At 71.8% G+C, this 55,512-nt stretch carries 53 protein-coding genes and 2 pseudogenes (1 of these 55 only partly in view); 31 read left to right on the forward strand and 24 right to left on the reverse strand.

The genetic code is table 11. From position 1 onward, the window contains the following. Positions 1-143: 143 nt before the first annotated feature. On the reverse strand, positions 144-1,265 hold the full coding sequence (locus tag AB0G16_RS27975) for an alpha/beta hydrolase (RefSeq protein ID WP_362811159.1): 1,122 nt from the start codon (positions 1,263-1,265) through the stop codon (positions 144-146). Positions 1,266-1,335: 70 nt separating this feature from the next. Between AB0G16_RS27975 and AB0G16_RS27980 the strand changes: the two genes are divergently transcribed. The 4 genes from AB0G16_RS27980 to AB0G16_RS27995 all read left to right on the forward strand — a co-directional run bounded on the left by AB0G16_RS27980 (position 1,336) and on the right by AB0G16_RS27995 (position 3,974). Next, positions 1,336-1,935, forward strand: coding sequence for a GNAT family N-acetyltransferase (locus AB0G16_RS27980; protein ID WP_362811162.1), 600 nt, complete (start codon positions 1,336-1,338; stop codon positions 1,933-1,935). Next, positions 1,932-2,906 (forward strand): PaaX family transcriptional regulator C-terminal domain-containing protein, encoded by a 975-nt coding sequence (locus AB0G16_RS27985; protein ID WP_362811165.1) that lies wholly within the window; start codon positions 1,932-1,934, stop codon positions 2,904-2,906. Before AB0G16_RS27980 ends, AB0G16_RS27985 begins: the two co-directional genes overlap by 4 nt. 250 nt (positions 2,907-3,156) lie before the next feature. Further along, complete coding sequence (locus tag AB0G16_RS27990; protein ID WP_362811168.1) at positions 3,157-3,459, forward strand: metalloregulator ArsR/SmtB family transcription factor; 303 nt, start codon at positions 3,157-3,159, stop codon at positions 3,457-3,459. Then, on the forward strand, positions 3,456-3,974 hold the full coding sequence (locus tag AB0G16_RS27995; protein ID WP_362811171.1) for an SRPBCC domain-containing protein: 519 nt from the start codon (positions 3,456-3,458) through the stop codon (positions 3,972-3,974). The genes AB0G16_RS27990 and AB0G16_RS27995 overlap by 4 nt, the downstream gene beginning before the upstream one ends. A 218-nt stretch (positions 3,975-4,192) precedes the next feature. Here AB0G16_RS27995 and AB0G16_RS28000 read toward each other — a convergent pair whose 3' ends face one another. The 3 genes from AB0G16_RS28000 to AB0G16_RS28010 form a co-directional block, all read right to left on the reverse strand. Next, on the reverse strand, positions 4,193-4,456 hold the full coding sequence (locus tag AB0G16_RS28000) for a hypothetical protein (protein ID WP_362811174.1): 264 nt from the start codon (positions 4,454-4,456) through the stop codon (positions 4,193-4,195). Between the two features lie 91 nt (positions 4,457-4,547). Beyond that, positions 4,548-5,489 (reverse strand): SDR family oxidoreductase, encoded by a 942-nt coding sequence (locus AB0G16_RS28005; protein ID WP_362811177.1) that lies wholly within the window; start codon positions 5,487-5,489, stop codon positions 4,548-4,550. Between the two features lie 52 nt (positions 5,490-5,541). Further along, a complete protein-coding gene (locus AB0G16_RS28010) occupies positions 5,542-6,165 on the reverse strand; it encodes an NAD(P)-binding domain-containing protein (RefSeq protein WP_362811180.1) in 624 nt (207 codons plus the stop codon). 210 nt (positions 6,166-6,375) lie between these two features. Between AB0G16_RS28010 and AB0G16_RS28015 the strand changes: the two are divergent. Both AB0G16_RS28015 and AB0G16_RS28020 read left to right on the forward strand, forming a co-directional pair. After that, a pseudogene (locus AB0G16_RS28015) lies at positions 6,376-6,594 on the forward strand (helix-turn-helix domain-containing protein); the annotation flags it as partial. A 224-nt stretch (positions 6,595-6,818) separates the two neighbouring features. After that, entirely contained in the window at positions 6,819-6,884 is a 66-nt protein-coding gene (locus AB0G16_RS28020; RefSeq protein WP_362811307.1) for a hypothetical protein, read from the forward strand. Positions 6,885-6,930: 46 nt separating this feature from the next. Here AB0G16_RS28020 and AB0G16_RS28025 read toward each other — a convergent pair whose 3' ends face one another. Then, positions 6,931-7,584 carry a hypothetical protein gene (locus tag AB0G16_RS28025; RefSeq protein ID WP_362811183.1) on the reverse strand — a complete coding sequence of 218 codons (654 nt, stop codon included), beginning with the start codon at positions 7,582-7,584 and terminating at the stop codon, positions 6,931-6,933. Then, positions 7,577-8,545, reverse strand: a complete 969-nt coding sequence (locus AB0G16_RS28030; protein ID WP_362811186.1) for a sugar-binding domain-containing protein — start codon at positions 8,543-8,545, stop codon at positions 7,577-7,579. Before AB0G16_RS28030 ends, AB0G16_RS28025 begins: the two co-directional genes overlap by 8 nt. 146 nt (positions 8,546-8,691) lie before the next feature. Between AB0G16_RS28030 and AB0G16_RS28035 the strand changes: the two genes are divergently transcribed. The 8 genes and pseudogenes from AB0G16_RS28035 (at position 8,692) to AB0G16_RS28070 (ending at position 16,427) form a co-directional block, all read left to right on the forward strand. Continuing rightward, positions 8,692-9,726 (forward strand): ABC transporter permease, encoded by a 1,035-nt coding sequence (locus tag AB0G16_RS28035; protein ID WP_362811189.1) that lies wholly within the window; start codon positions 8,692-8,694, stop codon positions 9,724-9,726. A gap of 6 nt (positions 9,727-9,732) precedes the next feature. Continuing rightward, positions 9,733-10,734: a substrate-binding domain-containing protein gene (locus AB0G16_RS28040; RefSeq protein ID WP_362811191.1), complete on the forward strand. Its 1,002-nt coding sequence runs from the start codon at positions 9,733-9,735 to the stop codon at positions 10,732-10,734. Continuing rightward, positions 10,735-12,351, forward strand: a complete 1,617-nt coding sequence (locus tag AB0G16_RS28045; RefSeq protein WP_362811194.1) for a sugar ABC transporter ATP-binding protein — start codon at positions 10,735-10,737, stop codon at positions 12,349-12,351. A gap of 47 nt (positions 12,352-12,398) precedes the next feature. Continuing rightward, positions 12,399-13,070, forward strand: a complete 672-nt coding sequence (locus AB0G16_RS28050; RefSeq protein WP_362811196.1) for an SIS domain-containing protein — start codon at positions 12,399-12,401, stop codon at positions 13,068-13,070. Between the two features lie 2 nt (positions 13,071-13,072). Next, on the forward strand, positions 13,073-14,539 hold the full coding sequence (gene xylB / locus AB0G16_RS28055) for a xylulokinase (protein WP_362811197.1): 1,467 nt from the start codon (positions 13,073-13,075) through the stop codon (positions 14,537-14,539). Between the two features lie 63 nt (positions 14,540-14,602). After that, positions 14,603-15,247 carry a transaldolase family protein gene (locus AB0G16_RS28060; protein ID WP_362811200.1) on the forward strand — a complete coding sequence of 215 codons (645 nt, stop codon included), beginning with the start codon at positions 14,603-14,605 and terminating at the stop codon, positions 15,245-15,247. A gap of 84 nt (positions 15,248-15,331) precedes the next feature. Continuing rightward, positions 15,332-15,565 (forward strand): annotated as a pseudogene (locus AB0G16_RS28065) (transposase family protein); the annotation flags it as partial. Positions 15,566-15,812: 247 nt separating this feature from the next. Further along, entirely contained in the window at positions 15,813-16,427 is a 615-nt protein-coding gene (locus AB0G16_RS28070; protein WP_362811203.1) for a hypothetical protein, read from the forward strand. 360 nt (positions 16,428-16,787) lie between these two features. On the opposite strand, the gene AB0G16_RS28075 is transcribed toward AB0G16_RS28070, so the two are convergent. The 4 genes from AB0G16_RS28075 to AB0G16_RS28090 form a co-directional block, all read right to left on the reverse strand. Beyond that, positions 16,788-17,216, reverse strand: a complete 429-nt coding sequence (locus tag AB0G16_RS28075) for a hypothetical protein (protein ID WP_362811206.1) — start codon at positions 17,214-17,216, stop codon at positions 16,788-16,790. Between the two features lie 462 nt (positions 17,217-17,678). Beyond that, positions 17,679-17,765 carry a hypothetical protein gene (locus tag AB0G16_RS28080; protein ID WP_362811310.1) on the reverse strand — a complete coding sequence of 29 codons (87 nt, stop codon included), beginning with the start codon at positions 17,763-17,765 and terminating at the stop codon, positions 17,679-17,681. 320 nt (positions 17,766-18,085) lie between these two features. Then, complete coding sequence (locus tag AB0G16_RS28085) at positions 18,086-18,805, reverse strand: VOC family protein (RefSeq protein WP_362811209.1); 720 nt, start codon at positions 18,803-18,805, stop codon at positions 18,086-18,088. Between the two features lie 11 nt (positions 18,806-18,816). Further along, a complete protein-coding gene (locus AB0G16_RS28090; RefSeq protein ID WP_362811212.1) occupies positions 18,817-19,377 on the reverse strand; it encodes a PadR family transcriptional regulator in 561 nt (186 codons plus the stop codon). Between the two features lie 322 nt (positions 19,378-19,699). Between AB0G16_RS28090 and AB0G16_RS28095 the strand changes: the two genes are divergently transcribed. The 8 genes from AB0G16_RS28095 (at position 19,700) to AB0G16_RS28130 (ending at position 27,298) form a co-directional block, all read left to right on the forward strand. Continuing rightward, positions 19,700-20,317 carry a dihydrofolate reductase family protein gene (locus AB0G16_RS28095; protein ID WP_362811215.1) on the forward strand — a complete coding sequence of 206 codons (618 nt, stop codon included), beginning with the start codon at positions 19,700-19,702 and terminating at the stop codon, positions 20,315-20,317. Positions 20,318-20,369: 52 nt separating this feature from the next. Beyond that, complete coding sequence (locus AB0G16_RS28100; protein ID WP_362811217.1) at positions 20,370-20,693, forward strand: YciI family protein; 324 nt, start codon at positions 20,370-20,372, stop codon at positions 20,691-20,693. After that, positions 20,690-21,925, forward strand: coding sequence for a DUF6596 domain-containing protein (locus tag AB0G16_RS28105; protein WP_362811220.1), 1,236 nt, complete (start codon positions 20,690-20,692; stop codon positions 21,923-21,925). Before AB0G16_RS28100 ends, AB0G16_RS28105 begins: the two co-directional genes overlap by 4 nt. 605 nt (positions 21,926-22,530) lie before the next feature. Further along, on the forward strand, positions 22,531-23,673 hold the full coding sequence (locus AB0G16_RS28110) for a histidine kinase (protein ID WP_362811224.1): 1,143 nt from the start codon (positions 22,531-22,533) through the stop codon (positions 23,671-23,673). Continuing rightward, the gene (locus AB0G16_RS28115) at positions 23,670-24,323 is read left to right on the forward strand and encodes a response regulator transcription factor (protein ID WP_362811226.1); all 654 of its coding nucleotides are present in this window, start codon (positions 23,670-23,672) and stop codon (positions 24,321-24,323) included. Before AB0G16_RS28110 ends, AB0G16_RS28115 begins: the two co-directional genes overlap by 4 nt. Before the next feature lie 80 nt (positions 24,324-24,403). Beyond that, complete coding sequence (locus tag AB0G16_RS28120; RefSeq protein ID WP_362811229.1) at positions 24,404-25,294, forward strand: ATP-binding cassette domain-containing protein; 891 nt, start codon at positions 24,404-24,406, stop codon at positions 25,292-25,294. Next, the gene (locus AB0G16_RS28125; RefSeq protein WP_362811232.1) at positions 25,291-26,031 is read left to right on the forward strand and encodes an ABC transporter permease subunit; all 741 of its coding nucleotides are present in this window, start codon (positions 25,291-25,293) and stop codon (positions 26,029-26,031) included. Before AB0G16_RS28120 ends, AB0G16_RS28125 begins: the two co-directional genes overlap by 4 nt. A gap of 502 nt (positions 26,032-26,533) precedes the next feature. Next, positions 26,534-27,298 (forward strand): GNAT family N-acetyltransferase, encoded by a 765-nt coding sequence (locus AB0G16_RS28130; protein ID WP_362811235.1) that lies wholly within the window; start codon positions 26,534-26,536, stop codon positions 27,296-27,298. A 19-nt stretch (positions 27,299-27,317) separates the two neighbouring features. Here AB0G16_RS28130 and AB0G16_RS28135 read toward each other — a convergent pair whose 3' ends face one another. Beyond that, positions 27,318-28,220, reverse strand: a complete 903-nt coding sequence (locus tag AB0G16_RS28135) for an aminoglycoside phosphotransferase family protein (protein WP_362811238.1) — start codon at positions 28,218-28,220, stop codon at positions 27,318-27,320. 202 nt (positions 28,221-28,422) lie between these two features. On the opposite strand from AB0G16_RS28135, the gene AB0G16_RS28140 reads away from it, so the two are divergent. Continuing rightward, positions 28,423-28,647, forward strand: coding sequence for a hypothetical protein (locus AB0G16_RS28140; protein ID WP_362811241.1), 225 nt, complete (start codon positions 28,423-28,425; stop codon positions 28,645-28,647). A gap of 56 nt (positions 28,648-28,703) precedes the next feature. On the opposite strand, the gene AB0G16_RS28145 is transcribed toward AB0G16_RS28140, so the two are convergent. From AB0G16_RS28145 to AB0G16_RS28155, 3 genes are all read right to left on the reverse strand, one after another. Then, positions 28,704-29,114 (reverse strand): Rid family hydrolase, encoded by a 411-nt coding sequence (locus tag AB0G16_RS28145; RefSeq protein WP_362811244.1) that lies wholly within the window; start codon positions 29,112-29,114, stop codon positions 28,704-28,706. A gap of 321 nt (positions 29,115-29,435) precedes the next feature. After that, positions 29,436-31,127: an ABC transporter ATP-binding protein gene (locus tag AB0G16_RS28150; RefSeq protein WP_362811247.1), complete on the reverse strand. Its 1,692-nt coding sequence runs from the start codon at positions 31,125-31,127 to the stop codon at positions 29,436-29,438. After that, on the reverse strand, positions 31,124-32,824 hold the full coding sequence (locus tag AB0G16_RS28155; RefSeq protein WP_362811250.1) for an ABC transporter ATP-binding protein: 1,701 nt from the start codon (positions 32,822-32,824) through the stop codon (positions 31,124-31,126). Before AB0G16_RS28155 ends, AB0G16_RS28150 begins: the two co-directional genes overlap by 4 nt. Before the next feature lie 216 nt (positions 32,825-33,040). Here AB0G16_RS28155 and AB0G16_RS28160 point away from each other — a divergent pair, with 216 nt between their 5' ends. From AB0G16_RS28160 to AB0G16_RS28180, 5 genes are read left to right on the forward strand one after another with little or no spacing between them, the layout of a single operon-like run. Beyond that, a complete protein-coding gene (locus AB0G16_RS28160) occupies positions 33,041-33,178 on the forward strand; it encodes a hypothetical protein (RefSeq protein WP_362811253.1) in 138 nt (45 codons plus the stop codon). Further along, entirely contained in the window at positions 33,175-34,176 is a 1,002-nt protein-coding gene (locus tag AB0G16_RS28165) for an ABC transporter substrate-binding protein (RefSeq protein WP_362811256.1), read from the forward strand. Before AB0G16_RS28160 ends, AB0G16_RS28165 begins: the two co-directional genes overlap by 4 nt. Further along, entirely contained in the window at positions 34,173-35,180 is a 1,008-nt protein-coding gene (locus tag AB0G16_RS28170; protein WP_362811259.1) for an iron chelate uptake ABC transporter family permease subunit, read from the forward strand. The genes AB0G16_RS28165 and AB0G16_RS28170 overlap by 4 nt, the downstream gene beginning before the upstream one ends. Beyond that, positions 35,177-36,202: an iron chelate uptake ABC transporter family permease subunit gene (locus tag AB0G16_RS28175; RefSeq protein WP_362811262.1), complete on the forward strand. Its 1,026-nt coding sequence runs from the start codon at positions 35,177-35,179 to the stop codon at positions 36,200-36,202. The genes AB0G16_RS28170 and AB0G16_RS28175 overlap by 4 nt, the downstream gene beginning before the upstream one ends. Further along, on the forward strand, positions 36,199-37,029 hold the full coding sequence (locus AB0G16_RS28180) for an ABC transporter ATP-binding protein (RefSeq protein WP_362811265.1): 831 nt from the start codon (positions 36,199-36,201) through the stop codon (positions 37,027-37,029). Before AB0G16_RS28175 ends, AB0G16_RS28180 begins: the two co-directional genes overlap by 4 nt. Positions 37,030-37,093: 64 nt before the next feature. Here AB0G16_RS28180 and AB0G16_RS28185 read toward each other — a convergent pair whose 3' ends face one another. The 7 genes from AB0G16_RS28185 to AB0G16_RS28215 all read right to left on the reverse strand — a co-directional run bounded on the left by AB0G16_RS28185 (position 37,094) and on the right by AB0G16_RS28215 (position 45,277). Then, entirely contained in the window at positions 37,094-37,870 is a 777-nt protein-coding gene (locus tag AB0G16_RS28185; protein ID WP_362811268.1) for an ABC transporter ATP-binding protein, read from the reverse strand. After that, positions 37,867-38,979 carry an iron ABC transporter permease gene (locus AB0G16_RS28190; protein WP_362811272.1) on the reverse strand — a complete coding sequence of 371 codons (1,113 nt, stop codon included), beginning with the start codon at positions 38,977-38,979 and terminating at the stop codon, positions 37,867-37,869. Before AB0G16_RS28190 ends, AB0G16_RS28185 begins: the two co-directional genes overlap by 4 nt. Before the next feature lie 128 nt (positions 38,980-39,107). Continuing rightward, the gene (locus AB0G16_RS28195; RefSeq protein ID WP_362811275.1) at positions 39,108-40,094 is read right to left on the reverse strand and encodes an ABC transporter substrate-binding protein; all 987 of its coding nucleotides are present in this window, start codon (positions 40,092-40,094) and stop codon (positions 39,108-39,110) included. Positions 40,095-40,291: 197 nt separating this feature from the next. Continuing rightward, positions 40,292-41,503, reverse strand: coding sequence for a YcaO-like family protein (locus AB0G16_RS28200; RefSeq protein ID WP_362811278.1), 1,212 nt, complete (start codon positions 41,501-41,503; stop codon positions 40,292-40,294). A 35-nt stretch (positions 41,504-41,538) separates the two neighbouring features. Beyond that, positions 41,539-43,038 carry a YcaO-like family protein gene (locus tag AB0G16_RS28205; protein WP_362811281.1) on the reverse strand — a complete coding sequence of 500 codons (1,500 nt, stop codon included), beginning with the start codon at positions 43,036-43,038 and terminating at the stop codon, positions 41,539-41,541. After that, entirely contained in the window at positions 43,035-44,408 is a 1,374-nt protein-coding gene (locus tag AB0G16_RS28210) for a CocE/NonD family hydrolase (protein ID WP_362811284.1), read from the reverse strand. The genes AB0G16_RS28205 and AB0G16_RS28210 overlap by 4 nt, the downstream gene beginning before the upstream one ends. Beyond that, positions 44,405-45,277, reverse strand: a complete 873-nt coding sequence (locus AB0G16_RS28215) for a hypothetical protein (protein ID WP_362811287.1) — start codon at positions 45,275-45,277, stop codon at positions 44,405-44,407. The genes AB0G16_RS28210 and AB0G16_RS28215 overlap by 4 nt, the downstream gene beginning before the upstream one ends. Before the next feature lie 529 nt (positions 45,278-45,806). Here AB0G16_RS28215 and AB0G16_RS28220 point away from each other — a divergent pair. After that, complete coding sequence (locus tag AB0G16_RS28220) at positions 45,807-47,165, forward strand: MFS transporter (protein ID WP_362811290.1); 1,359 nt, start codon at positions 45,807-45,809, stop codon at positions 47,163-47,165. 491 nt (positions 47,166-47,656) lie between these two features. Then, positions 47,657-48,586 (forward strand): type II CAAX endopeptidase family protein, encoded by a 930-nt coding sequence (locus AB0G16_RS28225; RefSeq protein WP_362811292.1) that lies wholly within the window; start codon positions 47,657-47,659, stop codon positions 48,584-48,586. Between the two features lie 58 nt (positions 48,587-48,644). Here the strand turns inward: AB0G16_RS28225 and AB0G16_RS28230 are convergent, their stop codons facing one another. Both AB0G16_RS28230 and AB0G16_RS28235 read right to left on the reverse strand, forming a co-directional pair. Further along, on the reverse strand, positions 48,645-50,012 hold the full coding sequence (locus AB0G16_RS28230) for a hypothetical protein (protein ID WP_362811295.1): 1,368 nt from the start codon (positions 50,010-50,012) through the stop codon (positions 48,645-48,647). A 385-nt stretch (positions 50,013-50,397) separates the two neighbouring features. Further along, positions 50,398-51,027, reverse strand: coding sequence for a TetR/AcrR family transcriptional regulator (locus AB0G16_RS28235; RefSeq protein ID WP_362811298.1), 630 nt, complete (start codon positions 51,025-51,027; stop codon positions 50,398-50,400). A gap of 229 nt (positions 51,028-51,256) precedes the next feature. Between AB0G16_RS28235 and AB0G16_RS28240 the strand changes: the two genes are divergently transcribed. Further along, positions 51,257-53,545, forward strand: coding sequence for a beta-galactosidase (locus tag AB0G16_RS28240; RefSeq protein WP_362811301.1), 2,289 nt, complete (start codon positions 51,257-51,259; stop codon positions 53,543-53,545). A gap of 200 nt (positions 53,546-53,745) precedes the next feature. Here AB0G16_RS28240 and AB0G16_RS28245 read toward each other — a convergent pair whose 3' ends face one another. Next, positions 53,746-55,512: the 3' portion of a glycosyl hydrolase 53 family protein gene (locus tag AB0G16_RS28245; protein WP_362811304.1), read on the reverse strand. The gene runs 603 nt beyond the window's last position; 1,767 of the gene's 2,370 nt are visible here — the last part of the coding sequence; its start codon lies off the right edge, out of view; its stop codon occupies positions 53,746-53,748.

Raw genomic sequence — 55,512 nt, forward strand, 5'->3', positions numbered from 1 at the left:
GTAGCCGGCATCGGCGCACAGGTACCGGAACGGCGTGCCGGCCGCGAGCTCCTCCCTCAGCATGTCGATCACCAGCTGGGGCTTGGTGCGGAAGACCACATGCTCGGGCATCCCTGCCAGTGTGGCACCCCTTTCACGGCTCCCTAATGCCGCTGCTGTTCGAGGAAGCGCCGCTGGTCGTCGAGGAGGCCGGCCGGGAAGAGCGCGCGCGGGGCGAACACGGCCGTCAGGGCCAGCCGCCAGGAGGAGCGCTCGATCGGGGTGCGGACCAGGGCGTGGGTGGCGCCCGGGTAGCGGCGCACGGTCAGTGTGCCGGGCGCGAGCAGGCTCCGGTAGGCGGCCTCGGTCTCGGCGCCGTCCACGTTGAGGTCGTCGGCGCCCGAGATCAGCAGCACCGGGACGGACGGCATGGCCCGCAGGTCGGTGGTCGCGTCCGCCGTGTGGTTGCGGCTGATGAACGACCAGCGTTCCGCGGTGAGTTCCCGGTCGGCGCCCGGACTCGCCCGGTACTCCTCGTACGCGGCCCCGCGCCGCAGCAGCGCGAGGGTGGCCTCGCGGGTGCGCAGGGCGTTCGCCGTGCGCACGGCGGAGGCCCCCTCGGCGCGGAGACGGGCGCGCAGGTTGTACTCCCCCTGGCGGTGCCAGTTCACCGCGGTGCCGACCGCGATGACGAAGCGGACTCCGGGGGCCGGAGCCCGGGCCACCACCTTGGGCAGCACCCATCCGGCCTGGCTGGCCCCCCACAACCCGATCCGGGCGGGGTCGACGTCGGGGCGTGCGGCGGCCCAGGCGAGCGCGTCGGTGGTCTCGCGGGCCCGCTCGTCCATGGTCTGGCCCAGCCAGTCGGCGGGCTTGTCCAGGGAGAGCGAGGCGTACCCGGCACGGGCGAAAGCCTCCCAGTACGGCCGGTAGAAGCCGTCGTGGGTGGCGTCGACCGGGCCGTCGCCGTGCACGAAGACGACGAGCGGGAAGGGGCCCCGCCCCTCGGGGGTGGCGAGCACGCCGGGGAGCTCGCGGCCGGCGGCCGGGACGGTGACGTGCTGCTCGCGCAGGGCGTAGTCGTGCTGCCAGAGGACGACGCCCGTGAGGAGCAGGGCGGTGGCGAGGAGGACGGCGGCGGTACGGAGGAGCGCGGTGCGCAGCCGCCTGCGGGGTTTGCGGGGGGCGAGGGGCGTGCCGGGTGCGTCAGGCAGGGCGGGTGTGGTGGGTGTGGTGAGTGGGGCGGATGCGGCGGGCGTGGACGGTTTGCGGAGCAGCCGGGCCATGTGAGAACTCCTGTCATTCGCTTAAAGTAAGAACGATCGTAGCGACAACGAACGTAGTAAGCTTATGCGTATGACGACGGAGAGCGTGGACGTACGGCGCGGGGTGCCCGAGGGCGCCGCGGAGCGCGTCGCCGAGCTGTACTGGGAGGCCTTCGGGCGCAAGCTGGGCGTGGCCCTGGGTCCCGCCGAGGAGGGGCGGCGCTTCATCGCCGCCCACCTGCACGCGGACCGCGCGGTGAGCGCGGTGTCGGGCGACGGCCGACTGCTGGGCGTGGCGGGCTACCACCTCGCCGGCCATGGCCTGACCGGCGGCGACGCGGCCGCGGTCAGAGCGGCGTACGGGCAGGTCAGGGGCTTGTACCGAGTGTTCCTGCTGGCTCTGCTGGAGCGCACCCCGGCCCGCGACGAGCTGCTCATGGACGGCATCGCCGTGGATTCCGCCGAGCGGGGCCGGGGCATCGGCGGCCTGCTGCTGCGGGAGGTGGAGGCGGTCGCCGCGGAGCAGGGGTGCCGGCGCATCCGGCTCGACGTGATCGCCGAGAACCCGCGAGCGCGGGCCCTGTACGAACGGCACGGGTTCCACGCGGTGAAAGTGCAGCGGACGCCGTGGCTGCGGGACGTCCTCGGATTCGGGGCCGTGACGACGATGCACAAGGCGGTGGCGCGGTGAGCGCGGGCGAGGCGGCGGGCTCCGTCCCGACGCGCATGGTGGTGCATGCGCTGGTCCGGGAGGACGGGACCGTCGAGGGCGGCGAGCTGTACCGGGTCGCGGGACTGCTCGGGATGACCGACCAGCAGGTGCGGCTGTGCGTGAAGCGGCTGGTGACGGAGGGGCAGTTCACCGTGGAGGGCCGGGGGCGGCGGGCCGTACTACGGCTCGCGGCGGCCGCGGGGGCCGGGCCGGCGCACGTACCGGAGGTGGAGTTCGTACGGCACGCGTACCGGCAGGACGCCGGCCTGGAGCCCTGGGACGGCACCTGGCACGCCTTCGCCTTCGCCGTACCGGAATCCGCGCGGGCGGCCCGGGACGCCCTGCGGGACGCCCTGACCGGGCTGGGGGCGGCGCCGGTGCAGGGCGGCCTGTACGTCACGCCGAACGCGATCGGCCCGTACGTACGGGCCCGCGCGGCGGAGCTGGGCGTACCGGAGGCGCTGACCTGCCTGACCACCCGCGACCTGGAGGTCGGCGGGGCCACGGATCCGGCGGCCGTGGCGGCCCGCCTGTGGCCGCTTCCCGCGATCGCGGCCCGCTACGAGGCACTGCACACCCTGGCAGCCGCCGATGCACCCAGGGCGGCCGGGGACACCAGGGGCACCGGAGCGGCAGGCGCCGGCACGGGCGCCCGGGAGGCAGGCACGGGGCTCGCAGGTGCCGGAGGCGCGGGCGGCGGGGACCGTGACGGGGCGGTCGCGCTGGCGCGTGCCGTCGGGCTGGCCGCCGCGTTCTCCACCGCGATGCTCCCCGACCCGCTGCTGCCGCCCGAGCTGCTGCCGCAGCCCTGGCCGGGGACGGCGGGCCGGGCCGCCGCCGCGGCAGCCTGGGAACGGCTGTGCGAGGCCGCCCCGGCCGGAGGACCACGGTTGTTCCGGCTGTACGCGGAGGCCTCGGGCCGCCCCGGGGCCGCCACCGACGAGGAGTGACGCTACGAACCACCGAAACGCTCCTGGGCCGGGATTTCGTCGTCGCGGAACACCGCCGGGCCCTTGCGACGCGATCAGCCCGTACGGGTGATCCGGCCGGCCGGCCGCACCGCCGGGCCGTCGCCGTCCCCTCCCCCGCCGGACGAGGGACCGGCTCCACGACGATGCCGCCGTAGGTGGCGGGGACCGGACCCGTCGCCGGCCCGGCCCTGGATTGCGGGATCATATTTCCATATGGAAATATGAACGGATGAGCGCCTACGCAGCCCTGGCCGAGCCGCACCGCAGGAAGATTCTCGACCTGCTGCGTGAGGGCGAGCGGCCCGCCGGGGAGCTGGTGAAACGCCTTGATCTCAGCCAGCCCGGCGTGTCCAAGCACCTCAAGGTGTTACGCGAGGCCGGACTCGTCGCGGTGCGCGTGGAGGGCAAGCGGCGTGTGTACGCGCTACGCCCGGAGCCCCTCGCCGAGGTCGACCACTGGCTGGAGCCCTATCGCGCGTTCTGGTCGAGGCGCCTCGACGCCCTGGAACGACACCTGGAGGAGAACCCATGACGGACGGAACCCTGGAGACCATCGACGGCCGCCCGGCGCTGCGCTTCGAGCGCACGCTCGCCTATCCGATCGAGCGCGTGTGGCGAGCCGTCAGCGTGCCGGCGGAGCTCGGGAGCTGGTTTCCCGCGGCCGCCGACTGGACGCCGGCGACGGGTGAGATCTTCGAGGCCGGCGGCGCGACCGGCGAGGTGACCGAGGTCGATCCTCCCCATCGCCTGGCCTGGACCTACGCCGGCCAGTCGTACAGCTTCGATCTGGCCGCCCACGGAGACGGCTGCCGCCTGATCTTCACCCACGTCATCGACGACCGCGGCCTCTCGGCGCAGACCGCCACCGGCTGGGACGCCTACCTCTCGCGGCTTGAGCCTCATCTCGCGGGCAAGGACCTCTCCGAAGAGGACGCGCACGCGGGGTGGGCGGAGAAGCACGAGCGGTACGCCGAGCGCTTCGGGGTCGACCCGGCGCCGGGCCGGCGCTTCGCGGCGGTTCTGCGGGGAGACGACGGCGACGCCTGAGGCTGGTGACCGCGCTTGCGAGTCGGCCGCCGTGTCCGCCGGGTCACGGCACGGCGACCGGCGCCGAGGCGGACGCTCCCGCCCGACCGGGACGCCTTCCTCAGCGGGGACGTCCTCACGGACGTCCGGGACGTCCGGCCCGTCCGCCAAGACGTCCTGCGAGACGTCTGGGACGTCTTGGGGTGCCATCTTCCCCGCCGCGTCCCAGCCGGTGTGGTTCAAGCTGTGCCGTGGCTCCTGGCCGCGTTGTGCAGGTGGGTGCGCGGCGTGCCGCGCAGTTGCGCGAGCGGTGTGCGCGCACCGAGCCGGTGCAGGAACTCCTGGACGTCCCAGGTGATCAGGGCGCCTTGGCGGGACAAATACAGGCCGACGCGGTTGATGCGGTAGAGGTCGTCGTAGTCGAGCAGCAGGTAGCCGGCGAGTCGGCAGATCTCCTCGCGGCCCGGCCGCCGCGGGTTGCGGGTGGCTTTGCAGTCCAGCAAAAGGCCGTTGAGGATGTAGTCGGCGTCGGCTCCGCCGATGTCGCCGCTTCCGTGTCATGTGCCGGGGTCGTTGAGCTTCGGGTCCTTGCCGTCAGATGGCGGGGAAGTAGTGGCCGTTGTCCAGATCGGCGAGGAGGCGGGGCTGAGCGGGTTCCCAGCCGAGGGTCTGTCGGGTGAGGAGGTTGGACGCCGGGTAGCTCTGCGTGACGATGTTCGCGAGGAACCCGAAGTATCCCGGTAGCACCAGTTCGTCCACGGGAACGCTCACGGCGGGCAGGCCCAGACGGCTGCCGATGGCCTCGGCGATCTCGCGGAACGGGATGCCCCCGTCGTCGACCGCGTGCCAGTATTTGCCGGCCGGGCCCTTCTCCAGCGCCAGGCGGAACAAGGAGGCAACATCGCGGATGTGCACGGCGTTCCACAGGTTCGCGCCGTCTCCGGGGTAGCCGATGAAGCCCTTCTCCTTCGCGAGCGCGATCAGCGTCGGGAGGAAGCCGTCACGATCGGTCGTGCTGTGTGCGATGTTGGCGATCCGCACGACCGAAGACCGCACCCCCTGCTCGGCGAGGCCGACTACGGCGGTTTCCACGACGTTACGAGCCCGCATGGTGCCCTTGTGCTCGTCTCCACCGGGAAGGGCCGGGTCCTCCTCGGTGGCCGTCCGGCCCAGGAATCCCTGCCCGGGCGAGCCGATGCTCCCCGCCGCGACCAGCGGCTTTCCGGTTCCCGCCAGTACCTCGCCGTAGGCGAGCATGATCGGGAGCTCGGCGGAGGCCACGGCGTGGATCCCGCCGGAGAAAAGCAGGTCTTGCCGGTGCGCGACGTGGATGACGCCGTCGGAGTCCGCAGCCGCTTCCTTGAGCCCGTCGAGATCCCCGAGGTCGCCGCGACGCACCTTCGCACCGAGCGCGGACAGCGCCGCCGCGGCAGTGTCCGACCGGGCCAGGCCGGTGACCTCGTGCCCGGCGGCGATGAGCTCGGGGACGATGTACGAACCGGAATGGCCGGTCCCGCCAGTGACGAAAACGCGCATTCTGCTGTTCCTTATGAGTGAGGTGGCGCGAGAATCGGTGCTGCGGGTGCGCTCAGCTGGGATTGCTGACGCCGAGGGCGAAGTTGAAGTCCCCCGCTCCGTGGCGGGCCAGGTTGATCATCAGCAGGCCCGTCCCTTCCAGCCAGTGCGCCATCTCCAGGTCTCCGGCATCCAGGGGGCGCAACCCGAGGCTCTCGATGAACGCCGACACGCTTGCCTTGGCCCGCGCGTCGTCGCCGGCGAAGAACACGTCCAATGGGCGCCCCAGGGCCAGGACGTGGCCGAAGACGGTGTTGAACGCCTTCACGACGTGCGCGCTCGCCGGTGCGGCCTTGGCGATCTCCTGCGCGGCGGAAGTGCCGTCAGGGGTGGTCAGCCCGGTGGCGTCGGCTTTCATGGGATTGGTGATGTCGATGATGACCTTGCCGGCTAGCGCGTCCCCGTACTGGGCGACGACCGGCACGGCGCTGGCGTTCGGCACGGCGAGGATGACGATGTCGCCGGCTGGGGCGGTGGCGAATGTCCCGGCCGTGGCGCCGCCGCCGAGTGCGGCGGCCAGTTCCTTGGCCTTGGCCGCGTCGCGGCCGACGACCTCGACGGCGTGGCCGCCCTCGACCGCGCGGGCGCCAATGGCGCGGCCCATACCCCCCAGGCCGATGATGCTGATGCTGCTCATGGGGTGACTGCTTTCTGGAGCTGGACAGGACGACATGCCCACCCGTCGTTGTCAACGGCTGTGTCATCGACGTCCCCATTTGGTTAACGTGTGAACCAGAACGTACGCGGCATTTAGTTACCATGTCAACCAGACGGTAAAGTGACGTACGTGACCGAGCCGCGGTGGTTGGACGAGCGAGAACAGCAGGCCTGGCGCAGCTTGATGAAGATGCACGACGGGCTGTCGGAGTTCATCGAGCGGCAGCTGCGCAACCGGTGCGGGCTGTCCGGCGCCGACTACCAGGTCCTGGCCCATCTCTCCGAGGCGCCCGAAGGCCAGCTGAGGTCGTTCGAACTCGGCCGGTTGTTGCGCTGGGAGAAGAGCCGCCTGTCGCAGCACCTGGGCCGGATGCAGAATCGCGGCCTGGTGTCTCGCGAGCGGTGCCTCGCCGACCAACGGGGGGCGGTGGTCGCCATCACTCCCCGGGGCAGCGACCTGATCAAGGACGCGGCTCCGCAGCACGTGGCCGACGTCCGCGACGTGCTCATTGATCATCTCACTGCGACAGAGATGGCGATGCTCGTCACCATCGGCGACAAAGTCGGCGAACGGCTGGCGGCGCTGGAACACAAGCACGCCGCCGGACTACCGCCGAGACCAAAGCCGGCGAAATCGGCACCTGGTTCAAAACCCAGCACAGCCATGGTCACGGACACGCCATGACCATGGCCCGATGAACTGGGATGATCGGACTTGTCCAAGGTCCCGTCCACACCGGCTCAATCAGTCGTGAGACGGTGCCTGGGCGCCTCGTAGGTCGGAGAGCCATGCTCGGGGCGTGGGCGAGCCGAACAGGTCGGTGCCGCTGACCAGCCAATCGGCGCCGCCGGCCGTGGCGCGACGGCCGATCTCGCGGGTCACGCCGCCGTCGAGCCCCAGCAGGCGGGAGGCTCCGGAGGCGGCCTCCCGGAGCGCCCGCACGGTCGCGAGGGCCGACTCGTCGAACGTGGCGCCGGCCTCCCCCGGGACGACCGACATGGTGAGGACGGCCAGTTCGTCCGAGGGCACGAACGTCGCCGGGGTGCCCCGGGACAGGGCCAGCGCCGGCCGGGAACCGCGTCGTTCGATACGGTCGAGCGCCGCCCGCCACCCCTCGGCCTCGGCGTGGACGACGACGAGCTCGCAGAAGCCGGTCCATGCGTCGAGGCGGGCGAGCGGGTCGGTGACCATGAGGTGGGCCTCGGCGCGCATCCCGCTCTCCCCGGTCATCGCGGCGGCCGTCTCGGCCGAGAACCCGCCCTCACGGGCGAAGACGCCGTCGGTGGTGTCCCAGTGGAGCACGTCGAGCCCGGCGTCGCGAAGCCGGTGCGCCTCACGTGCCTGTGCGGCCGGGGGGACCGACCACAGGGAGCCCGCGATCCGCATGCGCTCAGCCACCGGCGGGGTGGTCGAAAGGCTCCTGGAGCACGACCTCGGCGAGGGCTCGGTCGGTGACCAGGGAGGACAGCAGCCCGGAGCGGGCCACGGCGAGCACGGCCTCAGCCTTGTCGGCGCCTGCGGCGACCGCGATGACGCGTGGCACGCGCCCGAGCTCCTGGGCGCTGATGGACAGGCACCGCTCGGCGAAGTCCTCTCCGACGAGGCGTCCGTGGCGGTCGATGAGGATCCCGGCGACCTCGGCCTGCACCCCCCTGGCCGCGAGTTCCGCGCGGTCGGCGTCGGACATGACCTCGCGGAACTGCGAGATCGGCGGATCCCATGAGCCGACGGCGACCACGGCGACGGTCACCTGGGTGAACAGCCGCATGGCCGCGGCGACGTCGGTCTGCCGTCGGAGGGCTGCCGCGGTCGCCGCGTCCTCCACGACCAGTGGCGCGAAGATGGCGTGCGCCTTGCCTCCCGCGCTCAGCGAGGCCTTGCGCACGACCTCGACGGGTGACTCGGCAAGGTCGGAGCCGACGGCACCGGTGAGCTGCACGACCGAGACGGGCGGTAGGGAGGTGAGGTGCTCGGTCATCGCGGTGAGGGTTCTGCCCCACGCCAGGCCGAGGACGTCGCCGGGGTGGAGCGTCTCGGTGAGCAAGGTTGCGGCGGCGGCCCCGACCTGGCTGCGCACCTGCGCGTCGGTTCCGAGCGTTTCGACGACAATCGCCTCGCGCAGCCGCATATGTGCGCTGAGCTGGGCGGACATGACGTCGTCGACATACCCGGCGTCCCTTAGAGTGATGGTCACGACACCGGTGCTCTTCGCCTGCTCAAGCAGTCGGGCGATCTTGAATCGCGAGAGCCCGAGCTCCTTGGCGATCTCCACCTTCGAGACGTCATCAATGTAGAAGCGTCTCGCGACGGTCGCCATGAGCCTTCGTTCGGCGGCCGTCACCTTCGCAGTATCGCTCATATGAGCGCCATTATTGCTCATTCGTTACCTCACTGCGACCCGTATGTCTTGTTAGCAGACTCTGATGGACCTTATAGTACACAAACGAGCACCCTGAATGCTCATATGAGCGGAGCTCGGGAGGGGTAGTTGTGAGAACACGCCGTATGCCGGACGAGATCGGGATCTTCGGAATTCTGATCCTGGTCGCCCTCGTCATGAGCCTGCTGTCCGAGAACTTCCGGACCGTCGACAACCTACAGATCTTGCTGCTCAACGGCGCGGTCATCGCCTTCCTCGCCCTGGGGCAGACCTTCGTGCTCCTGACAGGAGGCATCGACCTGTCCACGGGGTCGAACGTCGCCCTGACGGGGATGCTGGCGGCGGTCGTCATGAAGGCAGGGGTCGGGTGGCCGATCGCCGCGCTGGTGGCCATTGTCGCAGGGATCGCAGTCGGCCTGTTCAACGGCGCGATCATCCATTACCTGAAGCTTCCGCCGTTCATCGTGACCTTCTCCACCTTCGGCATCGCCGCGAGCATTCCCCAGATCATGACCGGCGCGAAGTCGGTGTCGGTCACCGACCCGATGTTCGCCGTCATCGGCCGCGGCGCCTTGCTGGGCGTCCCGATGCCGGTCGTCCTGGTCATCGTCGCCGCCTGCGTCCTGGCCTTCTTCCTGCGCAGGACCGCGACGGGCGTGCACATCTACGCCGTCGGCGGCAACACCGAGACCAGCCGCCTTGCCGGGATCGGGATCGGGCGCACCACCATGCTGGTCTACGCGGTGAGCGGCCTGTGCGCGGCGTTCGGCGGGCTCATCACCACCAGCCGGCTCATGGTCGGCTACCCCACCGCCGGTTCGGGCAACGAGCTGTTCTTCTCCATCGCAGCGGCCGTCGTCGGCGGCGTCAGCCTGTTCGGCGGAATCGGCTCCGTCCCCGGCGCCTTCCTCGGCGCGGTGCTGATCGCGACCGTGTCCAACGGCATGAACGTCATCGGCGTCGACAGCTTCTGGCAGCCGCTCGTCATCGGCGTCATCATCCTGCTCGGCGTCAGCCTCGACACCTACCGCCGCAGGCTCTCACTCTCCGACTTCTCCCGGCTGTTCAGCCGTTCCGGTCCCCCGGGCCCGACAGCTCGTGAACCGCTCGATTCCCTCGCGCCGGGCGAAGGCGCTGTTTCCATCGAAAACCAAAGGTAGCTCCCCATGAAACGACGTTTTTCCCTGGCCACCGGCGCGGCGCTCGCCGCGCTGACCCTCGCCGGATGCAGCACAGGGGTCGACACCGGCGCCCAGGCCGGCGCCGGCAAGCCCGAGGGCGGCATCCCCCGGCCCGAGGCGTGCGCCGCCGACTCCAAGTACGTGGCGGTCGCGCTCCCCAACCTGACCAACCCCTACTACGTGGCCATGAAGAAGGGCTTCGAGACGGCGGGCCAGGCGGCGGGCTTCAAGACCGAGGTCCAGATCGCCAACGACGACGACGCGGCACAGCTCGCCCAGGTCCAGGCGATGCTCCAGAAGAAGCCGTGCGCGCTCGCGCTCAACCCCGTGAAGTCCGAGCCCGCCGCAGCGATCGTGAAACTGGCCAACGACGCGGGCGTGCCCGTGTTCACCGTGAACGTCACCGTGGACGACGCCGCGCTCAAGGCCCAGGGCGCGAGCATCGTGCAGTACCTCGGCGCCGACAACGCCGCAGGCGGGAAGCAGGTGGCCGAGCAGGTGCTCAAGGACCTCGGCGCCGACGCCGACCTCAAGGTCGGTTTCATCACCGAGCCCGACGAGGGCCCGGTCGTCGCCCGGGACAAGGGCTTCGAGGACACCATCGCCGCCGACGCCAAGGCCAAGATCGTGGCCAAGGTGGACGGCAACGTCAAGCCCGACGACAGCCTTGCCGCGACCACCGAGCTGCTCCAGGGCAACCCGGACGTGAACGTCCTGTTCACCAGCACCGGCCCCGCCTCCTATGGAGCGCTCCAAGCCATCCAGAGCGGCGGCAAGAAGGTCAAGGTCTACGGCTTCTGCGCGGCCGACGAGCCACTGACCGACCGGTACCCGGCGTGCGTGGCGCAGGAGCCCGAGAACTACGGCAAACGCGTGATCGAGCAGATCTCCGCCTGGCTGGGCGGCGCCAAGCCCGAGGCCCAGATCCTGCGCCCGCTCAAGCTTTACACCAAGGGCCAGACGCCCGCACCGGGCGAGGTGGGCTGAATGACCGGGCCGACGGCGACGGCCACGTCAGGAGCGCACCCCGCACCGGCGGAGGGCCTCCGGGCCGAGGGGATCGTCAAGCGATACGCCGGCGTCCCCGTGCTCTGCGGCGTGACCGTCACCGTCCGGCCCGGCGAGGTCGTCGGACTGGTCGGGCACAACGGCGCGGGCAAGTCCACCCTGCTCAGGACGCTCTCCGGGGCGATCAGGCCGGACGAGGGGACGATCAGCGTGAACGGCGGCCGGATGCAGCTGACCGGCCCCGCGGTCGCCCTGAAGGCCGGCATCTCCACCGTCTACCAGGAGCTGTCGCTCCTGCCGAACCTCACGATCACCCAGAATGTGTTCCTGGGCCGCGAGCGGCGGCGCGGCACGCGGACGCTCGACGGCGAAGGCATGCGCCGGGCGGCCCGGGACCTGGTCGATCGCTTCGGCCTGCGGGTCGACGTGGACCGGCCGCTGGGCCACTATCCGGTGGCCACCCGGCAGCTCCTGGAGATCGCGATCGCCACCGAGCGCGAGACCCGTTTCCTGCTCCTGGACGAGCCGACGACGAGCCTGGAGGGTGAGCAGGTCGACAGGCTGCTCGAACTGATCAGGTCCTTGACCAGGGAGTCGGGACTCGGCGTACTGCTCGTCGACCACAAGCTCGACGAGCTGTACGCCGTGGCCGACTCGATCGTGGCCTTGGTCGACGGTGAGGTCCGAATCGCCGGGCCGGTCGAGGAGACCGACCGGGCGGACGTCATCCGCGCGATCGCGGGTGAGGAAGCCGCCGTGCACCTGGCCGAGACCGGGCAGTACGACCAGCTCCCGGTGGAGGAACTGGGCGACCTGGCCTCAGGGCGGCCCCGGGGACGGCGTCCCGTCCCGGCGCCGCCGGTCGGGGCCCGGCCGAGCCTGCGGGTGCGCGGCCTGCGGGCCCCCGGCCTCACCGACGTGTCCCTCGACGCCTACCCGGGACGGGTTCTCGGCGTCTACGGCCTTGTCGGGTCGGGGCGCACGGAGTTCCTGCGCGCGCTGGTCGGGCTGGACAGGATCGACGCCGGGCGGCTGGAGCTGTTCGAAGAGCCCTATCGGCCGCGCAACCCCTCCCACGCGCGGCGAGCCGGCGTCGTCTACCTCACCGAGGAACGCAAGGTCGACGGGATCGTGCCCGGGCTCGACTCGGCCACGAACGTCGTCCTGCCCGTGCTGCACGCGTTCTCCAGGTACGGAGTGCTGGACCGCCGTGCCATGGCGAGGAGCGCCGCCGGGTTCATGGACCAGCTCCATGTGCGCGGCGACAGGGACGCCCCGGTCGTCAGCCTGTCCGGCGGCAACCAGCAGAAGGTCCTTCTGGCGCGAGCGCTGGCGCAGGAGCCCCGGCTGCTGCTTCTGGACGAGCCCACCAAGGGCGTGGACATCGGCGTGAAGACCGAGATCCATCGCCTGCTCCGCCGCCTCGCCTCCGAGCAGGGCATGACCGTCGTGGTCGTGTCGAGCGAGGAGGAGGAGATCCTCGACGTGTCCGACGACGTCGCGACGTTCTCGCACGGGCGATGCGACGGCGACATCCGGCTCGCCTCCGAGCTCTCGCTGGTCAAACTCCGGCAGGTCGCGTGGGGGGCGGCATGATCCCCCGCCCCGGGCCCGCTCCCCAGGAAAGGCAACAGAGAACATTGATGGCCGCTGCTGCGAACGATGTCCTGTCCGAGGGCCGCGAAGCCGTACGCCGGGAAGCGGACGGCGTGCTGTCCGTCGCCGACCAGCTGGACGACAGCTTCGTGGAGGCGGCCCGCCTGCTCTACGACTGCGAGGGCAAGGTGTTCGTCACGGGGGCCGGGACCTCCGGGGCGGTGGCCCGGCGCATGGCCCATTTGCTGTCCGTCTGCGGCACGCCGGCGCTGTTCATCCAGGCGGCCGACGCCCTGCACGGCACGATGGGAGCCGTCACGGGGGGCGACATCCTGATCGCGATCTCGCGGGGCGGCGGGTCCCGGGAGATCAACGACTTGACCGAGCGCGTACGGGAACGCGGTGCCCGGGTGATCGCCCTGACGGCGGTCACCGAGTCCGAGCTGGGGAACCGCGCGGACCTGGTGGTCAAGCTGGAGAGCCCGCCCGGCGTGGATCCGGGCGAGGTGATCGCCATGGGTTCGACGCTCGTCACCGCGGTGTGGGGCGACGCGCTCGCGTACGTCCTGATGAGGCTGCGCGGCTACGGATGGGAGCAGGTGCTGCACAGTCACCCCTCGGGGGCCGTGGGGCAGATCCACGACGCCCCGGAGCCCCTGCCCGCGCTGACCTTCGACGCCGGCACCGGGGCGGCGGGCGTGCCGAGGGGCACGGTCTGACCATGCCCGTCGTCGCAGGCATCGACAGCTCGACGCAGTCCTGCACCGTGGAGCTCCGTGACGCCGATGACGGTGCGCTGCTCGGGACCGGCCGCGCCCCGCATCCGGCGACGCACCCGCCGCTCAGCGAACAGGATCCCGCGGCCTGGTGGCGCGCCCTGACCACCGCGCTCGCCCTGGCCTGCCGGGACGCGGGCGTACGGCCGGCCTCCATCGACGCCGTGAGCGTGACCGCCCAGTGTCACGGCCTGGTCGCCCTCGACGCCGCCGGCCAGGTCCTGCGGCCTGCCAAGCTGTGGAACGACACGACGTCCGCGTCGCAGGCGGCCGGCCTGGTGGCGCGCTACGGGGCCCGGAACTGGGTGCGCGCTACCGGCCTGACCCCGACCGCCGCGCTGACCGTCACCAAGCTGGCCTGGCTCGCCGAGCACGAGCCCGGCAACCTGCGGCGCCTCACCACCGTGCTGGTGCCGCACGACTGGCTGACGTACCGGCTGACCGGCGAGCGTGTCACGGACCGGTCCGACGCCTCCGGGACCGGCTACTACGCGGCGTTCGAGAACCGGTGGCGTACCGACCTGCTCACCGAGCTGGTGTCGGCGGACGTCGACTGGGACGCGGCGGTTCCCCGGGTGCTCGGCCCCGCCGAACCCGCGGGCCACGTGCTGCCCGAGGTCGCCGCCGAGCTCGGGCTGCGGCCCGGCGTGCTGGTCGGCCCGGGCGGCGGCGACCAGCATCTCGGCGCCGTCGGTCTCGGCCTGAGGACCGGCGACGTCGCCTACAGCCTCGGCACCTCCGGGGTGGTGCTGTCGGTGAGTGCCCACCCCGTCTTCGACTCCACCGGCTGGGTGGACGGCGTCGCGGACGCGACGGGAGGCTACCTGCCGCTGGTGTGCACGCTCAACTCCACCAAGGTCACCGACACCTTCGCCCGCCTGCTGGGAGTCGACGTCGAGACACTGGGCCACCTCGCGCTGGCCGCCGACCCCGCGCGGGCACGGCCTACGCTGGTCGCCTATCTGGACGGTGAACGCAGCCCGGACCTGCCGAACGCCCAGGGGGTGATGGCCGGCCTGACGACCGCCTCGACACGTGAAGGCTTGGCGCTCAGCGTGTTCGAGAGCGTGATCTTCGGGCTGGTGCGCGGGCACCAGGCGATCGACGCCGCGGGCGTGCCGACCCCGGGCGAGGTGGTGGCCGTGGGCGGAGGCGCACGATCCCTCGCCTACCGGCAGGTCCTCGCGGACGTGCTCGGCCGCCCGGTGATCACGCGGGACGCGCCCGAGGCGAGCGCCCGGGGTGCCTGCGTCCAGGGCGCCGCAGTGCTCTCCGGTTCCGGCATCAAGGACGTGCGCGACGCGTGGCGTCCACCTCTGGCGGCGATCGTCCCTCCCCGGCCCGGCGACCCGGCCGCGCTGATGGAGCGCTACCTGCTGCTCGCCGAACAGGTGAGGGCGGACAACGGCTGACAGATCGCCGTCTCACAGACTCGTGCACCCGCCGTTCACAGATCCGTGCAAAGGAATGGACCCATGACCCTCTACGTCGACTCCGCGGAACGCTCGGCCGTTGAACCCCTGCTGGCCACCGGCCTGTTCGCCGGCGTCACCACCAATCCGGCGCTGCTGGCCCGCGCCGGGCTGACCCAGGCCGACCTTCCCGCCGTGTTCACCTGGGCCACGGCCGCGGGCGCGAAGCAGGTGTTCATGCAGACGTTGGGCACGACCGCCGGGGAGATCCTCGCCGCAGGCAGGAGGATCCGCGACCTCGGACCGCAGGCGATCGTGAAGATCCCCGCCACGCGGGAGGGACTGGGCGCCGCCCGTGTCCTGGCGGACGAGGACGTGCCCGTTCTGGTCACCGCCGTCCACCACGCGACGCAGGCACTGTTCGCGGACGCCGTCGGCGCGCGCTTCATCGCGCCGTACGTCGGCCGGATGACGGACCAGGGCCGCGACGGCGTCGCCGAGACGATCCAGATGCGTCAGGTGTTGTCCGGATCGGGCACGCGGGTGCTCGCGGCGAGCCTGCGCGACCGGGAGGACGTCGCGGCGCTGGCCGCCGCGGGCGTGCCCGACTTCGCGCTGAGCGCTCCGCTGTGCGAGGCACTGCTGGCCGACGAGCCCACGCTCGCCGCCGCCGACCGGTTCGAGACCATCGCAGCGCGCCGGAATTGACGACGCCTCTCAGTCGACGGGGGTGCGGGACCCGCGTTCCGATGTCACACGTCGATCCTGTGAGCTGCGGGTTCGGCTGAATCCGCGCTCCGTGGCACCTTGTTCGAACGGCATCGCCATCGGCCTTGGTCGTCACGCGGACAGCGGGACGTCAACCGCGCCCATGCCCGTATCCGAGCCGTCGGCGAGCGTGCCGTGGCGACCTTGAAGTCCTGGAAGGTGCTGAGCAGGCTGCGCTGTCGCCCGCACCGCGCGACCGCACTCGTTCAAGCGATCCTCGTGCTGCAGCTCGTCGAGGAGGGCCGTGATTCAGGATGAAAAGGGCTCACCACAGCAGCAGGACACAATCGCGACATTCATACCAAAGTCAATCTTCAACTGGAATCGACACTGGACCTACGAAAAGGCGGCAGCTGACCACGTAGGCGACACGCCGCGGTGGCATCCCTGCCTGCTGACCCATGCCGCTTAAACTGCGGAAACAGGATCAGGTGGAAACTGGCCTCAGGTCACTCGGGCGAGCGTTCCCGTAAATCGAACGCCATGGACTTCTACGGGGGAAGAAATGACTGGGATCACTCGGTCCGTTGCCGTTGCGGTGGCGGCGTTGCTGGCGGCGGCACTGCTCGGTGGCTGTGGTGACGACACAACGACCGCCCTGAAGCCCGACGTCACCGCGTCCGGAAGTTCGTCGCCCTTGGCGGCCCCACCTCCCGAAGACGCCCCACCGGCGGGCGTCGGCGGACAAAACAAACACAAGGTGGATTGTCCGGCCCAGGCCAACGCCAAGCGGTTCGCGAAGACACGCTTCGCGCTGCACGCGGGCCTCGCCCTGGGAGCCTTCCACCGCTACATCTACAAACCACTACGAAGCGGCGGATTCCAGTCCGGAGCAGATGAGCGAAAGCGCACTTTCCTCAAAGCGGCGGTGGCCGGCGCCTTCGCCATTCACGAGCTGAGAGTCGCTCAAACCTTCGCCGAGGCCAACCCGACGCTGTGCAAAGCCGTCATGGCGGTCGACAACCGCTTCAGTGATCTGACCAACAAACTAGAAAAAGGAAACGCCGCCGCACCCGATCTCGAAGCCAGCAAGAACTCCTTCGACGGCCTGCGGCAAAGCGCCTCGCAAAACGGTTACAACTTCAACGAGCAGAACGTCGCCATACCCGGCGCAAGCTGAGATCACCACCGGCAAGGCCCTGGCAGAACCGCCCCGGTCCGTGTACGGGCCGGCGACTTCGGGGATCTCCGCGATGGCTGGCGCCGATCCCGCGGTGAGGTCGTCGATGACGCACACCTCCAAGCCAAGGAGGACCTCCAGGACCGGCACTGCCTTATCGGGTGGTTGGGCGAGCGCCGCCGCCAGGGCCGGGACCGGGATGATCAACGGGACGACGTCGGCCATGCGGGACCACACGATCGCCTCGACGCAGCGCGTCCTGCGGGGCGCGGAGTCGACGAGGACGATCGTTGTCTACAGCTTCGCGGCGTTCGAATCCCCGCCGGAGATGGTCCGGCGGGGTCGTCAGCGCGGGTTCGCTCAGTTGAAGGGGTTGTCGTAGGTCCAGGTCTCGGTGCGCTCGCGGAAGACGTTGGCGTTGAAGTCCGAGCCCACCAAGGTGAGCGTCACATTGTGAACCGTGCTTCCGTTGTCCACTTCAGCGGAATGCGCAGTCGCGATGTAGGAGGCCGGGCACAGGGCTGTTGGGGAGCCGCCGTTCCAATACAGGGAGGACTTGTAGACGTTGTTCACCAGAACTCTGACGTTCGGCCCGACGAAACTGGAGACGCGGCACAACGAGAGGTTGTACTGGTACTTCTGGTTCGCGTCGTCGAACTGAATCGTTCCGTCCACCCTGGCGAGGAGCTGGGTTCCGTTCCAACCGCCGTACACGGCCAGTGACACGGGGATCGGGGTGCCGTATGCCGCGTGTGCCGGCATGGGCGGCAAGAAGGCCGAAACGGCCATCAGCAGAACGATGACCAGGGACCTCGTCGGGCGAAGCCCCCGCGTACGTGCTTGCAATGCGCAACCTCCTTTGACCGGACGGCGGCGAAACGCCGCACGTCGCGTGCTGCGTGCTGCGGAATTCGGGAGCGGGCCGCACCGGGACAGTATGGGCGGGTGACGAGGCTGTCTAATGTGGCGTCCCGGCGCGGAAAACCACAGGTCACATACGCCCCACGAGCAGAACGGCGACCATTCGCGGTGCCCTTGATCAGGGCGGATTCACCGATCCGTATTTTCGGTGGGTAAGCGGATCCATGGAAGTTTCATACCGCCGCCGGGCGGCTTCGGACCGAAGGACAACGGTCGGCCCGCCACGGTCGGACCATCCCCGGAGGTAGGCGCAGGTCACCTTGGCGTGCCACCGATCCCGTGCGTCGTGGTCGTGGTCGGCCGGCTTGAGCAACATAGTCGATCACCTCGTCAGGCAACTCTGAACGCCCTCGAGGAAAGCGACCAGCGAGTACGGCCGCGCACGCCGCGGATGCGCGGGAACAACAGCCTGCCCACCAGGTCGAACAGAGCGAAATTGATCAACGTGACGCCGTGGGTGTCGGTCGCGTGCTCGGCTTACGGATGGCCGGGGTCGGGACGCCGGGATTCTTGGCGAGCGCGGGCACGAGCCGAAAGCGGGCGGTGTGGTACTGGACGGTGACCTTGCCCTTGCCGGTTCGGCGGGGCGAGCCGGCCGAGCTGAGCACAGACCCCGGCCCACGGCGCAGTCCTTAAAGAGGGCGTGCGCTACCTCGGCGGCATCAATGACCCGCGTGCGCGACCACATGCGCGCGCAGCCGCCCAGCTCGGCGGCCCCGCGCAAGCACCGTACCCGGTCAGAGACCCAGCACGGCCTCGAGGTCGTCGATGGCCGCCAGGGGCTGGGCGAGCTGCCGGCGTTCTGCCCCGGTCAGGGTGAGGGCGCGCGCCCGGGCCAGGGCGTGCCCGGCGGCGGCGTGGTCCTTGGCGCGGACGGCGAGCTCGGCCCGGTAGACCAGTGCCTCCAGCAGCTCGGCCACCGACGCGGTGTCCTTGTCCCGCTCCAGGGCGCCGTCCAGGATCTCGGCCGCCCGCTCGTGATTGCCGTTGGAGTCGCCCATCACGACCGCCCGGTCCAGCGAGGTGGTGAGCCTGCTCGTGGCCTCCTCCTTCTCCGGCAGGGGGCGGGCGGTCGTGAAACGGATCCAGTTGCCGCCTGGGTCGATGACGGCGAAGCCGGAGTGGTTGCCGTCGTTCTTCCGCCTGCGCGGCCGGGTCATCCGGGGGATGCCGGAGACCAGGAGCTTGCCGTGCGCCGCGCGCATGCCCGCGGCGAACGCCTCGAACAGCTCTCCGGTGTCCGGCACGACGATCACGCAGGTCCCGTAGGAGTCTTCGGGCTTGAACGCCTCCGGCATGCCGAAGAAACCCAGCTGGAGATCCTCGCGTTTGAGCAACACGTACGGGTTCGGCCGGACCTGGTAGTAGACCTGGCGGAAACCCAGCATCGTGTAGAAGTCGACCATCTCGTCGACGGAGCAGCAGGGAAGCAGCGGTATGGCGATCTCGTTGGCCATCGGGGGAACTCCTATTCGTCGGCCATGGTGAACGCGCCCTCTTCCAGGCGGCGGATCATTCGGTCGGTCCACCGGGCGCCGGCGTCGGCGGTGCCCAGCCACAGGGACAGCACCTCGCCTACCGGGCCCCAGGTCGCCAGATCCGTGCCCTCGGGCAGGTACGCGGTGATGCTCGCGCGCCACTCGCGCATGGCGCGGGCCCGCCGGCGCAGCAACTCCAGGGCCCGCTCCCGGGGAAGGTCCTCGATGAGGCCGACAGCGGCGCCCAGCACGTCCAGGCTGGGCTCGCGATCGGCCAGCGCCCGGCCCAGCAGGTCGAGGTACTCCCGCTCGCCCTGCCGGGTCAGCTCGTACTCGATCCGCGGCGGTCCCCCGGCCTCGGAGGCGACCGTCTCGTGCGCCACCAGCAGGCCCTGACCGGCCATGCTCTTGAGCGCGTGATAGACCGAGCCCGAGGTGGCGGTCGACCACTCGTGCGCGCCCCACGACTCCAGATCCGCGCGGACCTGGTAGCCGTGGGCGCGCCCGCGCCTGCGCAGCGCGCCCAGGACCAGCAGCCGTACCGGCTTCATCGAACCCTCCCGAACTTCGCTAGCCAAATTTGGCTAGCTGCTGCCGGGAGCTTACCGCATCAACATGGGGGAAATCGGCGTAAACCGTCTGGCTTTCGGATCGCTCACAACCGGCGTACCGGAAAATCCTCGAAAGAAGTCCGGACGGCGGTGTCGGATCGGGGCTGAGCTGTTCGTAGCAGGGGTGAGAGGTCGCCCACGAGGGGCGTCCCCAAACCACAGGAGAATTCGGCCGGAGGGATCCTGTCGCGACCGCTGAGATCGGCGCCGCGGTCCGGTCGAATCGAACGACGACAAAACCCGGCGAGAAGGAATTTCGATCATGAAACTGACGACCATCACGCACGTCTCCGTCGACGGCGTGACGCAGGGCCTCGGCGCGGTGGACGAGGACCGCAGGGGTGGATTCGAGCGCGGCGGATGGGCCCTGCCGCTGTTCGACGACGAGGGCGAGACGTTCCTCGGCCAGGTCTTCCAGCGCGCTGACGCGTTCCTGTTCGGACGGCGGACCTACGAGATCTTTGCCGGATCCTGGGGAACCGGATCCTGGGGGGCAGATCAGGGCAACAACCCGATCTCAATGGCGTTGAACACGCAGCCCAAGTATGTGGCATCGGCCACGCTCACCGACCCGCAATGGGCGGACACGACCGTCCTCTCCGGTGACGTCGCGGCCGCCGTCCGCGAGCTGAAGGCCAAACCGGGGGGTGAGCTGCAGGTGCACGGCAGCGGCAGCCTGGTCCGCTGGCTGTTCGGCAACCAGCTCGTCGACGAGATCACCCTGCTCACCTATCCCGTGGTCGTCGGCCAGGGCACACGGCTGTTTCCCCCCACCGGCCCGGACACAGCACTTGAACTGGTCGGCTCGCGAGCCACCTCGAACGGCCTGACGATCCAGGTCTACCGGCCGGCCGGGCGCCCGCGGTATGCAACGGCCTGAAGTCCCCACCACCGAACCACGCTGTCTTGACACCACAGGAGATGATTTTCAGATGCGGTACCTGGTTTCCGTGATCGATGACAAGAGCAATCCCGGCAGCACGGACAGGCGGCCTGCCATCAGCGCGTTCAACGAACGACTGATCGCCGAGGGCTACTGGGTTTTCTCGGGCGGACTCGCGGACACCGACGCGGCCACGGTCATCGACAACCGAGGCGAGCAGGCCGTCTTCAGCGACGGGCCTTTCGTGGAGTCGAAGGAGTACCTCGCCGGCGTCTGGGTGTGGGAGGCCCCCGATCTGGATGTGGCGCTCGAGCTCGCCGCCGAGGCGTCGAAGGTCTGCGATCGGAAGATCGAGGTGCGGCCGTTCCGGTGAGCGACGTCGAGGAGGCGATCACCCGGGCCCATCACGACGAGTGGGCGCGGGTGGTCGCCGCCCTGACCAGGCGTTTCGGTGATCTCGACATCGCCGAGGAGGCGGCGGCCGAGGCGTTCGCGACCGCCGTGGAGCGGTGGTCGGCCGACAACCTGCCCCCCAACCCGGGCGCGTGGCTGACCACCAGCGCCAACCGCAAGGCCATCGACCGGATCCGGCGCGAGAACAAGCGCGGCGACAAGCAGAAGGAGGCGCAGATGTTGTACGACCAGGCCCCGCCTGAGCCGCTGGGCGCCATCGACGACGACCGGCTCCGGCTGATCTTCACCTGCTGTCACCCGGCGCTGGGGGTGGAAGCGCGCGTGGCGCTGACGCTGCGCATGGTCGGCGGTCTGACCGTGCCCGAGATCGCCCGTGCCTTCCTGGTGCAGGGAACCACCATGGAGCAGCGCATCACCCGCGCGAAGGCCAAGATCAAGGCGGCTCGCATCCCCTGTCGGATGCCGTCCGCCGACGATCTGCCAGTTCGTGTCTCCGGCGTCCTGGCCGTCCTGTTCCTCGTCTTCAACGAGGGTTACCTGGCCAGTGGCCCCGGCACCGATCCCGTACGCCACGACCTGACCACCGAGGCGATCCGGCTCACCCGCCTGATCCGCGCGCTCCTGCCGCAGGACGGGGAAGTGGCCGGGCTGCTGGCGCTGATGCTCCTCATCGAGGCCCGCCGCGCCGCCCGGATCTCGGCGAACGGCGAACTGGTCGCGCTCGACGAGCAGGACCGTGGGGCCTGGGACGCGGAACTGATCGCCGAAGGTCATCGGCTGGTGCGCGAGCGCCTGGCCGCCGCCGCTGCCGGGGTGGCTCCGGGGCGCTACCAGATCCTCGCCGCGATCAACGCCGTGCACACCTCCGCCCGCGACAGCCGCGACACCGACTGGTCGCAGGTCGTCGCCCTCTACGACCAGCTCGTCCGCCTCGACCCCTCACCGATCATCGCCCTCAACCAGGCCATCGCCGTGGCCGAGCTCGACGGGCCGGAGGTGGCACTGGCCATCGTTGACCGCCTCGCCGAGGCGTTGACCGGCTATCACGCCTACCACGCCACCCGTGCCGACCTGCTGCGCCGGCTGGGCTGCAGTCACAAGTCGCGCGTGGCCTACGACAAAGCCATCGAGTTGGCGGGCAACACCGCCGAGACCGCCTACCTGACACGCCGCCGCGACCAGCTGGGGTAGTGCCCGTCGAAACCCCGCGCAAAGCGGCGCCCGGCCCCGATGGAACCGCGGTCTGGACACCGACAGTCGCAGGTCTCCGGGCCGAGCAGACAACGGTCAACGTGCTCGACCCGGCTGCCTTGAAGACCCTGTCAGGGGAGGCGACGGCCAATCGTGGTCGTCCCTCCCCCGGCCGACGAGGTTGTCGACCATGAGGACCTGGAAGATCCCTGCGGTCGACAGGACGGGATCGCACCCGCCCCCTGGGCCGACATGTAATGGCCCAAGCCACTGACGCAATGTGACAAAACTGCACTTCAGGGTATAAATTTCAGTGTCAGAACGTGGCATCCTGCCGGCAATGACAGTCCTCTTGAACAGGGAAAGAGATCAACTGCAGAACGCGGCAGGAGGGGCAAGACAGGTCTCGAGGACCGACCGCGGCCCCCCGTTCCGACACACCGCGAGCCAGACCCACCGGACCGCTCGGCGTGCGAGAGGAACCGCTCCGACGACATCGGCCCCCACCGCGCAGCGGCGCCGGCCTGCCTGGACGAGAGTCGGCACGGACACCGTGTCGTCCAGGGCCACGGCGAAGCAACCTGACGTGAGGTTTTAACGTGCGTATGGCACGAACCCCCATGAAGATCACGCGTTTCCTCAGACGCCCCCGCGTCTTCGACACGACGCTGGTGATCATGCTCTCCGTCCCGGTGCTCCTCGGCGTGGTCTCCGTGCTCCCGGACACGGTCACCGAGACCGTCCCGGCCGACACACGGGTGATGCTGGCCGGCGCGCTCCACCTCGCCAGCTCCCTGAGCCTGCTCATGAGACGTGACCGGCCGGTCCTCACCGCCGCACTGGTGGCCACGCTGAGCGCGGTGGGCATCGCGACACACTCGCTGTCCTTCCTCGGCCTGCCCTCGTGCGTCGCCTACTACAGCCTGGGCCGCTACACCACCGGCCGCCCGACACTGATCACCTCGCTGGCGGTCTACGCGGTCTACGCGATCGACATGCAGCTGTCCCTCCCCATGACGGGCGGCTGGCTGGCGTCCCTGCTCAGCGTCTTCGCACCCGTGGGCATCGGCCAGTTCGTCCGGCTCAGAGCCGAGCTCAACGAACGCAGCAGACAGCAGGCCGCCGGCGCGGCCGTAAGCACCGAGCGACGGCGCATCGCCAGGGAACTGCACGACGTGGTCGCCCACCACATCACCGTGATCAACGCCTTGGTCGGCGGCGCACGGGCCACCCTCCCCCCCGACCAGGACGTCGCCAGGAACGCCCTGGAGAGCGCCGAGCGAACGGCCCGCCAGGCCATGTCGGAGATGCGCCAGCTGCTCGACGTACTCAGGGCCGACGGCAACGAAGAACCGGATGCCGCGACAGGGGTGAACGCGCGGCGACTGCCCGTACTGATCGAGGAGGCCAGGTCGTCGGGACTCCCCGTCAGCCTGTCGGTGACCGGCGAGCCCGTCGAGCTGACCGCCGCCGTGGACCACGCCGTCTACCGGATCGTCCAGGAGGCACTGACCAACACACGCAAGCACGCCATCAGCGCCAGGGCCGACGTACGGCTGGCGTACGAACCGGCCGCGGTCGAGGTCGAGGTGGTCGACGACGGCCTGGCGAGAGAGGCCGGCGCAGCGGGGTTCGGGCTCAGCGGCATGGCCGAGCGGGTGGCGTTGTGCGGCGGCCGGCTGTCCACGGGCCCGCGCCCAGAAGGCGGCTTCCGGGTGCACGCCCGCATCCCCCTGGAGAGATCATGATCAGAGTCCTGCTGGCCGACGACCACGAGTTGGTACGCGTGGGCTTCAGGCTGATGCTGAACGCCCAGCCCGACCTGACCGTGGTCGGCGAGGCCGCCGACGGCGCGGAGGCCGTGGAGCTGAGCAGGAGACTCCGCCCGGACGTGGTCCTCATGGACCTGCACATGCCCGGCCTGGACGGCGTGCGCGCCACCGAGCTGATCACCGCCGAGCTGCCGGGCGTCCGGGTACTCGCGCTGAGCACGTTCGACCTGGACGAGAACGTGGTCGCGGCCCTGAGAGCGGGCGCCGACGGATTCCTGCCCAAGGACATCTCCACCGAGGAACTGATCGAAGGCGTACGCGTGGTGCACTGCGGCGAGTCGGCCGTCGCACCGCGCCTGCTGACCAGGCTCATCGGCACCTTCGTCCGCGCCTCACGCCCCAAGGCGGTGCCCGCCGAGCTGGCCGGGCTCACCAACAGGGAACGGGAGATCCTCGTGCTGATCGCCCGTGGCCGCTCGAACCCGGAGATCGCCGCCCACCTGTCCGTCTCCCCCTCGACCGTCAAGAACCACGTGACGAGCCTGTTCGCCAAGATCGACGTCAGGGACCGGGCCCAGGCCGTGATCGTCGCCTACGAGGCGGCCCTGATCCAACCTGGAGAGTAGGAGCAGCATCCCAGAACCCTCCCTCCAGGACCGTTCCCCGGCAGGAAGAAACCGGCCGCCCACAACGGCACGCTGGGACCATGACCGTGATTCGCGCAATCAACCTGAGCAAGCGTTATGGCGACGCCACCGCGGTGGCGGGCCTGTCGTTCGACGTCAAACCCGGCCTGGTGACCGGATTCCTGGGCCCCAACGGGGCCGGTAAGTCCACGACCATGCGCATGATCCTCGGCCTCGACCGGCCGTCCGGCGGCTCGGCGCTCGTGGCCGGGCGGCCCTACCACGAACTGCGGCACCCGTTGCGCAAGGTCGGCGTGCTGCTCGACGCCAAGGCCGTACACGGCGGACGCAGCGCGCGCGACCACCTGCTGGCCATCGCCCAGAGCAACGGCATCCCCGCGACCCGGGTGAACGAGGTGCTGGAGAGCACGGGCCTGCGGGAGGTGGCCAGGCGAAGGGTCGGCGGCTTCTCGCTGGGCATGTCGCAGCGGCTCGGCATCGCCGCGGCGCTGCTCGGCGACCCGGAGATCCTGATCTTCGATGAGCCCGTCAACGGCCTCGACCCCGACGGCATCCTGTGGATCCGCACCCTCATGCGCGACCTGGCCGCCGAGGGGCGCACGGTGTTCGTCTCCAGCCACCTCATGAGCGAGATGGCCCAGACCGCCGACCACCTGATCGTGATCGGCAGGGGCAGGCTCATCGCCGACACGAGCGTGGAGGAGTTCATCGGGCGCAGCTCGCAAGGATACGTACGGGTGCGCTCGCCCCGCCTGGCCGAGGTGACCGAGCTGATCAAGGTGGGCGAACTGCACCCGGACCACCTGCGGGTGACCGCGATGAGCCCGCTCGAGATCGGCACGCTCACCGCGAGGGCCGCCATCCCGCTGGAGGAGCTGACGTTCGTACAGCCCTCGCTGGAATCGGCCTACATGGAGCTCACCAAGGACAGTCTGGAGTTCACGTCATGATCGACATCTTCCGGTCCGAATGGACCAAGATCCGCTCGGTCCGCTCGACGATGTGGACCCTGGTCGTCACCGCCACACTGATGACAGGCCTCTCCGCCCTCATCAACGCCTCGGCCGAGAGCGTGGGCGCAGGGCCGGTCCCGCTCGGCCAGGTGATCGGGATGAGCCTGGCCGGTACGATGCTCGCCTCGCTGTCCATGGCCACCCTGGGCGTTCTGGCGATCTCCAGCGAATACCGCACCGGGGGCATCCGCACCTCGCTCATCGCCGTGCCCAGGCGCATGAGGCTGTTGACCGCCAAGATCGTGGTATTCGTCGCGATCTCTCTGGTCGTCTGCGCGGTCGCGTCGGCCGGGGCGATCGGCGTCGGCCTGGCGATCTCCCAACCGCCGTCGATCGAGATGGGCGAGGTGGTGCGCTCCTCACTCGGGGCCACCCTCTACCTGACCGCTTGCGGGCTGCTCGGACTGGGACTGGGCACCCTGGTCAGGCACACGCCGGGCGCGATCATGTCGGCCATCGCGCTGATCCTGGTGCTGCCCACGGTGGCGAACCAGCTCCCGGGCGGATGGGGCAGGACCGTGGCCGAGTACTTCACCACGAACGCCGGCTTGCTGATCGTGTCCGGCCTCGACAACGGCTCCCTGGGCCCGTGGAGCGGGTTCGCGGTCTACCTGGCCTGGGTGGCCGTCATCGTGATCGCGAGCGCCGTGCTGATGCAGCGCCGCGACGCGTAGCCGCCACAGGCCACCCGACGTCTTGGAGCGCCGCCCACAGGGCGCCGGGGCCCGCGTGGAACCCGGCGATGACCGAGGGGAGGTGGTGACTCACGAGTCACCACCTCCCCTCGGTCACATGAAAGGCTCCGCACCCGGTGCCGGAAGGGCGGTCCTGGACTCACGGTGCAGCAAGGCCCGTCCACACTGCGCCGCAAGCGGATCGCCCATGCCCGCCGCGCCCGATCCGCGCGGGCCACCACGGTCCAGCTGATCACACCGTCTCCACGCCTCACTGTGAAACGATCGGTCGGCGCGCTCCCTTCTGGTTGATTGGTCTTTAGTCCACTGTATTTTTGATCTTGAAACTCCCGATCGCCTTTACAATGTAGATTTATGGCGAGAGGCCGGCACGTTCGATCTCGTACCTGTCACCACCGACACCACCCCGGCTTCCCTGCCTGACGGCGCGCCCCTCACTCCCCTGGGCCACCTATGGCCCACGGCCGCCTACGCTCCCCCCATGTCAACCTCGGAACTACAGCGGATCAACTCCTTCCTGTCGGCCTTCGCCCGCCGCCAGGCCGCGCGCAGCGTCGACCTTCCAGGCGGGTTCGCCGTGTACGACGACGCCTTCGCGCACTCCCGCGCCGACAACCAGGTCATCATCGACACGGTCGTCGACCCCGAGGCGGTGCCCGCCATCGCGGAGGAGGCACTGGGACACCTGCCTCACCGACTGGTCTCCGTCCTTGACGACGAGGTCGGAACGGCGTGCGCACAGCCACTGATCCGGAACGGATACACCCACTCCACCTATCTGGTCATGCTGCATGCGGGCCCGGCGCCGGCCGGCGGACCCGCGGAGGAAGTGGACCTCGACGCGATACGTATCCCCCTCACCCGGCGATGGCGGGGGCTCCTTCCGGACGTCGACGACGAGGTCATACGCCATCTCGTCGACCGACGCGAGGCCCGCCGCCGCGGGGCCGACATCGTTCACTTCCTCGGCGCCCGTACGGAGGAGGGCGAGGTCGCCTCATGGGCCGACCTCTATCTGGACCCGGCAACCGGCACAGCCCAGATCGAGGACCTGATCACCTCGGAGGACCACCTCAGGCGCGGCTACGCCGATGCCGTCCTGACCACCGCCCTGCGCCTGGCCGCCGACAACGACTGCGGTACCCGGTTCCTGACCGCTGATGCGGCGGACTGGCCACGGCACTGGTACGAGCGCCGCGGCTTCTCCGTCGTCGGTCACTCTCACTGCTTCGAGCGGGGCCGATGACAAGTACGAGGAGCGTGCGTCAAACACCCTTCAGAACACGATCAAGTGCCGCCCGGCCTGCAGGTCCCCAGTTTGGTTTGCCACCGGGAAGGCCGCGATGCCCGTTCTGTCCCATGAGCATCAGGAAGAGGCTCTTCATGGCGGCCAGCCCGCGGGCGCGCCGGATCGCCGCCTCGTCCGCGTGCGCGTACGCGTCGAAGAACCGTGCGGCCGCGCCTGCGGGGAGCAGTACCCACGCGGCCCCGAGATCCCACGCGGGGTCGCCGGCGAACAAGGAACCGAAATCGATCACGCCTGAGAGCGTTCCGTCCGAGACGACGACATTCGCGGGATGGAGGTCGCCGTGCACCCACACCGGCGGGCCCTCCCACTCGGGGGCCGCGACGGCATCGGCCCAGACGGCCCGGACGGCGCGGGCATCGCCGACGGCGTCGGGGTCGATTGCCTGCAGGAACCGCTCGAAGCCGTCCGTGCACCTCCTGGGGTGAGCGCCGCGGTCCGAACCGGCCGGGGCCTCGGCGGGCGCCTCCACATGGAGCGCCCGAAGGAAACTCGCCAGCCTGTCGGCCGCGTGGGCGCCGCGGCTGATCGAGGCATGGTCCAGCGGTTCGCCGGGAACCCACGTCATCACGGTCCAGTGCTTGGGGAAGCGCTCGGACGGTTCGCCGAACCGCACCGGGGTCGGCACCGGGAGCGGCAGGCGCGGGGCCAGCACGGGCAGCCACCGCCGCTCCTTGAGCTGGAGCTCCGGGGTGGGGTCCATGCGTTGCATGCGCACGGCCAACTCATCACCGAGGCGCCACATGTGGTTGCCCCAGCCGCCCGCCACCTCGCGGATGGCCAGCCCCGCAAGGTCTGGGTGTTGCTCCTTCAGCAGGTCGCGGACCAGGTCCGCGGTGATCTCGATCTCGGTGTCGGTCATGCGAATTCACAGTACCGAGGCGGCGGGCGGAGCGGTCCTCGCTCTCCGCCATCGAAGTCCGCCACGGAGTGGGCGTCGGCCTGATGGTTCGAAGCGTGTCGTCGATCGGCAACGAGCGCGGTCTCCGACGGGTGTTCGTCGACCGGACGAGCCGAACTCCAGGGCCGACCGTGCCTACCTACGGCGGCGGGGCATCAAAGCGATGATTCCCGGCAAAGCCAATCAGGACGTCAGCCGTCGTGAGAAGGGGCCGATGGGCGGCCGGCCACCGACCTTCGACCCCGGGGCCTGCAAGCAAGCGCGCCATGCCGTGGAGTGCGGGATCAACCGGCTCAACCGCCATCGCGCGGTCGCGACCCGCTTCGAGAAGCCGGTCGTGCGCCACGAAGCCACGGTCCTCATCACCGCGATCGACGAATGGCTCTGACCGGCTTCTGCACGGGCTCCAACCGTGTCCGCTCGCGCCGGGTCGGACGCTTACGCTCAGGAGTCGAGTACGGCGGCGACGGCTTCGATCTCGACGAGCTGGTCTTCGTAGCCAAGCACGGTGACTCCCATCAAGGTGCTCGGTACGTCATGCTCACCGAACGACTCCCGGACTGTCTTCCAGGCAGTCCCCAGATCCTCCTGCCGGGTGGACGCGACGAGAACCCTTGTGCTGATGACGTCCTGCAACGATGCGCCGGCGGCGGTGAGGGCCGTCCGCATGTTCTCGACGGCTTTCGCCGCTTGACCCGCGTAGTCCCCGATCGCCGCCGTCGAGCCGTCCTCGTTCAGGGGACACGCTCCGGCGAGGAAGATGAGTCGTGACCCGGCAGGCGCCGTGGCCGCGTAAGCGTACTGAGCGACGTCGGACAGAGAAGTGGAGCGGATCAAAGTGATGGCGCCGGGCATGGCCGCTCAGGTCCTTTCGCGTCGGGTACGAAGCGACCATGCTGGCATGGGCGTGTGGCTGCCGCATCCTGTTTTCGTGGGCCGAGCCGCCTGGACCTCGCGAACCCCCGCAGTCACGCCGGCGCCCGGATGCGACATGGCGATCGCCACAGGTGGAACCTCTCATCGCCATCGGCACAGGCCGTCCCTCCCGGCGACCGGTTCCCGGAGAACCTTCAGCGGCTCCTCGACGCCCTGCTTTCGCCGATCGACCTTCCCCGGTGGGGGCGCGGGGCCCCGCGGCCCTCGCTCGGCGTCGCGCAGGCGCCGCTCGACCCCGTGTCATTGCGCCGATCGGAGCTCGAACAGGCGGGACAGGTGGCCTCCGGGGTCGGCTATGAGATCGTCGAAGGAGCCCTGTTCGGCGACACGGCCGTCGTGGAGGACGACGATGTGGTCGGCGCGCCGGATGGTGGACAGGCGATGGGCGATCACCAAGGTGGCGCGGTCGCGGGCGGCGGCCTGGAGGGTGTCGGCGAGGCGGACCTCGTTCTCGGGGTCCAGGTTCGCGATGGCCTCGTCGAGGATGAGGACGGGGGCGTCCACGGCCAGGGCGCGGGCGACGGCGACGCGGGCGCGTTGGCCGCCGGAGAGCATGGCGCCGCGTTCTCCGGCCGTCGTGTCCGGGTCGAGGCTGAGCCGGGCCTGGGCCAGCGCGGGTGCCGGGTCGGCGGTCGGGGCGCCGAGGCGGACGTTGTCCCCGATCGTCCCGGCGAAGAGGTGGACGTCCTGGGGGACGACGGTGACGTGGGAGGGAAGGTCCGCGACCTGGTCGAGGGGTGTGCCGCCGAGGAGGATGCGCCCGCGGTCGGGGTCCCAGTAGCGCAGCAGTAGGGATACACAGGTCGTCTTCCCCGCGCCGGATCGGCCGACGAGGGCGACGGTCCTGCCGTGCGGGATCGTGAAGGAGACGCCGCGCAGGACCTCGGGCCCGTCGGAGGAGTAGCCGAAGTGCACGTCCTCGAAGACCACGTCCGGGCCCGGTGCGGGCGCGGGACCGGCGGAGGGCGCGGGCACCTCCGGCCGAGCGGTGACCAGGCCGTGGACGCGGGCGGCCGCCGCGCGGAGCGTGCCGTACTCCTTGAGGAGCAGGGCCACCTGGGTGGCGGGGCCGAGCGCGCCGGCGGTCAGGACCATGGCGGCGGGCGCGTGCGTGAGCGGCAGGTCGCCGGAGCGGACGAGCGCGGCGACGACCAGGAGCGTTCCGGCCGTGGCGACGGCGACGAGCATGTCGAGCAGGGCGGCTTCCAGGCCGCCGCGGCCGGCGTTGGCGGCCTGGACGCGCGCCAGGTGCCGGGTGCGTTCGGTGAGCGCCTCCCGGCGCCGCCCGAGGGCGCCGAACGCGGTGAGTTCCCGCATCCCCTGCACGGTGTCGATGACGTCGGCGGTCAGTTCCGCGGTGGCCTCGCGCAGTTCCTCGCCGTGCCGTCGCGACATCCGGCGCAGCCACGTCGGGAGGGTCAGGACGCACACGGTGACGGGCAGCGACACGAGCAGGAGCCGGGGGTCCAGGATCGCGGTGAGCACCGTGCCGAGGGTGAGGACGGTACCGGCGGTGAGGGACTGGGCGAGGGTGTGGGCGAAGAGCCATTCGAGGGCCTCGACGTCGGAGAGCACGGTCGTGGACAGGTCTCCGCTGCGTCTGCCGAGCCGACGGGACGGGCTGGTGCGGGCGATCGCGTCGTAGACCCTGCCGCGGAGCCGGGCGAGCACGAGGTAGGCGAGGTCGTGCGCGACGTAGGCCTCCCACCACGTCGCGAGGGTGGCGATCAGGACGAGCGCGGCGAGGGTCCCGGCGAACACGTTCAGCGGCGTCGCACGTCCCGCGACGGCGTGGCCGGCGAGCCAGGCCGCGGTGACGGCGATGCCGAAGGTGGCGAGCTGGCCGAGCAGGTGCGAGACGAGGGTCGCGGCGAAGGCGCGGCGGTGCTCGCCGACCGTGCGGGCCAGCCACCACATGGGCGAGGCGGTCATGCGCGGGTCTCCTGGAGTGCGAGAAGGCGGCTGTAGGAGCCACCGGCGGCGTGCAGGGCGTCGTGGTCGCCGGTCTCGGTCACCCGCCCTCGTTCGAGGACGACGATGCGGTCGGCGTCGCGGACGGTCGAGAGCCGATGGGCGATGAGCAGGCAGGTACGGCCCCGCCTGAGGCGGGCCAGGGCCTGCTCACCGCGAACGTCGACGTGCGAGGTCGCCTCGTCCAGGAGGAGGACGGGCGCGTCGGCGAGCAGGGCGCGGGCGACGGCGACGCGCTGGCGCTGCCCGCCCGACAGGGTCGCGCCGCGCTCGCCGAGGACGGTGGCGTACCCGTCGGGGAGGCCGGTGATGAAGGCGTGCGCGTCGGCGTCCCGCGCGGCCCGTTCGAGGTCGGCGTCGGAGGCGTCGGGGCGGGCCAGTCGCAGGTTGTCGGCGATCGTCCCGTGGAAGAGGTAGGTGTCCTGGGCGACCACGGCGATCCCGGCGCGCAGGGTGCCCAGGGTGAAGTCGGCGAGCGGGGAACCGTTGACCGTGATGTTCCCCGAGCCGGGGTCGTGGTGCCGTTGCAGGAGCGCGGCGACGGTGCTCTTGCCCGCTCCCGACGGTCCGATGAGCGCGACGCTCTCCCCGGCCGCCACGGTGAACGTCACGTCGCGCACGGCCTCGGCGGACGCACCCGGGTAGGTGAACGTGACGCGGTCGAAGACGATCTCGGGGCGGGCCGGGAAGTCCGTCCTCGTGCCGGCGTCGGAGACGACGGGCTCGGCCGACAGCAGATCCTCGAGCCCGTCGACGGCGGTGATCCCGAGGTAGCCGGCGTGCCAGTACTCCGACAGCTGGCGGACGGGGCGGAAGCACTCGGCAGTGATCACGAGGACGACGAACACCGACCAGGGGTCGGGAGAGGTGACCGAGACGGCGGCGAGGACCGCGGCGACGGTGCCCGCCTGGACGAGGAAGGCGCTGACCCCGGTCTCGATCAGCGACACCTTGAGCTGCCGCATCGTGGTGGTGTACAGGTCGTGGGCCCGGCCGGCGAGCCTGTCCCCGAGGCGGCCGACGGCGCCGAACGCGCGCAGGGTCGCGACCCCCTGCATGGCCTCCAGGTAGTCGGCGGCCAGGTCGGCGAAGGCCCGCCAGCGCGCCCGGCCCCGGCGCAGCAGCGTCGCGTCCCACAGTCTCGGGATCACCAGCACCCCGGCGACGGCGACGGCGAGGACCGTCGCGGCCGCCGCGTTCACGGAGAAGAGCCAGCCGACGAGCGCGACGGGAACGCAGATCGTGATGACGACCTGCGGCAGATAGCGGCTGAAGTAGGCGTCCAGGCCCTCGACGCCGTCCACGACGGTGGTCTGCACCGAACCGGTGCGGGCCTCGGTGAGATGGGCAGGCCCGAGCAGCCCGAGCCGTTCGACCAGGCGGTCGCGCAGCCTGCCGCGGATGTGGGCCCCTGCCCGGACGGTGACGGTCTCGCGTGCCCACAGCAGCACGGCCCGGCCGGCGATGACCGCGAACGCCCAGGCCAGAAGCGTGACGGTGGTGTCGTGATCGCCCCGGGCCAGGGCGGCCAGCGCCCCCGCGAGCAGGAGCGCCTGTCCGACATGGGCGGCCGAGACCGCCAGGCCGAGGCCGACGCACGCGGCCATGGGGGCCTTGACGGTACCGGACAGCTGCAGAAGGCGACGATGGACGATCACGATGCTTCCTCGCACTCCTGTTCGCCGACGCCTGGCACGCCGGTCGCCTTTGCTCGTCCGTCCTGGAGGAAAGAGGGGTGCCGCGCGGCATCGACGGAGAGATCAACCGGCGAAATTACGCATCCTTCGCATAACGCCCCTTGGCACGCCACATACAATAATGGTAACCATTATCAATGTCTACGCATTGACAATGATCATCATTCTGGAGGTTCCATGCGCTTCGCAGCGCTCTCCCTTGACACCGCACGCCTGGTCGCCGGAACCGTCGACGCCCCGGCCTCGCTCGACGGCGGAATCGGCACCGGCGTCACCGCCGGCGCCGGTTCCGCGGGCAAGGCCGATCGTCGATGAGAAAGCCGATCGCCGCGCTCGTGCTCCTCGCGCTCACCGCCGTCACCGGATGCGGCGGCTCGGACGCGAAGGAGCCCGCCGGCCCCGCGGACGCGAAGAAACCCGCCGGCTCCGCGCCCGCGACCCCGGCCGCCCCCGCCACCGCGGTCGCGGCCTCCCTGACCGTCACCGACCCCGCAGGCAAGACCCTCGCGCTGAAGAAGGTCCCCGAACGCGTCGTCTGCCTGACCGGGATCTGCGACGACATGCTCGTCGAACTCGGCCTGGTCCCCGTCGGCACGACCACACCCGAGCTGCTGACCCGGCCCGACTACCTCGGCCCCGCCGGAAAGGACGTCCCCGTCATCCCCGGCGGCTTCGGCGGCGAGGACGTCGCCGCCATCGCCAGGGCCAAGCCCGACCTGGTGATCGGCCTGGCCGGCGTGCACGAGGGCCTGGCTCCGGCGGTGGAGAAGTTCGCGCCGCTGTGGAACGTCCAGGTCAAGTCCTACAGGGACTCCATCGGCTACCTGCGCAACGTCGCCGCGCTCACCGGTCGCGGCGAGCGGCAGGCGGAGGCGGAGAACGCCTTCACCGCCAAACTCGCCGACGGTGCCACCAGGGCCGAGGCCGCGGGGCTGAAGGACAAGACCGCCCTGGCCATGTACGGCGGCAGCTCCATCGGCGTCAACACCACCGACGACGTGCTCGGCGACTTCCTGTCGCAGTACTTCGGCTACCCGTGGCCGAGCAAGGGCGGCGGGTTCGAGACCGCGCAGGCCTACAGCGTCGAGGAGATCCTGGCCAAGGCGCCGCAGGTGATCTTCGTGCAGTCGTTCTCGTTCGGCAACTCCAAGCCCGTCACCGAGACCTACCGCGACAACCCCGTGTGGAAGCGGATCCCGGCGGTCACCACGGGCAAGATCTACGAGGTCCAGCCCGAGCTGTGGGCGTCCGGTCGCGGCACCCGCGCGTTCGGCATCATCCTCGAAGAGGCCTTGGCGAAGGCCACCGGGTGACCTCCTCGCACGTCAGGGGGCGCGGCCGGGCCGTGCCCCCGCTCCGCCTCGCCCTTCCGGCGGCCGTGCTGGCACTGCTGGCCCTGTCCGGTCTGTGCCTGGGCACCCCGGTGATCGCGCCCCGTCACCTCCCCGCGGTCCTGGCCGATCACGCCTCCCTGGAGTACGTGGTGCTCTGGGAACTGCGGCTGCCCCGCCTCCTGCTCGGGCTGCTCGGCGGTGCCGCGGTCGCCGTGGCCGGGTTGTTGCTCCAGGAGGCGCTGCGCAACCCGCTCGCCGTACCCGAACTCCTCGGTGTCTCCTCCGGCGCGGCCGTAGCCGTCGCCGCCTGCGTCGTCTGGGCGCTGCCCGTCTCCCCCTCGCTCCATCCGCTCGTCGGCCTCGCGGGCGCCGCCGCCGGAGGCGGACTCACCCTCGCCGCCGCCCGCACGGCCCGCACCGCCGGCGGGGTCCTGCTCATCGGATCCGCGGTCACCGCGGCCGTCCAGGCCCTCCTGCTGGCCGTCATGGCGACGGCCGACCGGCTCCAGTACGACCTGCTCTTCCGCTACCTCGTGGGCAGTCTCAACGGCATCATGTGGGAGCAGGTCTCCCGCACCCTCCCCTGGCTCGTCCTGGCCGTACCCCTCGTCGTCCTGGCCGTACCCGCGCTCGGGCTGCTCCGCCTCGGGGACGAGGCCGCGACCTCCCTCGGTGCCGGTGTCACCGCCGCGCGCACCGGGGTCCTGGCCGTCGCGGCGCTGCTGGTCGGAGCGGTCACCGGCCCCTGCGGCCCGATCGCCTGGGTCGGGTTCGTCGCCCCGCTCCTGGCCCGCAGGATCCGGCCGGACGGCGACGCCCGCTCGTGGACGTGCTGGACGGCCGTCCTCGGCGCGACGATCACCGTGGCCGCCGACCAGGTCGCCCGGCTGGCCCTCGCTCCCGTCGAGACGCCGCTCGGCGCCTGGACCGTCCTCATCGGCGTCCTCGCCGGGACCGCCCTGCTGCGCCGGGGTGCGCGATGAGAAGAGCGCCGCTCCCGCTTCCGGCGGCGCTGACGGCGCTGACGGCGCTGGCGGCGCTGGCGGCGCTGGCGGCGCTGGCGGCGTGCCTTCACCTGTGGGCGGGAGGGGCCTCCGTCGACGACCTGCTCGCCATCACACGCCCGCAGACGCTGGAGGAGCGCATCCTGTGGGAGCTGGGACTGCCCCGGCTCGTCACGGCGGCGCTCGCGGGTTCGGCGCTCGGCGTCGCCGGTCACCTTCTGCAGACCTCGCTGGGCAACGAGCTGGCCGCCCCCGAGCTCACCGCCGTCAACCCGGGAGCGGTCCTCGGCGTGCTCGCCGCCGCCACCTTCGGGCTGGCGCCCGCGGACTCGGCACTCGGCGGCCTGGGCGCGGCACTTGTCGGCGGCGTCCTGGGAGGGGTGGTGACCTGGCTGCTCGCGGCGGGTGGAGGACCCGGCCGCGCGGTGATCGCGGGTCTGCTCGGATCGGCGCTCATGGGCGGGGTCACCACGCTGATGCTCGCCTACCAGCCCAGCCGGTTCGGCAACGTCCTGCGCTGGCTCGTCGGATCCGTCGAGGGCCGGGTCTGGGACCACCTGGTCATCGCCGTCTGGTGGATCCCCCTGTGGATCTGCGCCGCGTGGGCGGCGACCGCCGTCACCACCATCCTGCAGGGCGGGGACCAGCACGCCGCCTCCCTCGGGGTGGCACCGCGGCGTGCCCGCCTGACGGTCCTGGGCATCGCCGTCGCCCTCACCGCCTGCGCGGCGAGCCTCGCCGGGGCCCTGGCGTTCGTCGGGCTGGTCATCCCGCACGCCGCACGGCGCCTGCCCGGCACCGGCCCGGGCGGCCACGTGCCCGCGGCGGCCCTGCTGGGAGCCGCGGTCCTCGTCGCGGCCGACGCCGCCGCCCAGTCCCTCACCCGCCTCATCGCCGGCACCGAGCTCGGCCACCGCCTCGGCCTGCCGACCGGCGTCGTCACCGCGCTGGCCGGAGCAGTGATCCTCGTCGTCATCGTCTCCAGGGAGAAGCACCCGTGAGTCTGAGAACCCTCGGCCTGGCCTTCGGGCACGACGGCCGCCGTCTCCTCACCGGAATCGACCTGACCGTCGAAAAAGGCGAGTCGGTCGCGCTGGTCGGAGTCAACGGCAGCGGGAAGAGCACGCTCCTGCGGCTGCTCTCGGGGATCCTGGCCCCGCACGCCGGCACCGTCGAGCTCGACGGCCGCCCCCTGACCCGGATGTCGCGCAGGCAGATCGCCCGCCGCGTGGCCGTCATGCACCAGACGCTTCCCCCGGTCCCCGGTCTCACCGTCCGCCAGCTCGTTCACCAGGGCCGTTATCCGGGCCAGGGCCCGCTCGGGATGCTCCGCACCACCGGGCACGACCCCGCCACCGAGGAAGCCCTCGCCCTCACCGGTCTGGCCGGTCTGGCCGACCGGGTCCTGGACACCCTGTCCGGCGGAGAACGGCAACGCGCCCGCCTCGCGCTCGCCCTCGCCCAGGAGAGCGATGTCCTCCTGCTCGACGAGCCCACCGCGCACCTCGACATCCGCCACCAGCTCGAGGTCCTCGAACTCGTCCGGGAGGTGCGCGCCGCCCGCGGGCTGACCGTCGTCACCGTGCTGCACGAACTCGACCATGCCGCGCGTTTCACCGACCGCGTCGTCGCCCTCCACCGGGGAACGGTCCACGCCGACGGCCGGCCGATCGACGTGCTCACCCCGGACCTGCTGAGCGAGGTCTTCGGCGTGACCGGCAGGGTCGTCCTCGACGAGGTGCGCCACCATCCTCGCTGCATCCCCGACGCCCCTCTCGCCATCGGCCCGGCCGGCGCCCGTCCCGGACCGGTGGGGAGCGTGTCGTGACCGGCGGGCCTTTCACCGTGCTCGTCTGCCGGCCCGGCGCGGCGCGCCCGGTCACCGGCCCGCGTCACGCCGGGCGCACCGGTCCGGCCAGGCGGTCCAGTGGCAGGAAGACCCGGGGCAGGCCGTCGTGCCCGTGATCGACCTCGGCCTCGACCCGGTAGACCGCGCGCAGGAGGTCCGTGGTGATCACTTCGGTCACCGGGCCGTCGGCGACGACGCGTCCGCCGTCGAGGACGACGAGGTGGTCGCAGGCGGCGGCCGCGAGCTGGAGGTCGTGCAGGGTCACCAGGACGGTGACGCCGAGCGTTCGGACCAGTCGCAGGAGATCGACCTGGTGGCGCAGGTCCAGGTGGTTGGTGGGCTCGTCGAGGATCAGCAGCCGGGGTTGCTGGACCAGCGCGCGGGCGAGGTGGACCCGCTGGCGCTCGCCTCCGGACAGGGTCGCGAACGGCCGGTGCGCCAGGACGGAGACGTCGCACCGCTCCATCGTCTCGGCGATGAGCGCCTGCTCGGCGGCCGAGAGCCAGCCCAGCGCCCCCAGGTGGGGGATCCTGCCCAGGGCCACGATCTGCTCGACGCTGTCGTCGAGGTCGGCGGGGGTGTCCTGGGTGACGACGGCGACCTGCCGGGCGACCTGGCGGGGCGGGGTGCGCCACACGTCGGCGCCGTCGATCAGGACCCTGCCGCGGTCGGGGCGGATCCGGCGGTAGACGCACCGCAGCAGGCTGGACTTGCCGCTGCCGTTGGGGCCGATCAGCCCGGTCACCTCTCCGGAGCCGGCCGTGAGGCTGACGTCGCGCAGCACGTGCAGCCAGGAGACGGCCTGGATGTCGACGTTCACCGCGGGGTCCTTCGATCGGCGCGGACGAGCAGCATGAGGAAGAAGGGCGAGCCGAGCACGGCGGTGATCACCCCGATGGGGATCTCGTCGGGCTGGTTGAGCATGCGGGCCGCCACGTCGACCCAGACGAGCAGGAGCGCTCCGGTCAGCGCGGCCAGCGGGATCAGGCGGCGGTTGTCGCCGCCGATCACGAGCCGTACGGCGTGCGGGACCATGAGCGCGACGAAGCCGATACCGCCGCTGACCGCGACGACCGTGCCGATGACCAGCGCGCACATGACGATCAGGCGCAGGCGCAGCCGGTCGACCTCCACGCCCAGGCCGGTGGCGCCCTCGTCGCCGAGCACGAGGGCGTTGAGCAGGCTCGCCCGCGTGGTGGCCCAGGCGATGGCCGCGGTGACGACGAGGGCGGGCACGCCCACGTCGCGCCATTGGGTGCCGGACAGGCCGCCCAGGGTCCAGAACAGCGCCGAGCGCACCTCCTTGTCCGGTGTGGTGAGGACGATGTAGCTGGTGACGGCCTCGGTGAGCGCGGCGACCGCGACGCCGGCGAGGATGAGCCGGGTCGGCGCCAGCTGCCCGCCGCGCCGCGACATCGTCAGCACCAGCGCGAAGGCCGCCATGGCGCCGGCGAAGGCCGACAACGGCAGCGACAGCGGCCCGAACGGCGACAGTCCCGCCAGCATCACCAGCACCGCGCCCAGGGACGCCCCGGAGCTCGCCCCGATGATGTAGGGGTCGGCCAGCGGGTTGCGCAGTACGGCCTGCAGTACCGCGCCCACGAGGGCCAGTCCCGCGCCGACCACGGCGCCGAGCAGGACCCGGGGGAAGCGGATGTCCAGCACGATGACCGCCTGGGGGCCTGCCGGCGCCTCGGTCACGAGCCAGGGCAGCAACCGGTGACCGAGCATGCGGGCCACGTCACCGGAGGCGATGGCGACCGGCCCGAGGCCGACGGCGGCGACCAGCGAGACGCCCAGCAGTGCCGACAGCAGGGCCGACGTGCCCAGGAAGGTCAGGCGGCCGGCCGGCGCCCGTCGTCGCGCCGCGCCAGTAGCGCCAGTAGCGCCGGGAGCGCCGGGAGCGGGGCCCCGCTGTCCTGAAGCCACGGCGGAGGGGTCGGCGGAGCTCGTGGAGCCCCCGGAGTCCGCGGAGCGTGATGACCGTCGCGTCCCCGCCGTCCCCGCCGTCCCCGCCGTCCCCGGCGGCGGAGCCTGGGGCTCCGCCCCCGGAGAGGTCACCTGGCCAGTCCGGCGACGAGCGTCTTCAGCGCCCGGCCGTTGCGCAGGCCGGGCTGGGTGTCGTTGACCGGGATCACGACGAAGCGCTTCTCCCTGATCGCGGTGACGTTCCTGATCGGCTCGTAGGAGGTCAGGAAAGCGATCGCCTTGTCGGCCGGCTCGAACGCCTGGTCCTCCACGACGATGGCGTCGGGGTCGCGCTTGACCAGCTCCTCCCAGGAGATCTGCGCGTAGGAGGTCACCTCGGGGAAGACGTTCTCGCCGCCCGCCCGGCGGATCAGGTCGTCGATCAGGCCGTTGGATCCGGCGGTGCTCGGCTTCTCCAGGCCGCCCGCGTAGTCGAACACCTTGGGGGTGCCGGAGACCGGTCTCACGGCGTCCACCTCGGCGGTGAGCCTGCTCACCAGTTCCTCGGCCCTGGGCCGGGCGCCCAGGATGCGGCCCAGCTCGCGGATGTCGGTGTAGGTGTCCTCGACGCTCGCCTTGCGGCCGGGGCAGTTGCCCGACAGGAGGTAGGAGTTGACGCCCTCCTCGCGCAGCTGGGCCCGGTCGCCGAGGGCCTTGGGGCCGTAGTCGTCGCCGTAGCCGCTGACCACGAAGTCGGGGTTCGCGGCGAAGACCGTCTCCTTGGAAGGAGGCGGGAAGGCGGACTTGGCGATGATGTTCACCCCTTCGAAGGAGGCGGCGACCTCGGGCAGGAGTTCGCCCGGGGCGACCGTGCCGGCCAGCCGGTCGCGGGCGCCCAGGGCCAGCACGATCTCGGTGGCGATCGTGCTGGAGGTGACGATGCGCCGCGGCGGGCGCTCGAAGCGGTAGGTGGCGCCGCAGTTGCTCACCTCCGTCGGGGTGGCCGAGGGCTGCGCGGTGGCCTGTGCGGCGGCGGTGTTCGCGGCGGGGCTCGCGCTCTGGCCGCACGCGGCGGCGGCGAGCACGCCGGCTCCGGCGAGCAGGGCCCGGGCCGCGCGGGGGGTGATGAGTCTCATCGAAGGTGCTCTCTCTCGGGTCGGTGCGGGTTCTTCAGACGGTCGGCGTGGCGGCCGCGCGGCCGGAGCACGCCGAGGATCGCGCCGGGCGGTCCGGCTCCGGCCGACGCGGCCCGTGCGGCCTGTGCGGCCTGTGCGGCCCGTGCGGCGGTGAACCCTTCACGGTGCGGGTCGCCCGGGGGACGGGACGGGCGAGGTCAGGCATGGGGCACCGGCGACGGGTCGGGGCGGTCGGGGAGCGGATCGGCGCCGTCGCCCAGGAAGGGAAAGGCCGCCGGGGCCGTGGCCCGCAGGCCGGGCACGACGACGCGGACGACGGCCAGGCCGCAGGCGGCGACGTCGGGGGTGGTGAGGTCCACCGTGACGGCCCGCAGGCCACGGGCGGTCAACGCCGCCTCCGTGTCGAAGCGGCCCCCCGCGGGGGGCGTCGCCGGTGCCGCGAGCCCGTCGCCGGCCAGGCGGGTCAGCACGCGGGCGCAGAAGGAGGGGTCGGCCAGGAGCTGCAGGTGGCAGGTCACGTCGGTGACGTCGGCGAAGTCGGGCCGGTAGGAGGAGGCGAAGGCGCGGTCGGGGCGGTGGGGCGCGAGCGGGCCGTGCGGGCGCTCCCACTCGGGCAGATCACCCGCGGCGAGCTGGGCGGTGGTGTCCAGGGACTGGACGGCCTCGGCCGCGGCCTTCCACGCGGCCGAGGTCACCGGGTCGGCGGCGCCGGGAGCGAACGCGCACCCCACCCCCACCGTCCCGCCGAACTCCCCCGCGGTGTCCTCGGCGACGCACAGCACCACCGGGGCGTTCAGGAGGTTCGGTACGGCGTGCGCGCTCAGCCGCACCCCGGCCACCCCGGGCAGGCGCACGTGCGCCAGTTCCGGGAAGGCGCCCCCCGAGGCCCAGGCGGTGGCCAGCGCGTGCCGCTCCACGACCTCCGCCAGTGCCGAGGCGCGCGCGGCGGCCGGGCCGGGGCCCGCGGCGATCCCGGCCGACACCGGCAGGACGACGGGCCGGGACCGTACGGGGAAGGGGGTGAGCCAGGCCAGGGCGGCGGGCACCCAGGCCGGCGCGCCGTCGTCGCGGGTGCCGCGCACCCAGTGGGTGCGGTCGGTACGCGCCAGCCCGGCGAAGGGAAAGTCGCCGCGGGCGGTCTGTTCGGGTGAGTACAGCGCCAGGGCCCGCGGGTCGACGGCGTCGGGGGCCAGCTCGTACCAGGTGGCCTCGACCAGCCGCTCCTCGGGGACGAGGTGGCCGCAGTGGCGTTCGGCCCCCTCCCCCAGGGCGCGGCGGCGGGCCTCGGCGGGATCGTGCCAGGAGGCGCCGCAGACCGTGGGGTTGCCGAGCGGCAGGCCGTACCCGGCGGTGGAGGCGAGGTCGGCGAAGGCGACGTGCAGGTGCCCGCGCAGGAGCGCGGTGCGCACGCCGGTGACCAGACCTGTCCGGGAGTCGACGGGGATCATGTGTGCGGCAGGGGGACGAGGTTGACCCGGTCGGCGGCCCGCAGGCCGAGCCGGGCGGGGTCCTCGCGCAGGCGGTGCCCGCCGAGGAAGGGAAAGGCGGCGGGCGCGTTGGAGTAGGCGCCGGGCACGATCACCCGGGCGACCGACAGCCCGGCGGACGCGATGTCGGGCGTGGTCAGGTCGGCCGCGTAGGCGCCCAGCCCCTGGGCGGCGATCCGCTCGAGGTAGCCGTCGAGCACGTCGCCGTCCACGCGCGGCAGGTCGGCCAGGGCGATCGCGTCGGCGCAGGCGGTGATCGGCGTCAGGTGCGCGCGCATCCGGGGGTCGAGCCAGAGCTGGCTGTGGCAGCCCAGGTCGACGACGTCGCGGAAGTCGCCCCGGTAGTCGTCGGCGTAGCGGCGGTCGGGGCGGTGGGGCTTGAAGATGCGGGCGTCGATGACGTCGGCCGCGGCGGCGGCCCAGATCTCCCCCTCGGGGTCGATCAGGCCCAGCGCGTAGCGGCGCAGGGTGACGGCCTCGGCCAGCGCCTTGCGTACGGCCTCGGCGGGGTCGGGGCGCGCGGCGACGCCGAGGACGGCTATGCCGGTCTCCGGGTCGTCGAGCAGCACGCCCAGGACCGCGACCTCGAAGACGGTGGGGATGGCCACGACCCGGTAGCGGCAGCCTCCGGTCGCGCCGGTGGCGCGGTACCAGCCGGGTTCCGTCTCCGGCAGCAGGGGCGCGGCGGGACGGCCGGCTCCGGTGACGGGCCGGGCGGGCAGTTCGCCGGCCCACCACACGACCGTGGCGTCGCGTTCGATGACCTCCTCCAGCGCGGCCGTGCGGGCGGCCCGCGCCGAGGGCCCGGCGGCGATGCCGGCGAGCATGGCGTAGTTGGTCGGCGGCTCGTCGGCGCGGGGCGGGGTGAGGTAGTTGACGTAGACGAGGGAGGCGGGCAGCCAGGCGGGCGTGCCGTCCCTCAGGTCGGTCCCTGGGGTCCACAGCACCTCGAGGTCGGCGGTGAACGGGACGAACGGGAAGCCGGGTTCGGCGTGCTGGGCGTCGGAGTACAGGGCGAGCCGGGCCGGGTCCAGGGCGGGTTCCCGCAGCCTCCGGTAGGAGGAGCGCGGCAGGCCGGCGGGGACGAAGTTGCCGCAGTAGCGTTCCACCGCCTCGCCGACGGCGCTCATCGTGGCCCGTCCGGGGTCGCCGAACGCGGTGCCGGTGGAGACGCGGTCGGCGGGCCAGGGCAGCAGCCGGTGGGGCGAGCTCACCTCGGCCGAGCAGATCGTGAGCCCCTCGGGCCACCACGGCTCCGGCTCCAGCAGGTCCAGCCTGCGGATCAGGCCGGTGCGCTCGTCGGCCAGGAGCGTCAGCGGGTCCTGGCCGGCCGGTGCGGTCCCGGGCCGGTCCGCGGCGCCCGTCGCGTCACCGCCGGCGTGACCGCCCGGGTCGCCGGAGGTGGCGCCGGGCGTGCCGTCGGCCGTGACGTCTGGCGTTCCGCCTGCGTGCGTCATGCGAAGGCGTCCTTTCTCGGGCGGGGGAGGTGCAGCGTCACGTCGCGGAAGGAGAGCTCGGCCCGCCGCCGCGGCGCCGGGTGGCGGGGGGTGCGCCCGGCGGTCAGCTCCACGTGGAGGCGGTGGCCGGGCGGCAGCTCGGCCGCGGCCGGGGCCAGGCGGATCTCGCAGCGGGAGGTGCCCGTCGCGACGGGCACCGTGCCGTCGGCCATCCGGGTGGCGGCGCCGCCGGGTCGCTCGTGCACGAGCGTGGCGACCAGTTCGGCGCCGGTGGCGGTGGTGACCTCGGCGGTCAGGCGGGGCGCTCCGTGCCAGCGCAGCGGGCCGTCCAGGGTCAGCCGGACGACGTCGTCGCGGTCGGCCGGCGGCGCCAGGTCGGCGGAGTGCGGCGCCGACGGGTAGGGGTCGGCCGGGTCGTGCCGCAGCCGCGTGCCGTCCGCGCCCAGGGGCAGGGCGGTCCAGCCGGGCCGGCCGGGCGGGATCGGATCGGTGTCCGTCCAGCGGCCGGTGCCCAGCAGCAGGCACCCGTCGCGGCGCAGGCCGCCCAGCCACTCCAGCGTCAGCGCGAAGGGGTGCGGCCCGGGAGGTTCCGGCAGGGCGCACTCGCTCTGGAGGCGGTGGGTGAGCGCGCTCGCCCAGCCGCCGACGACGACCTCGGCGTACGGTGCCAGCATGGCCTGGCGCAGGGTGGTCGGCGCCGACCGGCAGTACCAGCTGCCCAGGTGCAGGCTGGGCACGGTGGCGGTGCGGGCGGCCCGCGCCGTGCGCCGGGCCGCGGTCCTGTAGGTGCTGGGCGTGGCCGGCCACGGGCCGACGTCCACCGGCCAGGCCTCGACGACGGCCGCGGTGGGGATGAGCGCGGCCAGTTCCGGCGCGCGGGCCAGGGTCGCGTCGTACAGGCCGGTGCGCGTCGTCCGGCCGGTGCCCAGGTCGGTGCGCCACCACAGCTCCTCGTCCAGGGCGGGCGAGCCGATCGGCGGCCAGGGCTGGCGGCTGACGATCCCGCGGACCGCGGGATGGCCGGCGGCGCACCAGGCGGCGTAGGCCTCGTAGGCGAGGCCGTACAGGAAGACCTCGCCGTCGCACCAGGGCTGGGCCGCCGTCCAGTCCAGGGTCGTGCGGCCGTCGGCGCCCTCGTCGGCGCCGGGGGTGAAGGTCCCTTCCGACAGGTGGCGGCCCCGCAGGTCCTGTATCAGGCAGGCGAATCCGGCCTCGGCCAGGGTGAGCGCCTCGGGCAGGCAGCCCGAGGTGCCGTACGGGGTGCGGATCACCACCGCGGGGGCGGGCAGCCGGTCCGGCAGGACCAGGTCGGCCACCAGCCTCGCGCCGTCGGGCGCCGTCACCGTCAGGCCGGTACGCACCCTGCTCACGCGGGCGTCTCACGCATCAGGCCGCGCGGCACCGCCAGCACGGGGTGACGGCGGATCTCCCCTGCCGCCAGGTCGACGCCCACCTGGTGTCCGGCGCCGGGCACGGGCGCGCCGTCGAACCAGGCGCGCAGGTCGGCGGCGACGAGGGCGGCGGCGACCTCGGCCCCGGCCGGGTCGGCCGGGGTCGCGGGCCGGCCGCCTGCCTCCAGGAAGGCCCAGTAGGCGGCCAGCTCGTCCGGCCAGGGGCAGGCCGCCAGGCGGCGCAGCCGCACGTCGCCGTAACCGGCGCCGCCGGTCGGCGGGGTGAACGGGCCGACGTACCAGCGGCGGCCCTCGCTGTGGCCGCGGTGCCAGGCCAGGCGCAGGTCGCGGCAGCGGGCGTCCAGTTCCCGCCAGGCCGTGTCGGGCAGGTACTCGGCGCAGGCGACCAGGGCCGTGACCCGTGGGCCGACGTCCTGGCCGGGCTCGCCGCGTCGTACCGGCAGGCCCGCCCGGCGCAGGTGGCGCACGAGCGGGTTCAGCAGCGGGCCGTCGCCCGCCAGGAGCACCTCGGCCGCGCGCGGGGGCGCGACGGCCGCGGCGGAGCCGCCGACGCCGCCGGGGTCGCCGGGGTCGCCGGGGTCTTCTGTGTCGTCCCGCGGTGCCGTGGCGAGTTCGGCGATCAGGTCGGCGGCGTCCGGGACGCGCTCCAGCGCGGCCCGCACCCCGAGCTCCCCGCTGATCAGACCCGCCACCGCGGCCCTGTCCTGCGGCGGCACCTGCACGACCATGAAGTCCTCGTCGGGGCCGTGGACCAGCCACCCGTCCCCGGTGGGCACGAACGTGGTACCGGCCGCCCAGCGCGCGGGCCGGTCCAGCCCGGAAGTCATCGCGAGCGTACCTTTCTTCGAAGTAACATCCGTCGCACCCGGGTGCGGGCGTGGTTGGCTCATGCCCGCACCCGGGGTCTCACGTCGCGACTAGCGCCAGGCCACCTTGGCGAGCGCCACCGTGGCGTGGTTGGACGAGTGAACGGACGCGTTGCGCGCCTTCACCTTCAGCTTCTTGACGGTCATGCCGAGTCACCTCCTTTCATCGGATAGAGGAACGGGGGCCTCGGACGCTCCGGTCAGCAGCACCGCGGTGCCCGTCGGAGAGCGCACGAGACGTTCGCGGGCCTCGCGGCGGGCGAGGAGTCTCGGTGGGCGGCCGTACGCCCGGTGCGAGCGGCGCGGTGCACGGGGACCGCACGGGGTCTCCCGCACCGATCCGCCCCGCCGCCGCTCGACCGGCACTCTGTCCACCCCTGTCGTTCGTGATCTCCCTACAAGGAGTAATGAAAACGGAAATCAAAGTCAAGTCTTGATCTTTGGCGATTTAGCAATGAAAATCATCACCATTCGATCGTCGGGGGTCCCGGTGGAACCTGCACGCACTCTGCGTGAGCTGCTCGTCCGCAATCGCGACCTGCGCATGCTCTGGCTGGGCAACCTCGTCAGCGTGTGCGGCGGATGGTTCTCCGCGGTCGCGGTGTTCGCGATGGTCTACGAGTACAGCGGGGCCGGCCTGGCCGCCGGGCTCACCCTGGCCGTGCGCTACCTGCCGGGCGTGCTGGCGGGGGTGTGGGGAGGCGTGCTGGCCGACCGGGCCGACCGGCGCACGGTGATGCTGGTGACCGACGCGCTCATGGCGGTGCTCGCCTCCGCGTTCCTGCTCGCCGACGCCCCCGGGCGGCTCTGGCTCGTCTACCCGCTGACCTTCGCCTCGGCCGCCGCGGGCTTCGTCTTCCAGGCCGCCCGCAGCGCCTGGATGCCCAGCCTGGCCCGGCCGCAGGAGTACCCCCTGTACGCGGCGGCCGTGCAGGTCAACGGCCTGGTCTTCCAGGCGCTGGGCGGCGTCGCCGGAGGCCTGGTGGTCACGCTGGTGGGCTGGCGGTGGGCCTTCGCCGTCAACGCGCTCTCCTTCCTGCTGTCGGCCGCGCTCACCGCGACGGTCCGCTCCGGCGACCGGTCGGCGGGCGCTCCCGCGCACGGCTGGTGGCGCTCCCTGCGCGAGGGGGTCGCGGTGGCCGCGCGCAGCCGCGTCATCGCCGCGCTGCTGGGGCTGGAGGCGCTCTTCTGCCTCGGGCTGGGCGGTGCGATCACCGCGATGACCTATCTGGCGCTGCGCGTGCACGACCTCGGCGAGGGCGGCACCGGCTGGTTCTACGCGGTGCAGGGGACCGTGGGCGGTGTGGTCCTGGTGGTGGCCGCGTCCCGGATCCGCGCCATGGGGCCGCGCGGGCGCCACCGGGTCATCGGATGGTCGTGCCTGGCCGAGGGTGTGCTGACCATGCTGCTCGGGGTGCCCTCGGGCGTGCCGTTCGCGCTGGCGCTGTGGGGGCTGGTCTCGGCCGCCGAGGTGATGTACGGCCCGGCGGCCATGACCACCCTGCTGACCGCGACGTCGAACGAGACCCGCGGACGGGTCACCTCGCTGTGGAGCGCCACCGCGACCTTCAGCCTCGGCCTCTCCTCCGCCGTCACCGGCGTCCTCGTCGACCGCCTGGGGGTGACCGCGGTCTTCGTCGTCCTCGGCCTGATCATGGCGGTCTCCGGTGGTGCCTGGCTGATCGCGGGCACCCGCGTCCACATCGCCGCAGGCTCCTCACCGGCCGCCGGCGGACCCTCGGGCGCCCCCGGCGAACCGATCTCCCCCGGGCCGGCGCCGAAACGCGAGAGCCGTCCCGGCACGGAGGAGGACGAACACGCGGTGCGGCCGGGGCGGACCGGCCGTTGACCGTTGTCAAGCTCGGTGAGGACGGGTGCGCGTGACCGATCCGTACGAATGGTCGGCCGAGTTCGTCGACGTCATGATGGCCCCGCACTGGGATGCCCCGGGTCCCGTGCTCGCGAGGGCGCCACAGCAGGCCCGCCCCGGCCCTCAACGGGCTGCGCCTGCCGCGCGGTCGGGAGTCAGGCACTTGGAGCGAGTCGAGCCGGGTGCTGCAGTAGACGCCGAACTCGCCGGCGGGTAGACGAGCCAGAGACCGATTCGCGCAGTTTCGGCCTCGGTGAGACTTTGACCTGTCCGGCAGCGGGTGTCGCGTACGACGTGGACGCATTCCACCTCGAAAAGGGGTGCGGTTTGTCGTTGACCACTCTGCGAGCTGAACGCTCTCACCGGTACCCCTGGCTGTACCTGTGTTCGGGTGTACGCGGGAATGACCGGGAGGGCCCGTGCCTGGTGTGCTGATCACTGTCGGTCAAGCTCCTGTGGAAGAAGGCGAAATGACAGTCAGCAGCCAGCCGGACATCGAGCGGTATCCGAGTCGGACCGGGGTTCGAGGCCTCATCCGTCGCAGTCCACTGATCAGTTTCTTCGTGCTGGCCAACCTGATGAGCTGGATCGCCTGGCTTCCCTACATCCTTTCGGCGACCGGCCTGGGGGTCTGGGATTTCACCTTCCCCTCGCGGTTCGGCGGCTCGCAGATCCTCGGGGTCCTCCCCGGCGCCTATCTCGGACCCATCCTCGCCGCGTTCATCGTGACCGCGGTCGTGGACGGCAGGGAAGGCGTCCGCCGGTGGGCCGGGCGAATGACGAAGTGGCGGGTGGGCTGGATCTGGTACCTCGGGACCCTCCTCGGTGTTCCCGCCGCCATCGTCGTCGCCGGTCTCGCGGTGTCCGGCGGGGACATCCACCTGCCGCCCGCCGTCGTGCTGGTGGCCTACCTGCCGGGCCTGCTGATCCAGATGGTCACCACCGGTCTGGCGGAGGAGCCCGGCTGGCGTGACTTCGCCCTGCCCCGCATGCAGCGCAGGTTCGGCCCGCTGGGCGGCACCTTCGTCCTCGGCCCGCTGTGGGGCCTGTGGCACCTGCCGCTCTTCATGAGCGAGTGGGGCGGGTGGCCGGATGTCACGTGGATGAGGGTCGGTGAGTTCATCGCCTTCTGCTGCGTCTTCAGCGTGGTCGTCACCTGGGTGTTCAACAGGACCGGCCAGAGCCTGCCGCTGGTCATACTGCTGCACGTCGGCGTCAACAACTTCATGTCGCTCGCCTACTCGGACATGTTCCCGTCGATCGCCGGCGCCGAGCAGGCGTCCCGGGTCACCCTGCTCGCGGGCACCGTGGCAGCGATCGTGACGATCGTCGCGACCCGCGGCCGCCTCGGCTACCTCCCACGGGAGGAACCCGGCCCGGAGGTCACACCTCAGAGGTGAGCGAGCTGCCGCGGTGTGCCGGCGCTCCCGCGTGCGGGCCCACAGGCGCCGGGAGCGCTCATTGACCAGGGCCGAACCGTGCCCGCCACGGCCCGGGCAGGTCCTGCCGTTCCCAGTCGTCGGTGTAGGCCGGGGGCCTGACGCCCCGGTGGGTCACGATGATGTCGTAGCCGCGTTCCCGGAATCCCTGGATGCGCCGGGGCATGGTGTCGCCGAACCGCTGGGCGATGGCCTGCGACTCGCAGCCCAGCAGGTAGCCGAGCTGGGCGCCGCCCTGCCCGTAGATCACGCACGGCCCCTCGATCCGGGGTCTGAGCTCCTCGGCGGCGGCATTCATGACGTCGCGGTCGGCGCGGACACCCGACGACATGGCGACGGCGACGGCGCCCTGGAGGACCAGGTGAGCCGCCACACCGGCCAGGGCCGGCACGGGGGCCAGCCGCGCGGTGGTCGCGACGGGGAGGGCCAGCAGGGCGTACGCCGGGAGCAGGAAGCGGGGGGCGGCGTAGTCGACGTAGAAGAAGTACGGCAACGCCATCGCCACGGCGGTCGCCGTCGCCAGCGCCAGCGGGCGGAACCACGCGGTACGCCGAGCCGCCCACAGGCCCGCGCCCGCGGCCAGCGGGATCGCGATCCACCAGATGAGCAGGACGGGGGACACATCGCCGCACTCGACCCCGAAGCGGCACAACGCCGGCCCGTCGAGGGCGCGGGCCTGCTCGTCCAGGGTGATGGTCAGCCCGGTGTCGTTGTGTTCCCCGGCCGCCCCGAGGCGTTCGGGGACCCCGCCGAACCGGACGACGGCCTCGGCCGCCCACTGGCCCCAGCCGATCGCCAGCCCCGCGGCCAGCGCCGCCAGTTCCCGGAACCGCCGCTGCCACAGGGCGTAGGCGGCAAGCGGCACCGCCAGCACCAGCGCGTCGGTCGGCCGCATGAGCGAGACGAGCACCATGGAGACGCCCAGGCCCGGTGGGGTCCCGGTCAGCAGGAAGCCGGTGGCGGCGACCGCGCCCAGCGCGACGTAGAGGTTGGGCATCGCCTGGTTGCCGTAGAAGAGGGACAACCAGCATCCGGCCAGCAGCAGGGCGGCCAGCGGCACGACCCAGTGGTTCCTGACCCGCAGCCAGACGGCGAAGGCGCCGAAGAGGGCGGCGGAGGAGACCAGGGTCAGCCAGATCCGCAGCACGAGCACCTCGTCGGTGATCGCCACGATCGGCGCGACGAGGAGCGGCACCCCCTGGGCGCGCGGGGCGGAGTAGACGGCGGGCGGCGCGTGGGCGGCGTACTGGGAGGCGTAGACGGCCTCGTCCCAGCCGATCCCCATGCCGAGGGTGGGGATGAGGAGCTGGGCGGTGAGGTAGAGCAGCGCCACTCCCGCGAGCAGGACCGCGGGAACGGTGGCGACCTCTCGCCGGACGATGACCATGGTGCCCTCCCCGATACCGCCGAAGGGACTCCCCTAACCCGCGGACGATCGGGCACACCTGGCCGGCAGGAGAGTCTTTCCCGAGGCGTCTCGACACGGCAGGGCTCCAATGACCTTCCTCACCCGCGGGTCGCGTCCAGCGAAGTGGTGTGTGAGCCGGCCTTCGCGTGATCCTGTTTCTGCAGGTTATACGGCAGGTGCCTGCGGGATCGGGTTCTGCTGCGGTGTGTCGCCGGCGGGCGAACCCGGCCGGAGGTCGTCAGTCGCCTTCGGCCGGCCCGTGCCGGTCGACGCGCACGACCGACACGTCAGGGCTGTCGATCGTCTTCGAGGCGATGGGGGTGCGCCACCCCCGCGGCCGCCGGGGCCGGGACGATGACGTCGGTCAAGGACGCGGCGCCTCCTTGCGGTTCGCGGCGCCGTCCAGGGCGGTGGCCACGAGCTGTTCGGCGTAGTGGCGGTCCACCGGGGCTCCGGTGATCAGGACGCGGTAGTAGAGGGCTCCGGCGAGCTGGTCCAGGAGCACGAGAGGGTCGAGGTCGGCGCGCAGTTGCCCGCGCTCGCGGGCCCGTTCGATCAGTGCGACGGCCAGGGCGTTGCGCCGGGCGTAGTTGTGGCGGCCCATCCGCCCGATGTCGTCGTGGCGTGCGCCGGCGGCGACCAGCTCGGCGACGACACCGGCGGACCGGTTGTCCTGCCCGGCTGGTCTTCCGGCCGACCGCAGGCGGTTGAGAGCGGTGGCGATCTTCTCCGTGTAGTCGCTCAGATCCCGCCGGATGTCTCCGGTGTCGGTGATGTCGTCCTCATCTTGGAGGTGGGCCACCACGGCGACGGCCAGGTGGTCCTTGGTCGGCCAGCGGCGGTACAGCGTGGTCTTGGCGACGCCGGCCCGCTCGGCCACCTCCTCGATGGACAACCCTGCGTAACCGTGTCGCAGGAGCAGCGTGGCGGCCGCCCGAAGGACGCGCTCGTCGATCCGGGTGTCGCGTGGCCGCCCACGCTGGGCCTGGTTCATGTGCGCCTCCTTTACGCTACCCATGTATCGTAAACAGAAGGTAGGCGCTTCCACCCCGCCGCGCAACCATGCGGTCCCGCCCCGTTGACGTCCACGCGACCGGTTTTCTTCAAGGGCTGCCCGGGGACGCCTGCTGGCGTTCATGTCGTTCGACAGGAAGAGGGCAGGGGCGGTGCTGCGACTCAGCGTTCCGGAACACTTCGAGCCACCTCGTACGGGACATCTGGCGATGGGCGACGAGCCAGACCGGCCGGACGCCATCACGGTGAACTCCCGTCACCTGAGCAGGGGCGGGGTGCCCTGGTTGCCCGTCATGGGCGAGTACCACTTCAGCCGCTACCCCGCCGCCGAGTGGCGGGAGGAGCTGCTGAAGATGCGGGCCGGCGGGGTGGGCGTCGTCGCCGCGTACGTCTTCTGGAACATCCACGAGGAGGTGCGTGGCCGCTGCCTGTGGAGCGGCGACCGCGATCTGCGCCGATTCGTCGAGCTGTGCTCGCGGGTGGGGCTCGACGTGGTGGCGCGTATCGGGCCCTGGGGACACGGTGAGTCCCGCTACGGCGGCTTTCCGGACTGGTTGATGGCGGCCGACTGCGAGCCGCGCACCGACGACCCCCGCTATCTCGCCCTGGTCCGCCCCTGGTTCGAGCAGATCGGCGCCCAGCTTCGGGGACTCACCCGCGCCGACGGCGGGCCGATCGTCGCGGTCCAGGTGGAGAACGAGCTGTACGACCGGCCCGGCCATCTCCTGACGATCAAGCGGCTCGCCCGGGAGTGCGGCATCGACGCCCCCCTGTGGACGGCGACCGGATGGGGACACGCCCAGCTGCCGCCCGGCGAGGTGCTGCCCGTCTTCGGCGGCTACCCGGAGGCGGCGTGGGACGACGCGCACGACGGATGGCCCGCCCAGAGCCGGGCGCACTACTTCTTCGGACCCGGCAGGGACGACGACTCCATCGGGGCGGACCTGCGTGAGACGGGCGCCGCTCCCGGCGAGGCCGCGGACCGGCCCGTCCCTGCGTCCGGAGGGGAGGAACACCTGACCGACTACCCGTTCGCCACCTGTGAGCTGGGCGGCGGCATGTACACCTCCTACCACCGGCGCGCGATCGTCGCGACCCCTGACCTGGCGGCGCTCGCCCTGGTGAAGCTGGGCAGCGGCTCCTCCTGGCAGGGCTACTACCTCTACCACGGCGCCTCGCAGAAGATCGGTGAGCTGTCGACGCTGCAGGAGTCGCACGCCACGGGCTATCCCAACGACTGCCCGGTGGTGAACTACGACTTCCAGGCCCCCCTGGGTGAGTACGGCCAGTTTCGCGACTCCTACCGGCACCTGCGCCTGCAGCACCTGTGGCTGGCCTGCGACGGGGCCGCCCTGGCGACGATGAGCCTGGTCATGCCGGACGGCGCGCCGTCCGACCCCGCCGACCGCGCGTCACTGCGCTGGGCGTTGCGCTCCGACGGCGAGTCCGGTTTCCTGTTCGTCAACAACCACCAGCCGGTCGAGACGTTGCCCGCGCACGACGACGTCCGGTTCGCCATCACGATCGGCGGCCGGGAACTGCTCATACCGTCACGACCGGTGCCGATACCCTCCGGCGGCTACTTCGCCTGGCCGCTGAACCGGCCCCTCGGCGGAACTCTGCTGCGCTGGGCCAGCGCGCAGGTGGTCTGCGTCCTGGACGGTCCCGAGCCGGTGCTCGTGCTGACGCAGACGGCGGGCCTGCCGGTCGAGCTGGCACTGGACGCGGCGACGGTCGCCTCCGTCGACGGCCCCGCGACGGCGATCCGCCTCGGTGACGACGTCGTCGTGTCGGCCCTCGTGCCCGGCCTCGACTGCCTGCTGCGGGTCACCGCACCGGACGGGACGACCACGCGCGTCCTGGTCCTCGACGAGGAAAGGGCGCTGTCGGCGGTCCGCGCGCCCGTCGCGGGCCAGGACCGGCTGGTGATGTGCGACAGCCCCGTGGTGCCCGACGGCGACCACTTGATCGTGTACGGTGACGCCCCCCTTCACGTCTTCCCGCCCCTGGACGTTCCCCTGGGAAGGGGCAGGACCCGCCCGCCGATCCCGGTCGAGGCCACCCGCCTGGCCGAGGCCGGGCCGCCGCGGGCACCGGTGATCGACGAGGCGACCGGGCGCGCGTCCGCGCCGGTGGACGCGGACTTCGACGACGCCGCCGTGCACCACCTCACCGTCCCCCAGGAGGCGTTCGACGGCGCCGAGGAACTGCTCCTGCGCCTGGACTGGACCGGTGACGTGGGCCGCGCCTATGTCGGCGGACGGCTCGTGGCCGATCAGTTCTGGTACGGCCCCGTGTGGGAGATCGGCCTGCGCCGCTTCCGCGACGAGGTCGTCCGCCACGGGCTGGAAGTGCGGCTGTTGCCGTTGGGGCCGGACGCACCCGTTCACCTCTCCCCCGAGGTCCGTCGGGACGTCGGCCCCGGCGGGCTGGTGGAACTGCGCTCGGCCACGCTGGTCCCGGTGACGCGCACCGTCCTGACCGCGGCGCGGGCATGACGGGTGTTCTGGAACGGACGCGGGAGGCGCGGGAGGCGCGGGAGGCGCGGTCAGCGGGGAGGCGCGGTCAGCGGGGGGGGGCCGGGAACACCTCCCCTTCCCCGTCGGTGACGCCCGGTCTCCCCGTCGGTGACGCCCGGTCTCCCCGGCCGGGACGCGCGCCCGGCGGCGGGCGACGAGGGCACGGTGGCCGTCGATCGCTACAGCGTTCCGCACTGTCCTGACTTCGGGCCTGTCACGGCGTTGGTGAATCCGTTGTTCACGGGGGGTACGGCGTTGTCGGCGCACGACAGCGGGCCGTTGATCTCGTTCCCGGCGATCACGTTCCACCCTCGCGTCCCGGTCACCGTCAACCGGCCGATGATGGTGTTGCGGGTACACCCCAGTCGTGGGTTGCCGAACGTCACCGACGAAGCCCCGGACACGCTCACCGGGCCGAAGACCCGGCTGCCGCAGACCACGACGGCACCGGCGCCCTCCGCCTCCACCGGGCCTGCGATCACCGTGTCGTTCACCCGCAGCGAGGCTCCGGTCCGCACCGACACCTCACCCGACATCGTCGCCCGCTCCAGGCACGTCACGCCACCGGTCACCGTCAGCCGCCCGGAGTACCGGCCGGTGATCGTCCGGTCGCAGTGAAGGGCGGCGTAGGCGTCGACCACGTCGACCACCGCCGTCACCGATCCGAACGCGGTGGAACCGCGGACCGTGAGCCGGCCGGCCGTACCGGTTCCGCCGTCCGGTACCGCGTCCCACACCACCGGGGCCGGCCCGGCCGAGCCGTCCGCCGTGGTCAGCACCCGCACCGAATCCGGTAGAGCGATCGTGTCGCCGACCCGTGCGGCCGCGTACACGGTGTCCTCCACCACGTGCGACGCGTGACTCCCGGTGAAGACGTCGATCGACGCGTTCGGCTCATACGTGTTCGTCATCCCGGGAACGGCGCGGAACAGGGACTCCCATCTGGCCGGTTCCCACGCCAGCACGCCCAGTCCCCGGTTGCCCGGGATGTCGTTGACGATCTGGAACACGCGCTGCAGGGCGTCCGCCTGCCCCTGAACGGTTCGCGGGTACGGCGAGTCGGGAAGCGGGGTCCCGCCCCCGCCCGAGGCGGGGTACGACGTCTCGGCGACCTCGATCTCGTACGCGGGGTGCGCCGCCGCCACGGCGTTGACGACGGACTCGTAGTACTCCGGCGACCCGTGCCACTGCGGGTAGTACGAGTGGGCGATGACGTCGGTGTCGGCGCCCTTGGCCTTGATCCGGGTCAGGTACTGGTTCCAGAACTCGAGCGTCTTGCCCTCGATGCCGCTGGTGATGACGTGCGTCTCGACCTTGATGTCCTTGTCGTGGGCGGCCGACACGTCGCGGACCGCGCGGACCCCGGCCGCGGAGAGCGTGGTGAAGCGGTCCCACGCCTCGTCGTACAGCCGCCGCTGGTCGGGGTCGGTGGAGCGCCAGTAGTTCCAGAGCAGGCCGCCGCCGGGTTGTGACCGGTAGATCTCCGGCTGGTCCCGGAAGTACGCCGGGGCCGTCACACCGGCCAGGGCCGCCTCACTGCCGAACATGAAGCCGTTCGCGATCTCGTTGCCGACGGCCACCTTGTCGGGTGTCGTGCCCTGCTCGATCAGCCGCTCGATGTAGGCGTAGGTGTAGTCGTACACCGCTTCGGTCAGATCGTCGAACTCGAGCCGGGCCCAGGCCCGCGGCTTGGGTTGCTTCGACGGGTCGGCCCACGAGTCCGCGTAGTGGAGGTCGACGCCCAGGCCCATGTTCCGTGCCGTGACCCACTTGGCCACCTCCGCCGATCGCTCCGGGCCCTGGTACGGGGTGGCCAGCGGATCGCCCGTGCCCTCGCTGCGAGGTTCGTTGAAGATACGCAGCCGGGTGTACTCGAAGCCGCGGTCCTTGAGCACGTCGAGCAGGTGGGGCCCGGCGCCTCGATCCGCCTCCAGGGGGTTCACCCA

The organism is Streptosporangium sp. NPDC023615, from assembly GCF_040640155.1.
In the GTDB taxonomy this organism is placed as follows: Bacteria; Actinomycetota; Actinomycetes; order Streptosporangiales; family Streptosporangiaceae; genus Streptosporangium.

What these genes read in the sequence shown, in the direction of transcription:
- AB0G16_RS28205 (WP_362811281.1), bottom strand. Translation starts at nt 43,038, where the DNA reads ATGACGCACGCAGGCGGAACGCCAGACGTCACGGCCGACGGCACGCCC.
- AB0G16_RS28035 (WP_362811189.1), top strand. Translation starts at nt 8,692, where the DNA reads ATGCCGGACGAGATCGGGATCTTCGGAATTCTGATCCTGGTCGCCCTC.
- AB0G16_RS28195 (WP_362811275.1), bottom strand. Translation starts at nt 40,094, where the DNA reads ATGAGACTCATCACCCCCCGCGCGGCCCGGGCCCTGCTCGCCGGAGCC.
- AB0G16_RS28160 (WP_362811253.1), top strand. Translation starts at nt 33,041, where the DNA reads ATGCGCTTCGCAGCGCTCTCCCTTGACACCGCACGCCTGGTCGCCGGA.
- AB0G16_RS28145 (WP_362811244.1), bottom strand. Translation starts at nt 29,114, where the DNA reads ATGCCCGGCGCCATCACTTTGATCCGCTCCACTTCTCTGTCCGACGTC.
- AB0G16_RS28230 (WP_362811295.1), bottom strand. Translation starts at nt 50,012, where the DNA reads ATGGTCATCGTCCGGCGAGAGGTCGCCACCGTTCCCGCGGTCCTGCTC.
- AB0G16_RS27975 (WP_362811159.1), bottom strand. Translation starts at nt 1,265, where the DNA reads ATGGCCCGGCTGCTCCGCAAACCGTCCACGCCCGCCGCATCCGCCCCA.
- AB0G16_RS28100 (WP_362811217.1), top strand. Translation starts at nt 20,370, where the DNA reads ATGCGGTACCTGGTTTCCGTGATCGATGACAAGAGCAATCCCGGCAGC.
- AB0G16_RS28135 (WP_362811238.1), bottom strand. Translation starts at nt 28,220, where the DNA reads ATGACCGACACCGAGATCGAGATCACCGCGGACCTGGTCCGCGACCTG.
- AB0G16_RS28060 (WP_362811200.1), top strand. Translation starts at nt 14,603, where the DNA reads ATGACCCTCTACGTCGACTCCGCGGAACGCTCGGCCGTTGAACCCCTG.
- AB0G16_RS28120 (WP_362811229.1), top strand. Translation starts at nt 24,404, where the DNA reads ATGACCGTGATTCGCGCAATCAACCTGAGCAAGCGTTATGGCGACGCC.
- AB0G16_RS28095 (WP_362811215.1), top strand. Translation starts at nt 19,700, where the DNA reads ATGAAACTGACGACCATCACGCACGTCTCCGTCGACGGCGTGACGCAG.
- AB0G16_RS28050 (WP_362811196.1), top strand. Translation starts at nt 12,399, where the DNA reads ATGGCCGCTGCTGCGAACGATGTCCTGTCCGAGGGCCGCGAAGCCGTA.
- AB0G16_RS27980 (WP_362811162.1), top strand. Translation starts at nt 1,336, where the DNA reads ATGACGACGGAGAGCGTGGACGTACGGCGCGGGGTGCCCGAGGGCGCC.
- AB0G16_RS28240 (WP_362811301.1), top strand. Translation starts at nt 51,257, where the DNA reads ATGGGCGACGAGCCAGACCGGCCGGACGCCATCACGGTGAACTCCCGT.
- AB0G16_RS28215 (WP_362811287.1), bottom strand. Translation starts at nt 45,277, where the DNA reads ATGACTTCCGGGCTGGACCGGCCCGCGCGCTGGGCGGCCGGTACCACG.
- AB0G16_RS28045 (WP_362811194.1), top strand. Translation starts at nt 10,735, where the DNA reads ATGACCGGGCCGACGGCGACGGCCACGTCAGGAGCGCACCCCGCACCG.
- AB0G16_RS28070 (WP_362811203.1), top strand. Translation starts at nt 15,813, where the DNA reads ATGACTGGGATCACTCGGTCCGTTGCCGTTGCGGTGGCGGCGTTGCTG.
- xylB (WP_362811197.1), top strand. Translation starts at nt 13,073, where the DNA reads ATGCCCGTCGTCGCAGGCATCGACAGCTCGACGCAGTCCTGCACCGTG.
- AB0G16_RS28175 (WP_362811262.1), top strand. Translation starts at nt 35,177, where the DNA reads ATGAGAAGAGCGCCGCTCCCGCTTCCGGCGGCGCTGACGGCGCTGACG.
- AB0G16_RS27990 (WP_362811168.1), top strand. Translation starts at nt 3,157, where the DNA reads ATGAGCGCCTACGCAGCCCTGGCCGAGCCGCACCGCAGGAAGATTCTC.
- AB0G16_RS28085 (WP_362811209.1), bottom strand. Translation starts at nt 18,805, where the DNA reads ATGGCCAACGAGATCGCCATACCGCTGCTTCCCTGCTGCTCCGTCGAC.
- AB0G16_RS28005 (WP_362811177.1), bottom strand. Translation starts at nt 5,489, where the DNA reads ATGCGCGTTTTCGTCACTGGCGGGACCGGCCATTCCGGTTCGTACATC.
- AB0G16_RS28115 (WP_362811226.1), top strand. Translation starts at nt 23,670, where the DNA reads ATGATCAGAGTCCTGCTGGCCGACGACCACGAGTTGGTACGCGTGGGC.
- AB0G16_RS28165 (WP_362811256.1), top strand. Translation starts at nt 33,175, where the DNA reads ATGAGAAAGCCGATCGCCGCGCTCGTGCTCCTCGCGCTCACCGCCGTC.
- AB0G16_RS28235 (WP_362811298.1), bottom strand. Translation starts at nt 51,027, where the DNA reads ATGAACCAGGCCCAGCGTGGGCGGCCACGCGACACCCGGATCGACGAG.
- AB0G16_RS28225 (WP_362811292.1), top strand. Translation starts at nt 47,657, where the DNA reads ATGACAGTCAGCAGCCAGCCGGACATCGAGCGGTATCCGAGTCGGACC.
- AB0G16_RS28150 (WP_362811247.1), bottom strand. Translation starts at nt 31,127, where the DNA reads ATGACCGCCTCGCCCATGTGGTGGCTGGCCCGCACGGTCGGCGAGCAC.
- AB0G16_RS28040 (WP_362811191.1), top strand. Translation starts at nt 9,733, where the DNA reads ATGAAACGACGTTTTTCCCTGGCCACCGGCGCGGCGCTCGCCGCGCTG.
- AB0G16_RS28130 (WP_362811235.1), top strand. Translation starts at nt 26,534, where the DNA reads ATGTCAACCTCGGAACTACAGCGGATCAACTCCTTCCTGTCGGCCTTC.
- AB0G16_RS28110 (WP_362811224.1), top strand. Translation starts at nt 22,531, where the DNA reads ATGGCACGAACCCCCATGAAGATCACGCGTTTCCTCAGACGCCCCCGC.
- AB0G16_RS28090 (WP_362811212.1), bottom strand. Translation starts at nt 19,377, where the DNA reads ATGAAGCCGGTACGGCTGCTGGTCCTGGGCGCGCTGCGCAGGCGCGGG.
- AB0G16_RS28140 (WP_362811241.1), top strand. Translation starts at nt 28,423, where the DNA reads ATGATTCCCGGCAAAGCCAATCAGGACGTCAGCCGTCGTGAGAAGGGG.
- AB0G16_RS28010 (WP_362811180.1), bottom strand. Translation starts at nt 6,165, where the DNA reads ATGAGCAGCATCAGCATCATCGGCCTGGGGGGTATGGGCCGCGCCATT.
- AB0G16_RS28075 (WP_362811206.1), bottom strand. Translation starts at nt 17,216, where the DNA reads ATGGCCGTTTCGGCCTTCTTGCCGCCCATGCCGGCACACGCGGCATAC.
- AB0G16_RS28125 (WP_362811232.1), top strand. Translation starts at nt 25,291, where the DNA reads ATGATCGACATCTTCCGGTCCGAATGGACCAAGATCCGCTCGGTCCGC.
- AB0G16_RS28030 (WP_362811186.1), bottom strand. Translation starts at nt 8,545, where the DNA reads ATGAGCGATACTGCGAAGGTGACGGCCGCCGAACGAAGGCTCATGGCG.
- AB0G16_RS27995 (WP_362811171.1), top strand. Translation starts at nt 3,456, where the DNA reads ATGACGGACGGAACCCTGGAGACCATCGACGGCCGCCCGGCGCTGCGC.